This is a genomic window from Pyrobaculum organotrophum (genome assembly GCF_055384425.1).
This window is the reverse complement of the sequence record NZ_AP042430.1, coordinates 57,672-111,472: the sequence shown is the minus strand read 5'-3', so window position 1 is coordinate 111,472 and position 53,801 is coordinate 57,672. Positions and strand designations below refer to the sequence as shown.

Sequence of the window (53,801 nt, the reverse complement as noted above, 5' to 3'; positions counted from 1 at the left end):
GGTAGTTTTATAGATACAGCGGTTATCGGCTATCCAATACGTCAAAAGATACTACAGGGCTTTTCTACACCAGATGACGTCAGCAAGGGGGCGGTGTTGGGCGAGGCTGTTGTAGTAAGGACTGGAGTTGTTATCTACGAAGGCGTCGAGATTGGAGACGGAGTTGAATTTGGCCACAACGTGTTGGTGAGAGAAGATACGAAAATTGGGAAAAATGTGAGAATCGGCACACTGTCTGTAGTAGAGAGGGGGGTTAAAATTGGAGATGGGGCATGGATACAGTCCATGGTCTATATTCCAAATGGGACTGTTATTGAGGAGGGGGTCTTCATAGGTCCTAACACCGTGATTACAAACGATAAGTATCCGCCTAGTAAAAGACTAGCCCCCGTCGTAATTAGGAGGGGGGCTGTAATTGGGGCAAATGCCACGTTGTTAGCTGGGATTGAGATCGGAGAGGGGGCTGTGGTAGCTGCCGGCGCTGTTGTAACTAGAGATGTGCCTCCAGGCGTAGTAGTGGCGGGGGTCCCCGCCAGAGTTATTGGAAAGGCTGAAGAATATCTGAGGAAAAAAGCTATTTACGAAGAGTCAGCGTAGCTCTTCTGAAATTGCGTTAAGGAGCTCAACAGTGTATCTAAGGTCGTCTTTGTGCACCATCTCAACTGGCGAGTGGGAATACTTGCTTAATATGCCTATAGATACGGCGGGTATGCCTGAGACAAAAAACGCCGCGGCGTCTGTGCCTCCGCCTCCCCCGCCTATTTGAATAGGTATGCCGCGTTTCTTTGCGATTTCTAAAATCCTTTTCGCCAGCTTATTGTTGTAGGCGCCGTAGTTATCAAATATCCTCAACACGGGGCCTTGCCCCGGTTTTGCAGAGCCCGTAAAATTGGGATGGCAACAAGCCGTCGTATCTACCACAATGACGTATTTACCCTCTAGTTTTTTTGAAAGAGCGCGGGCGCCGAGGAGCCCCAGCTCCTCCTGGACGCTCCATACATACGTCGCTTGGGCGCCCCTCCTATATGACTCCACAAGTGTCCAACACCCCGCTCTATCGTCTAACGCCGTAGCTGAGATATATTTGCCCATCTCCACATATCTCTTTGAAAACGCGGCGGGTGTCATAGGGCCTATACCCATGGACTCTACTTCTGCTCTGCTGGTAGCTCCTATGTCTATATATAGGTCTTGCCAAGAGATTTGAGTCTGTTGTTGCTGTTGGAAATGTGGCGGGGCTATGCCGATGACTCCCTCTACTCTAAACCCATCTCCATATAACACAACTGAAGATCCGGGGAGGATTCTGTCGTCTATCCCGCCTACTTTTCTAAACTTCATCCTCCCGTCTTCCTCTATGGAAGTCACTAAGAGACCTACCTCATCCATATGTGCTACAAAGGCGACTTTAGACTTATCCATAGCTATGACGTTGCCGAAGTCGTCGACCTCTGCGTTAGAGACTGCAGAGAGTATCTTCTGGCGGATGTCTTCTTCAAATCCCGAAACGCCAAATGCCTTTGTTAGAGTTTCTAAATCCATGTAGTTTTCGAAAAACTTAGATATAATACATTTTCGTTATATATTCCGATGTATACAACGACGTGCCATACCACATATGGGCTAAGCCGGGAGAGGTAGCGCCTGTCGTAATAGGGGTGGGCGATCCAGCTAGAGCTAAGCTATTTGCTTCTCTAATAGAGGAGTCGCGGCTTGTTAATGAAAATAGATATTTGGTATATACTGGCAACGTCAGGGGGAGGGCTGTGTCTATAGTGGCACATGGCATTGGGGGGCCCTCTGTAGCTATTGCACTAGAGGAACTTAAGATGTTGGGTATGGAGGTCTTCGTAAGAATAGGGACTGCGGGCTCTTTTGGCGATCTAAAAATTGGCGATGTGTTAATAGCAGCAGCGGCGGCGGCGCCTGTGGGCGGGCTTTTAAACGCGTACTTCCCTGGCTATAGCCCTCCTCTTTCCGCAGATCCGTATCTCACAGTAAAATTAGCGCAGGCGCTCAACGCGCCTATTGGTTATGTAGTATCTAGCGACGCTTTTTATGCAGAAGATCCCCAATTTGTGGAATTTTGGCGGAGACGTGGCGCTTTGGCAGTTGAGATGGAGTGCGCGACAGCTATGGCACTGGGCTGGCTTCGCGGGTTTAAAGTCGGCTGTGTCTTAGTCATATCAAACATCGTAGGTCGACACGAGGTTATAGACCTCCGCGGGAGGTTCATAGAGGTTTTCCGCCGTGTTATAGAGACTATAACATAGTCATCATCTATCAGAAGCGACGGCCTTTTTCATAACTTCCTTGGTATACTCTATGTAGTCTCTTAAACATTTATCACACAATGCTAATTCAACAGTTTTTCCAAATCGTATATAGCCCAAGTTTCTAATTGTCAAATAGATATTACACATATTACATCTTACTTTATGTACAGTAAGTAAGATACTTAATTCTATTTCAGAAATCTCGCTATAAATATTTCTGCCTATTTTTAAAAACCGTTTTTTCCTGTTGATTAAAAGTTTTAGTGAACCCTCTCTCAGATGTCTCACGATTTTATATAACGTTTTAAAAGACACTGAAGAGGCTGTGACGCATGATAGAAGTTGCTAAATACATGTTGCCTATTGTTATCGGCTATATAGCGGGGAAGATTCTAAGGAGGAGACCGCCGGCGTTAATTTTTACAGCGCTTGTCGTACTGCTTGTGTTTGTCGTCGCCGCCAATACCGCAGACAAGGTGCTTGAAAGCGTAGGGGTTTTCCTCGCTGTTTCTATTCTCTACGCGCTTGCCTTGGTCTTGGTAACAGGTCTCCTCGGCTCTTTTTTTGACGCACCAAGCCGCGTTGGCCCCGTTGGTATGCCCCCTATTTCGGCATACGTTTCTATAGCGCTGGCGGCAGGTTTTATAACAGGCATATTCATAAAAATTCCCTACGTCTTGGCGATAGATCCTCTTCTTCTAGTTCTTCTATTTACCGCTGGGGTGGACATGGCTAACGTAGGTATTAGATTAGAAAAGGCTGTGCTTCTTGCGCCAGCGGCGGCGCTTCTCGGCGCAGGTATAGTAGGTTTCTTGTTCGCTACGACTCTAAATATAACACCGGCTGTGGCTTTTGGCATGGGTTGGTACAGCTTCACAGGGCCGTATCTTGCTAACGCTGGCGATAAAACCGGAGGGGCATACGGCCTCTTGACGAATTTCCTCCGTGAACAATTTACATTTCTCCTCGGGCCTATATTAGCTAGAAGATTTGGGAAGGTGAGTATATTGGCTATCGGCGGCGCGACGACTATGGATAATACCCTTCCTCTTTACATAGCGCTATACGGCCCCTCTTTTTCACTCTATGCTTTTACAAATGGTGTAATTTTAACATTTATAGTCCCAACACTTGTCCCTATAGTACATCAAATCTATAGTTGTTGTAGATAGAGGGGGGTATACCGATAGTTAATTAAAAGCAGGAATTCAAAAAAACAATGTTGAGAGTGCGGGATCTGCTAGGGGTTTCTGCAGTGTCTTTACTGCGCTACGGCATAAGACCAGATGACGACGTCTACTACGCCATTAAGGTTCTTGAAAAACAAGCTCCTCATATCGCCAGACTTCTAAAGGCTGTTGTCGGTAGCAAGGGAGCCTCCTAGTGCCCTATTTCAAACTTTTCTCGTGTCTTCTCCACCTCGGCGTGAACTCGTGTTTTATCCCAAGGACATCTAACACGCGGCCTGCAAAAGTTGTTACTAACTCATCTAGATCCTTCGGCCTTGTGTAAAAACCTGGAGACGCCGGCATAACTACTGCGCCAGCCATAGTCGCAAGCTCCATGTTTTTTATGTGGATTAGAGAGAGGGGGCTTTCTCTAATGACTAACACCACCCTCTTCCTCTCCTTAAGCCCCACCTCGGCGGCTCTTGTAATTAAATTAAGTGTCACGCCGTTTGCAATTGCGGCTAGTGTCTTTGTGGAACAGGGCACTATCGCTACGGCGTCTATGCCAAAACTACCTGAGGCAGGTGGCGCTGTTAGGTCGTTTTCATCCCATACATAATCGGCGAGAGAAGTCACATATGCCGTGTCGTACTCTGTTTCTAACTTCAGTATTTTTTCTGCAGTCTTAGATATAGATAAGTGGATTTCCACGCCGGCTTTCCTCAATAGCTCTAACACTTTCACCCCGTATATTACGCCAGAGGCGCCTGTAATTCCTACAAAAACCCGCATTAGATGTATATATACACGTCGTTGTCTATAATAACGCCGTCGTCTTCTGCCCTACCTCCGTGGAGTATATAGATATCCTTTTTCTCAACTTTAACAACTCGTCTCTCAATGGGGGGTAGAGATGTCGCCATCTTTAGAATCTGCGCCACATGTCTCAAAAGGGGGCTAAATTCCCTCGGCGAGGGCGGTATTTTAAAAACAATGCCGTGACTATATTTCAAAGCCGCGGCGCCCTCAGGCGTGTGTGGAGATGGCGTAATTTTTCTAAGCGCCAAAGTCTGGGCTGCCACGTCTGTAGTAACGGCAGCCTCAAACTCCTCACCGCCTAAAAACACTGCAACAACCTTCGGCCTCGCCTTGTGATAGAAAGCTGTAATCTCTCTGGCCTCGGGGCTCTTAAGTTCAAGAAAGTCAAAATATATATCAATGCCGTATGGAGATCCGCGGATAGCTCTTTCATTGACAATAGGCACGGCGGCGATAGGCGGAAGATCTAACATGCCTTTTTTCCACATGTATAACATAAGGGTGAGGAAATTTACCGCAGGCGAATCTTCTGGGTAGAAGCCTGACAGCGCCAATATAGGCTCGTCTCCTTTCCCAAATATGAGCGGGCCGCCCCCTAGGTATTGTGAAAGCAGATATCTGACGTATTTTACACATGTCGTATTTGACATCAAGGCTTTGTCAGGGCGGAGGAAATACATCAAGCGCCAAGATCTCTATAGTTTAAAAACTCGTAACATGACATTAGTAATGGGGCGTAGAAAGAGTAAAGTCCCCTTGGTACGCATAACAGTGAGACTTCCCACGGAGCTTTTGATGAGAGTAGATAGACTGATAGAACGTGGCGTTTTCAAAAACCGTTCACATCTTGTAAAACAAGCGTTAGAAGAGCTAATAAAGGAGCCTAAGTATCAAGAAGTTTTAAATGAGAAAGAAGATAGCTTCCCCACTCTGAGAGGCAGATAAGAATTTAAGCATAGCGCCTATGGGACTTGTTGATGAAGGCAGGTGTGTAGCGACTTATGAGCGGTGGTGACAAAGCTGATTTATTTAATACGGCCGACACTTATCTTGTCCTTCATTCAACAAACTATATAAGAGGGGCAACGTTAGATGGGGACCTCCCCCTGCTTGCTCACAGCGTGGGGCTGAGGCAGAGCTTTACTCCGCAGACCCTCCAGCGCCCCTTGCGGGAAATAGGAGCCTTGGAGGTACTAGTCATAAAGCCGAGTCTACGGTATTTCTACGTTGGCATGTAGCTTTGCCATATCGCTTTCATTCTTGCCTATCCTTTTCATAAGTTCTGCAATAACTGCGTCGAGAACCACCATTGCTGTGTCTTCAAAAAGTGTGCCAAGTGGTGAGAGAGGCTCATGTATTCCGAGAATCTGGCGGGCGAAATAGTCGTCCATGGCAGCTAATTTAGTCCTACCTGGGACGAAGAGCACGAGATCTGCAACTCTGGCAAGCGGCGAGTCGTAATAAGAAGTAATGGCGGCGACCTTTGCCTTCATTTTCTTGGCAGCTTCTGCGGCTGTGACAACGACTTGTGTCGTGCCGCTTCCAGATATGGCAACTAAGAGATCGCCCTCTTCTACCGACGGCGTGATAGTCTCTCCGACGACGTAGGACCTAGCCCCTAGATGTCTAAGTCTCATTGCAAAAGCGCGCCCTACCAACCCGCTTCTCCCAACGCCTAAGACAAGAATCTTCTTATTTTGTCTATACATCTCTTCTATAGTCTTTACAAAAGTCTCGACTTCATCAAGTTTTATTTTATCTAGTGCATTTAATATAAAATTTGCAATTTCTAGGTATGCCTGTTTAAAGTATGTTACCATGGTATTATAAAAACGTCAATTTAAAAATTTACTCTTTATACATCGATCTATCTCCGAAAAACGCCTCGACTTTCTGCGGTTTCAGCTTTGATACTATATAGTCAAATGCTGCTTTAGGATCTGTATGATCGCCGCAGGTATAAACATCTACAGTAGCAAAACCGTACTCAGGCCACGTATGAATAGAAATGTGACTCTCTGCAACTATTGCAAAGACTGTAAGACCTCCGTTAGGCCCAAATCTATATGAACCTACCGATAGAAGCATGGCGTTAGCTATCTTGGTTGCCTCCTTGACGATAGTAATGAGGGCAGACTCATCTCTCAATATCTGGGGGTCGCATCCATAGAGATTGCCGTAGATGTGTCTCCCCACTACTACCCTAGCCCCCACGCCCCCCGCCATGTTTTCTGCGCAAATTCGCAATTTAAAAAGTTAACCCCCAAAAACCCTTATACTACAGATTTGTTCTTGCAGACACCATACTTGTAAAATATCTAAAAGCTCGTTTAAAAAATTAGAGAGTCAAAACCGAGGACTTTTGAAAAATTTTACCACTCTTCTTCTTCCTCCCACTCTTCTTCAAATTCCTCCCACAGCTCCTCTTCTTCCTCCCATTCTTCCTCTTCTCTATACAAAATCGGCATAGACCCCCGAAATCTGCTATTTTTAAATATTCAGACATATGGCGAAGGTGAGAAAAGCATATGTTCAAGGCCTTTTACAAAGGCGTGTGAAATATCGCATAGATCTCACCGAGCCAGTTACAATAAAGCAGTGGCTGTCTGAACGCCTCTGCCAATTGAAAACTTTTCTCGAAGAGGAGTGGAACGCCGTTATGTGTCTATCAGAAACGCCGCCGAGTCTGGGTCTGTTATTAATAGAGTGGCATGGGGGACATATATTAGCAGACGTCTCAATTTGTGCTCCGATATCCCACCCAAATCCTCCACCTCTGGCAATCGAAGTTGCTGTAAAGAGGATAGATGTGTGTGTAGAGCCTATCGCGCCGATGTCGCCGCCTGTGGAATATGTAAAATTATATACGCCTGGTGTAAAAATGTTAGGTAGAATTACGCTGAGACAACGCTATGCGGTGATAAAACATAGAGGACTTCTATTTGCAACAGAGGTTATTTACACGCCAGATGTGAGAGGCGGTGTCGAGTTAAAATTAGCGCGGTATAAGTGTTCGTCTTACGACTTTGGAAAAGCTCTAAGAAAGCTAAAAGCCATTCTATATTCTAGGTATTGATGAGATATGTTGCTGTTGTGTGTCCTAAGTGTGGAAGAGCAAGCGCGACAAAAGCTACTGCACAACGGCATCAATGTCCCTATTGCGGCACTATTATCCGCGTAAACGACGCCACGGTGATCACAGTTGGCGATTCAAAAAAAGTGAGAGAAGCCGTTGTTAGATACAATACACAGAAAAAAGTCTAGTCCAGACTTAGACAAGTATAGAAACTAGATAAAGCTTCCTGATAAAAAATCCATTTATTAAAGTAATACCCTTCTAAGCCATGCAACCCGAAAGGCTAGTTGTGGGAAGCAAGACCTACCGCTATTTCAGCCTCAAGAGTCTTGAAAAAGAGGGGTATGACATTGGGAGACTCCCCTACTCTATCCGCGTCTTATTAGAAAACGTAATGCGGAATTTAGATGGAAAAGATATAACAAAGGAACACCTCGAGAGATTAGCTAGATGGAATCCAAAGGCGCCGGAAGGAGAGGTTGCAATCAAAGTCTCGCGCGTCATAATGCAAGACTACACGGGGGTGCCCGCAGTTGTAGATCTGGCCACTATGCGCGACATCGCAGTAAAAATGGGAAAAGACCCCACAGTAATTAATCCACAAGTCCCCGTCGATTTAATTATTGACCATTCGGTGCAAGTAGACTTCTGGGGCAGTCGCGAGGCTCTTAGAAAAAACCTAGAGCTTGAAATACAGAGAAATAAGGAGCGGTACCGCTTCCTTAAGTGGGCTCAGCAAGCGTTTAAAAACTTTAGGGTATTTCCGCCAGGTACAGGCATTATACATCAGGTAAATTTGGAGTATCTAGCAAAAGTCGTAATGACAGAAGGCGACTTGGCTTACTTCGAGACTTTAGTTGGGATGGATAGCCACACTACAATGATAAATGGGCTAGGGGTAGTGGGCTGGGGCGTCGGCGGGGTGGAGGCAGAAGCTGCAATGTTGGGAGAGCCTATTACAATTAGAGTGCCTAAGGTAATCGGCGTACATTTATATGGCGAGCCCCGGCCGGGAGTTACGGCAACAGATATAGTGCTTGCAATTACTGAATTCTTGCGTAAAATAGACGTGGTAGACGCATTTGTAGAGTTTTTCGGAGAAGGCGTCAGAAAACTCTCTGTGCCAGACCGCGCCACTATTGCCAATATGGCTCCTGAGTACGGCTCAACAGTAGGGCTCTTCCCCGTGGATGAAAACACACTATCTTACTTAAGGATTACCGGCAGACCAGAGGAACTCATCGCTTTAGTTAAGAAATACTACGAAGCACAGGGCGTCTTCGGCGGAGTAGAAGGCGCTGAGTATAGCCAAGTCGTAGACTTCGATTTATCTTCCGTAGAGCGTAACGTCGCAGGGCCGACTCTGCCCTGGCAGAGACGGACGCTCTCCGAAGTGCCCAAGAGCTTCTCTAGTTTTCTACAGGAGAGAAAGAAAAGGAGTAGAAAGGTTGTTGAAATTGAGATCGATGGTAAAAGAGTACAGTTTGGAGATGGAGATGTCGTAATTGCAGCTATTACGAGTTGTACAAACACCAGCAACCCATATCTCTTGGTCGCGGCAGGGCTAGTGGCCAAGAGGGCAGTAGAGCTTGGGATAAGACCTCCGCCGTATGTAAAAACAAGCTTCGCCCCAGGCTCTAGGGCGGCTGCGGAAATTTTAGAGAGAAGCGGATTACAGAAGTATCTTGACGAATTAGGCTTCCACGTAGTGGCTTACGGATGTACCACATGTATTGGAAATTCAGGACCTCTGCCAGAGCCGGTCGCAAAAGCTATAAAAGAACACGATATTCTTGCTGCTGCCGTGCTTTCTGGCAATAGGAATTTTGAAGCCAGAGTCCACCCAGATGTCCGCGCGGCGTATCTTGCCTCGCCTCCATTAGTAGTGGCCTACGCCTTAGCTGGCACAGTGACAAAAGACCTCGAGAGAGAGCCCCTGGCCTATTCTAGTGGAAAACCTGTCTATCTAAAAGACATCTGGCCCAGGCCTGAGGAGGTAAACCGCATAGTAGAAGAGTGGGTTAATCCCAATGTATATATTGAGAAGTACAGCAAAACCGGCGAACTGGTGCCCGAGTGGAATGCCTTAGAGGCCCCGGCGGGTATGTTATATCAATGGCGCGCTGATGACACCTATATACAGCCATCTCCGCTTTTCGAAGGCGAGGTGAAAATCGCAGATATAGTAGGAGCCAGACCGCTTTTAATTCTTGGCGATAGCATTACTACAGACCACATCTCGCCCGCCGGTAGCATAACGGCCGATAATCCGGCGGGCCAATATCTGCTTTCGCTAGGCGTAAAACCCTCCGAGTTTAACACCTTTGGCGCACGTAGAGGCAATTGGCAAGTAATGGTCCGCGGCACCTTCTCTAGCAAGGGTTATAAAAACAAAATCGGCAACTTAGACGGCGGGCTGACTATTAAGTTTCCAGAGGGCAAGGTAATGACTGTTTATGACGCCGCAGAGGCCTATAAGAGAGAGGGCGTGCCCATGATTGTAATCGCAGGTAAAAACTACGGCGCAGGCTCTAGCAGAGATTGGGCAGCTAAGGGGCCAAAGCTCTTAGGCGTTAGAGTCGTAATCGCAGAGAGTTTTGAGAGGATACATAGGTCTAACCTCACGATGGTTGGCATAATACCTATACAACTGCCGCCGGGCGTTACCGTCGACAGCTTGAAACTAGACGGCTCAGAGACCTTTGATATAATTGGCCTTTCAGAGGGCCTCGCGCCTGGCAAAGAGGTGGTCATTAGGATACATAGGAAAGATGGGCGTGTAGATGAAGTTAAAGCTAGGTTGGCGATATATACTTGGGCCGAGGTCGAATATATTAAACACGGCGGAATTCTGCCCTACGTATTGAATAAACTTCTAAAGAGTAAATAGTTTTAAAATAGATACGAACCATCTTTTATGGATAAACTCCTCCCGGTTTTACTCATTCTTCTATCTCTGGGATACATAGGTATAAATTTCGTAGGTCTGCCATCCGCTTTGGTAGTTGAAAACGTAATTTTAGCCGCTGTATACATAGCATTTGCAATACTGTTATTGTATAAGCCGACTAAGCCGGCGTATGTAGCGCTTGTGTTAGCAGCTTCTTTCAACGCTGGCAGAGTCTCGCGTACGATATGGTCTCCTGTCGAGGGGTTTGGAAGACTTGCCATAGAACATGTCCCTCTCCTCTTGTATCTACTGGCAATTGCAACACTGGCGTTGTTGAAGACTATACAATTTAATAAGCAGATCGTTAGATAAGTTGTGAAGTTTCCAATACTAATTATAAATCTAAAAGCCTATGGCGAGGCTGCAGGCAAAAAGGCACTGGAAATAGCCAAGGCGGCGGAAAAAGTTGCTAAAGAGCTCGGCGTAAATATAGCTGTGGCGCCTAACCATTTAGAGCTCGCCCTAGTTGCGCAGTCTGTTGAAATACCAGTGTATGCGCAAGGCGCAGATGTAGAAACGCCAGGCGCTTATACAGCGCATATAGCTGTAGATAATATAAAAGCTGTCGGAGCGTCGGGGCTGATTTTAAATCATAGTGAAGCGCCTCTTGCCTTAAACCAACTCTCTAAGTTGGCCGCAAGAGCTAAGTCTATAGGTCTAGACGTAGTGATATGCGCCCCCGACCCTGTGACAAGTCTTGCGGCGGCTGCGCTAGGGCCCCACGCCGTAGCTGTAGAGCCGCCTGAGCTAATAGGCACCGGCAAAGCGGTCTCAAAGTATAAACCTGAGACAATAATCGAAACTGTAAGGCTAGTGACAAAACACTTTCCAAACGTCGTAGTTATAACCGGCGCCGGTATTGAAACAGGTGAAGATGTAGAGGCAGCACTTAAGCTAGGCACCAAGGGGGTGCTTCTTGCAAGCGCTGCAGTTAAGGCTAAAGACCACTACCAGAAAATTTTCGAGTTGGCAAAGCCGCTTACAGTCGCGGCGGAGCCGCCTTAGGTGCCCGCCGCTCATATGCCCCCAGCAGGGGGTCGTACTATTTGTTATAACTTAATTTATATACTCGATCCAAAGCTCTAAATCTCTCAAATCTATTTTACCTCTATAGCCATATTGATCCTCTACGTATGCATCTATTATTTTTACCATATCGCCTTCTATAACACCTCTTATGATTATAGTTCTTCTCTCGTCTCCAAGCTCCGGGTCTGACGCCGCATCTCCAAGAGTTGGGGTGGTAAAAACCACTTCTACCTGACGTCCTCTTATTACGACATTATAGCCATTGCCGAGTTTTCTAAGCTTATCTAGCGGGAGCATATTGTGTATTTAGTTTTTGTTTTTAGCTTAAGTAACGTATATTAAGTATAGTTTTATATTACTCTTCATGCTTCCGCCAGCAGTATTACGCCAACTATATGTACAGGGGAGTCTCACAAACACGCCAGAAGGGGTCTCCTTTAAGTTACGAAACTCTCTAGCGCCAGCTACAGTTGTTGGAGTAGAGGTAGCTGTTGATGGGCAGAAGGTACCCTCAGATAAAGTATTCATAATTGCAGGGGGACAAAAGCGGGGGGTCTCAGAGCTGGCATCTGTTGGGCAAAAGTTTAATGTGAGAGATGAAGTAACAATACTGCTCCAAGGACTTTCTCTATCGCCTGGAGCGCATAAAATAGACATAAAAGCTAAGACTAAAGAGTGGGGCGAGCTTGCCTTCGACGTCACCGACACGTTGAGATAGTAAAAAACCTTGCTACAAATTCTTCCAAAGCTTTTTTAAGTTCCTTAAGCTCCGGCGTTAACTCAGATGCCGCTTGTGCAAGTAGCAATGCGCCAGCTACAGTGCGTATACCAGCAGATGCAACTTTTACGCCGCCCCATTCTACAACTACGCTTCCAATTGCCATAACTCTGCCTTTATTCTCTGCCGCAACTACGGCGTCCGGATATGGATATGCTACGTATGTTAACGTTAGGGCGTGGCCGCTATACGGCATATACACCTTTTTTAAATATCGTCTTAAAGAGAAGGGGCCAACCCTATCGACAACCTTACCCCATTTCACACTGGCCGTATCTATGAAGCTAATGTGGCTCTTGAGCCATGTGTATATATCGCCTTTTCCCGGGACGTACTCTACGTCTAATACCTTGCCTATTTCAGAGCCAAGCCAATCGTATAACTCCATATATGGTTTTACTATATCTACAACCTCTTCCACAGATATAGATCTCTCATCGTAGCCCTCTGCCGTGCGGCCTACTGCTAAAGTTTCGCCGTCTCTGATGATAAACGTAACCTCTTGGAACTCCCGCCATTTATCACACATAGGCACTATAAACTCCACGTATTACTACAGAAAATGTTTTTAAAACCGTATCTCCTACGCGGCACATGCCGACTTTCAAACTAGTGCTTTCAGACCCCATCTCAGGCAAGGCCAGGCAGTTTGAGATAAAAGACCCACTGGCACAACGCTTCATAGGGCTTAAGATAGGAGACGAACTAGACGGCTCTGTGTTAAAAGACTTCCTAGAGTTGCCGAAAGGCGCTAAGATTAGAATTACTGGCGGTAGTGGAATTGAAGGCGCGCCTATGCACCCCGGCGTGCCGGGACCTGTGAAAAGGTATATTCTAGCTGACGGGCCGCCGGGCTACTGGCCGCCGAAAAGAGGTATGCGAAAAAGGAAATTAGTGAGGGGCAACACGATATCCGACTCTATTGTACAAATAAACGCAGTAATTGTATATCCACAAGGCTATTCCGGACCCCCCGCCATACCGCTAGGAGCTAAGGAAATAGAAAAATTAACAAAAGCCAAAGAGGGAACACCGGCCTAATAGCTATTTCACGATAGATTTAGCTATTATTAAAGTAGTTGTGCTCTTTATCTTTGGCATTTTTCTAATCTTCTCACTAATGAGTTTTCTCAAATTCTCAGCAGTATCTGTTGTAATTCTTATTACTAAGTCATAAGGCCCATAAACAATCATAGCCTCTTTGACCTCTGGAATTTTTACTAAAGCCTCCATGACCTCGTCCTCTGCGCCTATTTCTGTGTTTATGAATACAAACGCTTCAACCATAACTAAAAGTCTTTATCACTATTTAAACATTTAGAATTAAGCTTTAAGCGAATGTCTAGTAAATGTACAAAGTTTAGGTTGGTGCCCCGGCCGGGATTTGAACCCGGGTCACGGGCTCGACTGGCCTAACCCTGCGGTTATGAGGCCCGCATCCTTGACCGGGCTAGACTACCGGCTGGGGTAGCCGGCTGGCTACGGCCCCCCTCCACCGCCAGGGCGCCTCCAATTACCAAATTGTTTTAAAAATTTTTCTTCTTTAACCTGATAAAGAATTCTCCGGTTAAACAAGTCGCCTAGACCTCTAGGTTTCTTAACTGGAGGTTTGTTCAGAAAATGTTATTAAGGAAAAATGAATCATATTAAATGCAGATTATAACTAAATACCTAGAGAAGGTACCTCTACTAACTACATACATCCTTAACCTTGGCGATGTCAAGGTAGTGATAGACCCCGGTCCTGCATCACTACACTCCCCGCTTGACGTCGATGCAGTTTTATGCACACATATACACTTAGACCACTGTGGCTCAGCAGGTCATATAAATTCGCCTGTTTATGTACATGAGAGGTATACTAAGTATGTAACAGAGCCGCTCAAACTTTATGAGGCGAGCAAAACTGTATTAGGTATTTTTGCAGAAAAATTCGGAGCCCCTCTCCCAAGTAGACAGGTAGTTGGCGTCAGAGATCAGACAAGACTTTTTGACGTAATTGATGTAATATATACACCGGGACATGCTCCACATCATGTCGTGTATTATGAGAGAGATAATAAAACTCTATTTATAGGCGATGGCGGGGGAGTATATATACCAGAGTTGGGGGTTATCGTTCCCACAACGCCGCCCCCCTTTAAACTTGATATTTATCTCCAATCTTTACACAAGATAAAGTCGCTAGATGTTGATACAGTGTGTTTCCCCCATTATTCATGTACACGTAATGTAGAAATCCTTAAGGTACATGAACAACAGATAAGAAGTTGGGCAGAAACTCTAAAAGATGTTGATGTGCCAATAGATGAGGCGTTAAGGCTTTTAGCTAGAGTAGATGAAAATGTAGCAAAGATCTTGACGGTTGGCGGTTTCTATGCCGAATTTTATCTAAAAATTAGTGTGTTGGGCTTCTTAGATTATTTAAAATCTCAGAGAGCCGCTTCGTAAGCTTCGGCTATTGCTAGTAAAGTATCTTCGTCTCTAGCCGCCACTTGAAGGCCCACGGGAAGGCTGGAAGTAGCTGGCGCCGGTACTGAAATAGCCGGATGGCCTGTTAGGTTAAAAATCTCCGTATACGCGAGTAGTTTACGTCTCATTGTAATACTATCAGCTTGTTCTATAGGTACAGCCTCTATGGCTGTGGTTGGCGTAACTACTATATCGTATTTTTTAAATAGTATATTGAAGTATTGTGTGGCTTCCTCTTTTATCCTCTTTGCAATTATGTAAGCAACTGAGGGAAGGGCAACGCCGACACCTAATAAAGTCGCCACGTCGCGGCCCATATGTTCGCCTACGCTTCTCAAATAGTCATAGTAGTTAACGGCGGCTTCGGATAGCAATAACGCAGCTCTAGCAGCCGAATATTTAGTAGAGTCTAGAAAAACTTCGTCTCTAAAACCTCCTATATTCTCTAAAACCTCTACAGCTTTCCAAAATGCCTTCTCTACATATCTAGAAGGTTCTGTAATACCCATTAGTACCGCAAATCTAAATCTCTTAGGCGGCGAGAGATCTCGAGGTGCCCATCCCACAGCCGATAGTATATTTACAAGTTCTTTTACACTTCTTGCAATAAAACCGACGTGGTCTAAACTTTGTGAAAGGGGGTATATGCCGTCCATCGGAATTTTTCCATAGGGCGGCTTGTATCCGACAACACCGCATAGCGCAGCTGGTATTCTAACTGAGCCGCCTGTATCTGTGCCGATGCCCAGGTCTGCTACGCCTATGGCAACAGCGCCTGCACTACCTCCACTAGATCCGCCAGTTATTCGAGAGGGGTCGTGGGGATTTCGCGTCGGCCCAAAATGGGGGTTTATATTCGTAACGCCAAGGGCGAGCTCGTGCATGTTTGTTTTCCCTAGCACAACCGCGCCTTCTGCCATAAGACGTCTTACAACTGCCGCTGTTTTATCAGATATTTTTTTCATATATGGCGCTCCGTTTGTAATAGGCATGCCCATAACTTCTATGTTGTCTTTTACCGCAAGCGTCACGCCACACAGTGCCCCACACCTCCCAGCCCGCTTAAGAAATTCCACCTCTTCAACAACTTTCTCATTTAGGTAAAGGAAATAGTTTAAATCAGCACGTCTCTTAGCCTCTTCTATCTTCTTTTCAATTTCGCTCATACAAGCCCCAAGCCCTTTAATATTCTCTCAACTTGTCTCTTAACTTCCTCTACATTGATAGTGGGTACTTTAAGTTCTTTTAGTAGGATCTCGATATAATCCATAGCCGTATTATTCGACATCGCTCGTCTGTCTACACGTAGTAGCGTAAAATAGCTTTTCTGAAATCCAATTGGCTTGAGAGCCTACATAATCTACTTTTTTCCGCAACTCATAATCACGCGGCTCAAGCGCTAGGAGGTCGAGGTAGAGGCTTTCTACAGCGTCTTTAAGTCTCTTCGCCCCCTCTATGTTTTTCTTTAACAACTCCTCCGTAGCGGATCTGCCTAACTCCCCTGCCACGTCTGCCACGCCCATAAGGTATGTATATACATCAACGCCTAGCTCCTCTTTAGTGGGAAACCTACCCTCTTTAATGAATAAGTACAATGTGATTGCCTCAACATACTCTTGTAGTCCAGTTGCGGCGTTATTATAAAACATGGGCCACTCGTTAATTAATTTCTTCAACTTGGCAACAACATTCTCCATCTCACGTATAGCTTTTTCTGCTGAGGCAAAATCTCTCCTAATTACGGAGTAGACTACGGCCTTAGAAAGCCGCGCAACTTTAATCGACGTCTGTATTACCTCGTCTTTCGCTTGTTCATATTGCCTTAATTCGTCGTATAAAGATTTGTTCTCTAACACAGTCACGTTAGAGATGCAATATATAAACTATCTAGGCGATCCAAGCAAAAACCACCAGGGGATATAGAAGTAATATTGGAAACGGTAACGCGGGGCCGTAACCCCATCTTTTTAGAAATATCTTGACAGTTAGCAAAAGCCCTAGGTATATCAACGCCGCTCCTAGACCTAACGCTATAATAAATACCGCTCTTCCATATTGTAGAAGTCTCATGGCGATAAATGAAAGTGCCATGGAGTATACTACGAAATCCCCTACGCCAAGCGAAAGGTTGTCGAGTCTAACAACAAAGCCAAATAGGGGGTTGTCGGCCTTTCTCCCAGGCGTATTGACGGCGCCGTCTCTTAACTTCTGCACTATTCTGCCAAGAAGACCTTTGTTTACCATCAAGTAGTCGTAGATGGGTAGTGCGGTCAACAGAGCGACTACGGTTGTGGTTGGTAAAAGCCAAACAAACATAACTCCTGCAAGAGATCCGAGAAATCCAAGTAGAAGATCTCCTCTTCTCTTATGAATTAGATATACTGTAAAAATTCCGAATAGTAGGGAGGCCCACATTAGTCTAACTGCATTTACCTCGTCTAGGAGGCCATTCCAATAGTATAGAATTACGTAAAATTGGAACACGCCGATTGAAAGAACAAACCATATAATCGACAAAAGGAGTTTTAGTAATCTTCTACGTGGGAGAATTACATATATGAGTATAGTCGCCATTATGAGAAGGGCAAAGAATATAAAAGCGTTGTATAGAGTAGTTTGGTTATCCTCTGCATTTACATATGGGGAGATCTCCACCGGCGGGCTCTCTATTCTGCCGTGAAGTATAGTAGGTGCTACGCCTATAAACACTGCTGTAACTACGAGAAGCAACGCGGAAAGCACCACTATATGTCGTGGATTATTAATATATTTTTAGACGGCGCTACGCAAAAATTTTTAAGTTGGACTCTAGGCGTCTTATGCAGACGCTTTTAGAAAAACTAGGGCCTCTCGCAAAAATTCTGGCAGAAATGGGTATAGACCCGCACCTACCCGTCTACTTACTAACGCCACGTATATTCACTATAGCGCCTAAGCTTGTAAATAAATTAGCAGACGCGTCATAGTTTAAAGCTTTTATTTCTTAACTAGCGGTGATGAAGAACTCGGGTCTGCGGATTTTGAAGAAGACATAGGCCGCTGAACGATTTACACAATATATAGCGTAGCTATCTAAGTTTTATCTCAAACAGTACTCATGAAGTAAAGTATGGCTACAAGACAAGCCTCGCCATTTAGAGTGTAGAGGGATTATAGGCTAGTTCATTGACGTCGGCAAGAGGCAGCCGTCGAAGTCCTGGCCGTGATAACTTTTAGAGAGGCCGTTATCTTAGCAATGCGTTGATTAGTCTAATTCCTTGTCTAGGCCTTTTGGCCAGTGCTATGAAGAGGGTTTTTGCGCCTAAGTTCTCCTCTATGTATTCTCTCAATATAGAATCCTCTATGAATTCAATAGGCGTGCGCCCCTTGGCTAATAACCTCTGGGCTAGTCTAAGTATCCTCTTTTGAAACTCCACCTGTCTAATTATTCTCCAGACTGCGCGGCGGTAGTTCCTCAGCGGATGTCTTGTCCCTAGCGCCTTGGCTAACTCTATTGCAGAAATTATGCCAGGTCTTATGCCCTCGCCTGTAAGAGGGTATATAAGCCCTGCGGCTTCGCCTATTCTGAAGCTTTCTCCATCATATAGCGTAATCTGCGGTACTATTGTAAGGGGGGCGGCTCTCATATCTATAACTCTACCCCCGCCCAACCACCTCTCTATAAACTCATAAATATATGGCACTGGGTTACTAACGCCGATAAATCCAGCGCCTATATTATAAACCCCGCCGTGTGGAAAAACCCAGTAGAAACCTATGGAGTCTTGTGGAAATATAAAGTAGGCTGTCTCGTCTTCGAGTTTTATGCCCTCTATGTAGGCTCTGGCGACATAGATTTTCTCACCAACGCTCTGATAGGGGCCGCCCGCCTTTACTAAAACCTCGGGCGTTTCTCCAGCTAAATTTTCGTCTCGCATAGACTCTACCCAAGCTTTTTTATTTACTATATACCACCTAGGCTTTAGATATGTCACCTCTCCAACTTCTTTACGCCAGAGATAAAATTTGAACCGACGCACTTTGTCAACTACAAACTCTGGATCGACAAGCGGAGTTTCCACAGGCACAGCCTCGCCACACGCCTTGAAATATTGTCTAGATAATTCTACACCTACTGCCCTACTATATGTCTTTAAAAAGGCAGAGCCAGAGGGGCCTAGCCCAACTACTTTTACAACTGGCTTCATTAAGTAGACATTCCAGGCTCAAAAGTCCAGTCGTAATATTCTGCAAGTTCCTTCAATGCATTTTCCTCTTTGATTAAATCTCTAATAGAAAACACCCCATAGAGTCTACCGTCTTTAGTAACCACTAGATGTCTAATACCATATTTTACAAACGCCTCTGCGGCTTTAGCGACGTTTTCGTCCGCCTCAAGAGAAATCACGTTTTTTGAGGCTATGGTTTCACATGGCATGTCTAGATCTATCTCATGTGCCACAGCTCTGACAATATCACGTTCGGAGACCACGCCGACTACTCTATAGGGGTCGCTGGGGTCTACAAGCACAACTAGGCCGACCTTCCTCTGCACCATTAATTTAGCCACCTCTCTTATTGATGTAGACGGGAAAGCCTTAACTACGTCTGTCTTAGCAAAACTTCCGAGCATACATTTTATGTTTCTCCAGAGTTAAAAATTAGCTAGGCGGCAATTTCATTATCACCTTCCTAATAGTTTTTCCATCTGGTAGTTTAAAGAGGGCTATGACGACACCTGGTTTGCCAGGGGGCTGGAGAACCCATGCTTTAACTGGCTTTAGCCGGTATTTTCTCCCGCCGTATTCCACTTCGTATTCACGATCTAAGACCTCTTCCATACGTCAACTGCCATCTCTAGATATAAAGTTACAACCGAAAGTCTCGCCCTTTAGGACGGGAATGAGTTTAAGCTAGTAAACATATTTTTCCATAGCAGAACAGTGAAGAAAAAGTCAAACAGCGGCGTATTCCAGATGGCGGGCAGGTCAACAGCCCTAGCAGGGGACGCCCCGGCGCGATACCCGCTTATTAACCCCAAAGAGGGACAACACCCGAGACCCCCATAGTGGAAATCCCGCCCTTTAGGGCGGGGAGGAGGTCATTCTGTTTCTATAACGACGTCGGCTTCTACATCAGCTGGCTGATATATAGATTCTAATAATTCGCCAATGGGGCCTTTTATGTTTATTATAAACATTTTTTGTACGTAACGTCTGACGTTAGAGATCGGCGCGCCTAAACACGCAACTCCTATGTCAAACGGCCCAAATTCTCTAAATACATCCTCCGCAGTCCAACCGCCCTCTAGCATAATCAACGCCACTCTATCTGAGAGAGATGCTACCTGATCTATAAGCGTTGAACTTTCAAAAGGCCCGACGATAACTAGATAGGGCGCTATGAATAACACATCGCCATGCCAACCACATGGATATGTAAATACCAACGCCCTATTTGGAGAGTATTGCATAATTTTCTCAAGGGCATAAGCCCGTTGTCTCTGAAGAAGTATAGTCATAGCCCGGTAGAGCTTTATAGTTTTTTCATCACGCCACTCTTTTGAATATAATACCAGCTTTTTCACAAATCCCATTAGTACTAAAGCTTTATAATCATAAGCCACAACATTATACGTGTCTATTAGATCGCCATTTGTAGTAGTGATGGGACATGTCGACGTTGGAAAGACGTTACTACTTGATAAAATTAGGGGCACTTCTGTGGCGTATAGAGAGCCAGGCATGATTACGCAACACATAGGAGTGAGTTTTGTCCCGTGGCAGGCTGTGGAGAGGTTCGCAGGTCCCCTAGTGGATAAGCTAAGGCTGAGAGGTAAGATCTGGATACCGGGCTTCTTATTTATAGATACGCCGGGCCACGCCGCGTTTTCAAACTTACGCAGACGTGGAGGTTCTGTCGCAGATTTAGCTATCCTTGTGGTAGATATCACCTCAGGGCTTGAGGAGCAAGGGGTGGAGTCTCTTAAGCTCATCCAGAGCAGAGGCGTGCCGTTTATAATCGCTGCCAATAAACTAGATAGGATATACGGCTGGAAGTCTGTAGAAAATAGGCCGTTTTTATTCGCAGTTGAACAACAAGAGTGGCATGCAATAGCAACGCTCGAGGAGGCCATTGGCAAATTGATAGATCAACTCTCACGTTTTGGAATAGAGGCTGATCGATACGACCGTGTTAGAGATTTTTCAAAACAAGTCCCCATAGTTCCTACAAGTGCTGTAACTGGCGAGGGAATTGCCGATCTGTTGCTAGTTTTAGCTGGAGTTAGCCAGAGGTTTATCCCTAGAGAAAAACTCAGTGTAAGCTACGGGCCTGCAAAAGGCGTCGTTATGGAGGTAAAGGAAGAAAGAGGGCTCGGCGTCGTGGCTGACGTGATTTTATATGATGGCGTGTTGAAAAAAGGCGATGTAATAATTACGGCGGGTATAGATGGGCCAAAGGAGACTAAGGTGCGTATGTTAATTATGCCTAAGCCTCTCGATGAAATGCGTGACCCAGAAGATCGTTATATGGCTGTAGAAGAGGTCAAAGCGGCTGCCGGCGTACGAATAGTAGCAGACGGACTCGACGGCGTTGTGGCAGGAGCGCCTATATTTGCTGTGTGGGATCTCCAAGATATTCAAAAAGTTGTCCAACTTGTCAGAGAGGAGATTTCGGAAATAAAAATAGAGACAGATAGAGAGGGCGTTATAGCTAGGGCAGATACCTTCGGCACTTTAGAAAGTATGGTTCTCTTCCTGAGACAACAGGGGGTCCCAATTAGGAGGGCAGATGTGGGACCCCCGACCCATAAAGATGTGGTGGAGGCTGTGTTGAGCAGAAGAAAAAATCCGACATATGGCGTGATATTGGCCTTTAATGTGAAGATACCCCCGGAGGTGGAGAGAGAGGCTATGTCGTCTGGCATAAAGATAATCAAGGGAGAGATACTATATCGGATATTTGACGAGTATATCAAATGGTCTCAGGAGGTTAAAACCAAGACTATAGAGCAGATACTGTCGCAAATGACTAAACCGGGCAAAATACAGATTTTACCTGGCTACGTCTTTAGGAGGAGTAACCCTGCAATTGTAGGCATTAAGGTATTAGCTGGCACGATTAAGCCAGGTGTGACGTTGGTTAAAGATGGGAAAGAAGTAGGTAGGATTATGCAAATTCAGAAATCTGGCAAACCCATAAACGAGGCTGTTGTAGGAGATGAAGTTGCCATATCTATCCACGGCGATATAATTGTGGGGCGGCAGATAAGAGAGGGCGATGTGCTATATGTCTATGTGCCAGATGAACAAATACGCCAATGGCTCTTTCAGTATAGGCAGTATCTACGGGATGATGAACTGAAGGCTCTTGAAGAATATCTAAAGTCGAGAAAAAGGTAAAAAATACAACAAAGACTCCACAATGCTCAAAGAGTTTAAGCTCAGGTACGAAGGTGTTTTACTCCATTTTGGCACAGGAACAATAGAGAAGAGTAAGAACTACCTACGCCAGTTTGAAAAAGTTGTAATCGTCACTGGGAGGTCGTCAGCTAAGACATCCGGCGCCTTAGATGATGTAGAGAGAGTATTGAAGGAACTTGGCGTTAATTATGTGTTGTTTAACAAAGTTTCGCCAAACCCCTGGGCAAGTCAAGCGGAGGAATTAGCTAAAGTCGTATGGGAAGAGGGGGCTGATGCAGTAATAGCCATAGGAGGCGGAAGCCCAATAGACGTCTCTAAGATTGCAACTATAATTGTTGCAAACGGCGGAAAGATATACGACTATGTCAGAGGCGTTAAAAAGCAAAAAGAATGATACCTCTGATAGCAGTAAATCTCACCCATGGCACAGGTACAGAGGTGGATAAATGGGCCGTAGTTACACTTGATGACACCAGAGAGAAAATAGGTATAGCGGCGCGGTACCCAGATTTGTCTATAGACGACCCCATATATACTTTAACACTAGACGAGAGACAAACGATCTATACATCTCTAGACGCCTTTTATCACTCTTATGAATCCGCCACAGCTAAGACTTCAAATCCTCTATCGCAGTCGCTTGCCGAAAGTGCAATAGGCACAATAGCTGAAACTTTGCCTAAGTTGGCAAAAAACTTGAGAGATTTAGCGCTTCGCTATAGAATGCTCTATGCATCTATGATTGCAGGAATTGCCATAGATATGGCGCGTACACATATAATACACGCCATAGAACATGTATTAAGCGGCCTAGAGCCCAAGCTACCACATGGCTGTGGATTAGGGTTACTGGGCCCGCGCGCAGTTTATTATATACATAAGGCGGCGCCTGAACTCTCAGCCCGTCTTCTCAGACATATAAACCCCCATATAAAGCCTACTATAGATAGCGCCGCTGAGGCAGAAAAAACAGTTGCAAAATTCCAGGAGGAGATAGGCCTTAGAGAGAGACTAAGCGACTACGGCTTCACCGAGAGAGATGTAGTAAATATAGCCGAGAGAGTCTTTACAACTTTTAGAGAGTGGATAAATACCACAGCTCCTTTAGAGGTGACAAAAGACGTAATAATCGACATATTAAAAAGCGCGCTCTAGTGCGGGGGGTGGGATTTGAACCCACGCAGGCCTACGCCACAGGGTCTTGAGCCCTGCCCCTTTGGCCTGGCTCGGGCACCCCCGCTGTATATTATATTTTTTAGAGACTTATAAGCTTTCTATCGCTGCTTTCAACGGCTCAACAAGTTTTTCATAGGGGTCTTTTAATGCAGATATGTAGAAAATGCCGCATGCGCCTAGTTTTTTCACAACCTCGTCCCCTTTGAATATAAGCCCCTTTATCTTCACCAAATCTATTTTATTCCCAATAACTACAGATCTCCTATATGGCTTTACTAATCTACTTGTCAAATGTTTCTCGATATCTAACAACGCATATAGGGTATTTACATCCGTTACGTCATACATAAAAATAGCGAAATCTAAATAAAATGGCCAAGCCTTAGCAAGCGCCTCGGCTATCTCCGTTGCCGAGTCGCCTGGGATATCTAAAATACACATAACTACGCTATTTATAACTCCTCTATAGATCCCAGGCCTAAGCGTGGTCTTTGGCTGGACTGGGACGCCTATAAGTCTGTAGATATATGTTGTTTTCCCAACGCCGCCTACGCCGAGAACTGCCGCCAAAAGACATCTCATTTACAGACATTGCGTACAGTCGCCTCCAGTTCTAAAAGTGCGTAGTATTGTTGATCTGTTATAGAAATGGCGGGGTTTACTTTCTCAACACTTCTTATCGCATCGTCAGCTTTCATACATCTCTTAACTATTAGATAAGCTGCTAGTGCCGTCGGCGTCCTCCCCATGCCGCCGACACAATGGACGACTACAGACCCCCTCTTGATCTCCGTCTCTATCACTTCTATAAGCTCGTCGAGATCTCTAGGAGGATATCCGTCGGGAGTTGGCCAGTGGATCCATTTAACGCCTTTTTCTGCCAGCGTCTTTCGGAACTCTGGCAGAGACCACCTGCCGTAGTATTCAATCTCCCAAGACTCTGCGAGTGAGATCACAGTCTTAACGCCAAGCGAAGCCCATCTCTCTATATCCTCTTGCCTCGGCATACATGATCCAGCTAGTTTAGGCTCCACCCAGTAGGGACACTCCATCTTGGTCTTTTTCCTCAAGCCCATTTTATTAATTTCCTCTCTAGCAACGACATAAGAGCATATGTGGCTACACCGGCGCCGCTTAGCGTCAAAATTGCTGCATACATTTGTAGATAGTCAAGCCTATGCCAACTGTCATAGATCAAGGCCCCGAGCCCGTCGGTTAAGGCAAGACTTTCGGCTATAAAAGAGACCGAATATGCTGTATTAAACGCAATTTTAAGACCGGTCAATATGCCTGGTAACGCAGATGGCATAACGACATATTTAACTATATCGCGTCGATTACCCCCCATTATATATATCAACGTGGCTAGGTCACGTGGAAATCTCTGCGTCCACTCCATTACTGAAAGCGCAATGGGGTAAAACGCTATTAGTGACATAAGTACAATTTTACTTGTCTCAATACCAAAGAGGTGTAGTAATATTGGGAGTAGCGCAACGTGGGGTATTGGATATGTGAGAAGTATGGCGGCTCTTAATAGATTTGCGCTTACTCTCTCAGAAAGCCATGTAGCGGCAAGACCCCCCACAAAACCTATAACAAGCGCTATTGCTACCGATATAAAGACCCTAGCCAATGTTGCAGCGAGGTTTCTTAACAATATCTGTGCATCCTCCGCCATATATATCACCACGTCTGTAAACAGAGGGAGATATGGCTTGTTTATCACATACGCCAAAATTTGCCATAGTATAAATAGGGCAACTAAAGCCGTTATATAGTATTTCATTTCTTAAACGCGGACTTCACAACCTCGGTCAGCTCCTCCGCTTTTGTATAATCGCCTGGCTTTAAAACCGCAGTAATTTTCAACGGGGGGCCGTTGACTACATATATCTCACCGCCTAGATCTATTGCATCTTGTACATTATGTGTTATTACGACCATGACTTTGCCGACCCCCCTAAGTATTTGTATAAGCTCGCGCCTGTAGTCTATATCGATCATTGAGAAAGGCTCGTCGAGAAGCCACACGTCAGCCCCAGAGGCCATCGCCCGCGCTAGTAATACCTTCTGTTGCTCGCCTCCGGAGATCTCGCGGGGATATCTCTTAAGGAGGTCCGATATCTCCAATATTTCAGAAACTTTGTGGACAGTTTCCCTTATTTCCCGCTCTGGCTTCTTGAGAAGCTTAAGTGGCAACGCTATATTTTCCTCTACAGTCATCCAGGGGTACAAGCCGCCGGATTGAGGTATGTAGGCGATTTTGCCACGTAATTCATCTGGGGGTTTTCCCAATATTTCGACAATGCCTTCTGTAGGTTTTAAAATCCCGGCGGCGATTTTTAACAACGTCGATTTTCCACATCCGTTAGGCCCCAGTATAATTGTCAAGCTGTTAGAAAACTGGGCTGTAAAATTTTGTAATACGACGGGGCCGCGCCTATATTTGAAGTAAACCCCTCTGAAGTCAATCACGTGACGCAAGCTTCATATCTAGGCGCTTGTTTTACAAGCCCCTTTTTCACAAGCCAGTTAGTTGCGTCGTCAAATATCTCACGAGGCATCTTAACTATATGCGCTTTCCATACTATTGTATGTTGTTTAAACTCCGCCGGTAGTCTCAACTTCTCTGCCAAAATATCTCTATACTTCTCAGGATTGGCGTTGTATAGATCAACTGCCTTGTTTAAAGCTGTGACAAGTTTCTCCACCGCCCTCCGTCCCTCTGGCGTATTTAGAAGCCTCTCGCTTGCCACAAGCACAACTAAGTCTCTATGTCTGGCTATTAAAGTGGCGTTTTTCATTATGGCCAAAGTGCCCCATGGGTCTGGTAAAACTGCGGCATCTACCTTACCCTCTATAAGGAGTTGATATCTATTGGCTATGCTTGGGACATCAACAAATTCAACATCGCCCTTGACGATTTTCGAAGCTACATATTCAATAATTGTATTTTTTGAAATAGCTACGGTCTTTATATTACGGACGCCGGGCGCTCTTACATAGTAAAATCCGATGTTAGAATCTGTCTCGTTTAGACAACAGACAAAGCCTACGATTTTTATAGGTACGCCATTTCCAATTAACATAAGCGCGCCGACTGGATCGTGAACAGCGACGTCTACCTGTCCCGCGACAATAGCCGAGTCTCTATCTCTGGCAGAGCCAAAGTATATAATCTCGACGTCTAACCCCTCCGCTTTGAACAAGTTTTCTTTTTCTGCAACTACAAAAGGTAGCGCATCTACTATCGGCAATAAACCCACCTTAATCTTAGGCGAAGGTGGTACAAAAGGCTGGAAGAAAAATAGAAACAAAATAGCGACAATAATTATAACAACTAGAAGAGATATCCACCTTGCCATATGTGACACTTGGTCTAGTTTTTAAAACTTAAAGAGCGTTGAAAAAACGCGTAGACCGGCGGCTTCTCCAACTAGCAACATCCCAAGAGCTATGGAGATAAAACCTACAGCGTATTCCAATCTCCTACCCCAAGAAGCCCACTTTATACTCTTTGTGGCACGGCTAGCCCCGCGCCTAAGCGTCTCTACAAGAAGATAAACTACGGTTGCAAGACCAGTAGCATATGCCAATGTAGAGACAAATAGCGCAAGATAATCTCTACTTAGCGCAGACGCAACAAAATTTGCCACTACAACCGCTCCAAAAAACGGCGCTATGCACGGCGTCCAAACGGCGCCTAGAGACGCACCAAGAGTTAAATCGCCTATCTTGCCAACGCCTCTTCTAGATGCCTTGTAAGCAGATGTCTGAAATCTAGAAGTCCACAATACAAAGGCCTTATTTAACCTTTCAACAACTAACACCAAGCCCATGGCGACTAACACAACGCCGCCTACGGCGTACAGCACCGTGTTGGTAACCTCCCCTATCCAAGAGGCTAGAGCTGTAACAACAGTTGCCAAAGTAGCAAAGGAAAGAACCATGCCTATTAACACCAGGGGAAGACTACGCCTCGCTAAATATGTCGTAGCTGCGATTGTAAGAACCGGCAAGACGCATGGCGAAAAGACACTCACAGCCCCCGCTATAAAAGACGCCGTGAGTTGTAAGACTAAAATAGGAGGTCGCATAGAAGGCGGGGAGGTTTGGAAGTTCTCGCCGTATGCCGCTTTTATAAATTTAAGGAATGTCGCCGGGTCTGTCGCGCCTATCATTATAAACGTGGTATGTATCTCCCCGCCTCTTACAAAACCCATTATGACTGTAGGGGTGCCAATCACCGGTATCTTCTGCGTGCCTGAAGTCTTTTGTACAAAGAGAGAACCGCCGTAGTATAAATATACTTGGCCGTCTGTCACTACATCTAAACTACGCAGAGGATATTTAGACAAGTCTATTGCGACTAGTTTAATATTTTCTAACGCCTTAACCACTTGGCCGTCGGTAAAAACTTGTGTTTTTAGATACATACAGCCGGGACAGTCGGGCTGATGTATAAAAATCAAGACAGGCCCCTCTCTAATCGCGTTTTTGAAATCTTGGCTTGAATAGACGTCTACAAAATGGAGCTGACCTATCTGTAGCGCTAGTATAAACGCGGATATTAACAATGGTACTATTAACGACTTCACATTTTTCAAACACGTCTACCATTTTAAAACGTGATTGTAGAAAAAATCGTCACGGGGCCCTTAGCCACAAATTCATACTTGGCGTGTAAAGACGATGTATGCATAGTGATAGATCCGGCAGACGCCGAGCCTATAATACAAGCGCTGAGACGGAGAGACATTGTCGCAGTGGTGGCGACGCATCTCCATTTTGACCATGCGGCCGGCGTTAGACGCGTCGTAGAGTTATTTAACGCCCCTTTCTACGCTCATCCAGCCGACTGGGCCGTATATAGGGAGATAAACGAGATGGCACTTGAATGGGGGTTTGAAATCCCAGATATCCCAGAGCCAAAGCCCATCCCGGATAGACTCTGGGTTTTTGAAGTGTGGCACACGCCTGGACACACGCCAGGGTCTATAACTTTGGTAGCCGACGGCGTTGTGTTTACCGGCGATACGCTCTTCAAGAGTTCTGTAGGTCGTACAGACCTACCGCTGGGAGATTGGGACGCTCTTGTACAGTCTATATGTAGGCTTTATACGCTCCCGAACTATTACGTAGTATACCCAGGCCACGGCCCTAAGACTGACATCGGCTCCGAGGCGTCTAAAAACCCCTTTATAAATATCTCCATTTGTAAAAGTGGGGTGCCCCGCAATCCATATTAACATTACTGCTATGAGAACACAATGCAGACTGCTGTAAGGGCAAAACTTTTGCAGTATCCTCCCCCTCCAATACTTACGCCACAGCTTATCACAGCCGTTTCGTTAATCTCGACAAGGCTTTACGGCCTTTTCGACCTCGGCGTCTTTATTGCAAAACTTGTTGAGTCTGGTGTACAGAAGTATGGCGAAAAACTCGACCCTTGCTGGCTATACATTGCGCTTCCAAACGGTTATAAACACTTCGCGTATTTCTCAAACGACGTCCCAGACGCTGTAGTATACGCCACACTTTATCCAGACCCCTACTTAGGGGCATTATTTATCGCGGCCTCTGGCAGAAGAGCTGCCTTTAGGCCGCTGGGAAACGACTATCTAGACGGGCTGTTTGAAACGCTAGCCCAAAGCGAGGGCTGGAATATTCACGTGTCTAACTACGTGGAGTATGAGGTATATCAAAACAAACATGTAGTAGACAAAGAGTGTATTGTAGAGAGACTAAAGGCGATGTTACCCAGAGAAGCAACGTATGAAAAAGATGCCTTATTAGGCGTCCTTGTGCCAACTATGCCACAGGCCTTGCTCACAGACCCCCAGCTGATGAAGATGATCTCGTTGGGTTTAATGGAATATAGAGAGACCACTATTGTACCGACACAACTACTGGTCTCTTTACTTGGAATGCTTTTTTAAGAAGGTAAAGAAATAGTGACGTGAGAGTAGTCATCCTTGGCGGGGGAATAGCGGGCGTATTCACTGCATATTTCTTCAAGAGAAGGGGCTTCGAAGTTATCGGAATAGGCGGCGAGGTTACATATCCCACGGCATCTCTAGTATTAACGCTATCTATGCCGCATAAAGAGGATGTGGAACTTGCCAAAAGAAGTCTCGAGATTTATAGAGAATTTGTAAACCCTAGAGAGGTTACGTCAGTAGATATCCTCCCGAGGTGGGTAGATTTATCTAAACTAGCCGTCCCCCACGAGGTTGTCGACGCGATAGACGGCATACGACTGAGCCAAGACGAGGTTGCTGTGATAACAAAAGACTATCTCATCCCTGTTAGAAAAGTCGTGACAAAATTAAGGAGGGAATTAGGTTTTGTAGACTCCTACGGGTTGTTGAAAATCAAAGATAGAAAAGCCTATGTAGTTGTAGATGGGGAGAGAGTAGAGGGTGACGTAGTGGTATTAGCAGCTGGGTATAGAAACAATATATTGGCACAAGAGGCCGGCGTATCTCTCCCACTGGCCCCTTATGAATGTTACGCCGTGGTATATCTAGTTGGTAGAAAAGTGTGGAGATATAGCATCGGCGATTATATACTGGGTTGGTATGGAAGACCTCTTTCGCCTCCTCTATATATAGCTGGAGATGGCTGTGGACGCTATGGACAAGGGCCGCCTCCTGGCTATATGCAGAAAATCACCAACTTGATAAGACAGAGGGTGGGACATGTATTTCCGCTCTACTTAAAGACTGGGTATTGTGAAATAGGCCCCCACGGAGGGCCCATCTATGGCAAGCACCCGGAGGTAGAAAATCTCTATGTGATAGGGGGGCTCGATGGCTATGGCAGCATGGTTGGACCTGCGCTAGCGGAGCGGCTTGTGGAATTAATCGCCGGCCGTGGGGTGGAAGATGTCTATAGACTTGAGAAATACTTTGGTATACAAGTGTCTAACCCGTGCAATCTAGCTGAGCGACACGATTGGAGCGCCGTTTTACTACGTAATGCTTAAAAAGATGGAGAAAAAGTCCAACGTGGCTAAAGAAAGAGAAAAAATGATCCTTATCTCCTTCCACGTACCTCAATCATATGTAGAGATTTTAGACGAGCTTGTAAAAATGGGGTTCTACCCCAGTAGAAGCGAAGCTATTAGGGCGGCATTGAGAGAGCTTTTAAATAGATATAAACTAAACGGCGTCTAAAATTTATAGCCCCAATTTGTCCCACACCCGGTGAATGGGTTAGCATCGGCGCTTATAGCCACTCTGGCTTTTTCTATAAACGCGCCGCTTGTACACGCTGCGTCAAAGAAAGGAGCAAACTCGTTTGCCCTAGTGGCCATAAGAAATATCACAGCGCTTTTATTACTTCTGCCATTTGCAGATTTTAGAGTGGCTCTATCTACCCTCCTTGTCGTTTTATCTTCTGCAATTTCCGGACCGGGCCTAGGCGACTACTTCTACTTTAAAGCGATATCGCATAGCGGAGTAGCTGTAGCTGTGACTATAGGCTACACCTATATTTTCACGACACAGTTTTTCTCTGCACTAATGGGAGTAGAGCCGGTGAGATCTGGCGCTTTACTAGGCGCTCTTTTGGCGTTTCTAGGAGTTGTGATTACATTAGGCGGCAGACCTAGAGGCCCTGGCGTATTATACGGATTTATAACATCGCTGTTGTGGGGTTTTGCATCAGCTCTCTTAGGAATGGCGGCAAAGGAAACGTCGCCGTATACAATCGCCGTGGTTAGATCTGCCGTGTTAAGTCTAGTCTTTATTCCATTTTCAAAAATCCGCACTATCTCTACATCCGGCTTGATATATGCCGTCTTATCTGGCGCAATAGGCCTGGCCTTGGGCTCTCTTGCGTTTATCTACGCAATGGCTTACGTCGGAGTTGCAACTACCGTCATAACTACATCTCTAACGCCAATACTCTCTCAAATTTTTGACAGAGCTATCAACAAGACCTCTATCTCTCCAAAATATATATTAGGCGCTTTACTAGTCGGACTTGGAATTGCCACAACTGTGATGATTAACTAGACGGCTGATGTTTGAAGAACTGACGACGGGCTGAATATTATGTCTGTTTCTTTAACTCTGCTAATTTCCTGTTTATCTCGTCTAGCAACTGATCTTTTGTCTTCCCCTCGGTTGATATACCTAAGGATTTTGCCATCTCGACAATTTTCTGGTCTATCTCCTCCCTCTTTTCAACTTTCCTAGGCTCCTCTTCTACGCCAGAAGCGGCCTTTCTAAACTCCCTAATGGCCTCTCCTAACCCTCTCGCTAGAGAGGGCAGTTTGGAGGGGCCCCAGATGAGAATTATGACGATAGCTATAAGAACAACAAGCCACTCTTGTCCGGCTAATATTAAGTACATAAGCCTTAGTGAGCAGTCCTTTATTAATTTTATGCCGTCTCTCCCTAGGCGCAACAGCTTAGAGACTTTCTCCTAGCCCACGCCTTCACCGGTATCCAAGAGCGTGGGGGGTCATCGGGCATGGGAGACGGCGATGTGGCCTTTTCGTGAGTGCCTTGAGGTAACAAATCGGGGTACTTTCCGCGAAGCTCTTTGTAGAGGGCCTTCCTAAGCGTAATGCAGTCCTCCGTTCTGTTTTGAAAGTCCCACAAATTTGGCCACGATTTCCCTATACGCCCTTTCGAATCCTTAAGGGTGTTGAACTTACACCAGCCCCAACCACGCGCTAAAGACAGCGACAGCGCGGTCAACGTGTACATACCCTCCTTCTATTTCTTCCGCCGTTTTTGCCACGGTTATGCTTTTTACCGCCTCCCTTCTCTTCTTCTCTCACGAGAAGATGCGGATTTAAAGGTAGCTGAAACGGCGGTGGGGCTTTTAGGGCTGGCGGCACACGCCGTCTCCGGCGTAGGAGCGCTTGGGCTGGGCCACTGGAAAGTAACGACACACTTACGCCGTCTATAACCCAAGTAGCTTTTTAATATCGACTTCAGTAAGTTTTGTGGAATCTAAACCGCCTCGCGACAAGGAAATGCCTCTGTGGGAACATTTAGCCGAATTAGGCACGCGGCTTAAACGTGTGCTTGTAGCTTTTGCCGTAGTTTTTATCCTCATGTGGATGCCCGCCCCAGATCTAAGCGGAGGAAATCCGTTGAGTATAGCCACTTCTTTTTTCATAACTGGAGAGTATAACCCATTTGCATATTGGGTATTTATGCAATCTATTAACCCACTTTTAGAGGGTCTCAACAGAACTGGGTATGTTAGAATTGCTTTGATCGCCGGCGAGGTATGGAATCCGCTTGCGGCTGTAATGTACTCCTCGCTTTATCTAACGGCACTTGTGGTATTTCCATATTTCATATATCAAATGTGGCTCTATATACAACCGGCTCTCTACCCACACGAAGAGAGAGTTGTGAAAAAGTATCTATGGATTGCCCTACTTCTATTTTATGCCGGAAACCTCTTCGGGATATTGATCATATATCCCTCCCTCTTTAGATTTGTCGTAGGTCTAGCACAAGTGATTAAGGTAGAGCAGATCTTCAGCGTGGCGTCTGTGGTAAGTACTTGGATCCAGATTGCTTTCTGGACTGGAGTGATCTTCGAGACGCCCATTGTGATGGCTATATTGTCTGAGATCTGTCTCTTAAATCCCTGGACGTTAGCAGAATACAGGCCGTTAGTGTATGCGGCGGCGCTAATTTTAATTGCCATAGTGACGCCAGATACTACGCTCATATCTACATTTCTCACGTTTATACCCTTCGCTATACTTTTTGAAATTGGACTAATCTGGAGCAGGAGGATTGTCCGCAAGTGCCCCGATGTTCAACGTCGGCGGTAAAGGCCGTATAGATAGAGGAGTTTTGGCGTAGAGGACCAACCGCCGGGCACTTGTTTTATAAAGCCCCACTTGGCTAAATAGCCGAGTTGCCATGTCGTGATGTGGTCAAGGATATAACTATGGCTTAAAACGCTTTGAGAAGCCAAATCTTCGAAAAAGTCTATATCTAGGTTTAATATTTCGCCTACGCGTTTTAACGCATCCCAGAACCTTGGTTCTGTAGGTGTAGAGTTTTCTTCGACTGTAGCTTTAGAAAGCGTGACCTCGCCTCTTCTAATTGATACATCGCCTGGCGTTTTTATATAACGTTCCCTTAGATAGGGCGGGGCAGATGAGTGAAATATTATGTCGCCAGGTAACTCGAGGGGTTTTACAACTATTAACTGCACCTCTGCGCCGAGCTCTTCTGCACGTTCTGCCAAAAAATGGGCGTATTCCCCATAGCCATAGCGGAGATCCACCGCCACTGGGGCAATACCTACTGACAACACCGCAAGTGTTGCGACTATGGGGTCTGGGCGTGGGGTAAAACAACTTCCGGCGGCTACGCCGTATGGTAATATGCGGGCTAGCCACATATCCTCAAGTGGTAGTTGTCCAAATAACAAGACGTTGTCAAGGACGTCAAGTCCTAAGTCTATTTGGTCTTGTAGAGCGCCAAATATCTCCACACCGTATATTCTTTTGACAGCTTTGGCAAGTATGCAGAAGGAGGAGAGACGTGGAGAGGGCGGCGGGTTTTTACAACGTGGCGAAACAATTGCGCGTACATCTCCCAAAGTATGTATTGACTCGCTATAGTCTACTATTTGTAGAATCACAGAGTTTTTATAAAGTCTTGCATTTTAAAAGCCATGAGTGTCGTAGGTATCAGGTTTGATTATATACATGCTGAGAGATTTGGAGCCCCGCCTCCAGGCGCACAGTTACAAATGAATGTACAAGTTATGATAGAGGGAGAGAGAGCTGTAAAAAGAGGTGGCACGATAGAGTTGCCATTTACGGTAAGCATAGCCTCTAGCCCAAGTGTAGTTACAGTGACTATCAGAGGCACTGCAGTGATACAGGGCGAGGTAGATGTGAAAAATCTCCCGCCGCAAGTGGCGGGGCCTATAATGCAAGCCGCCTTGTTTGAAGCGGCGCTTGTCATGAGGGAGTTGGGCTTTCCACCGCCGCTTCCCATACAGCCGCAGTCACAACAGACGCCGCATTACGCGTGATGAGCCAACCCCGGCACTGAGTTGTGAAGTAGTTTTAGAATGCTGATATATCTCGTACTACTCTCGCGCGCAGTTTATGCATTAATGTGGTTCTACATCGCGCCTGTGCTACCTATGATGTTGAGAGAGTTTAACGTAGACCCAGCTTTAGCGGGTGTTTTACCTGCGGTTTTTATAGTTGGCGCAGCAACGGCACAGCTACCGGCAAGTTTTATAGGCGCCAAATTCGGTCATAATAAAATCGCCGGAATTGGCTTGATAATCTTCGGCATATCGTCTATAGCCGTCGGCCTCTCCCCCAGCTGGGAGTGGGCGTTGTTTTTTAGGGCACTGGGCGGCTTAGGCGCTGGCCTCTTTTTTTCTACAGCAGGCGCTGTGCTTATAGTTCTTAAACCTGACGCCGTTGGTTCTATCCTAGGTTGGTATAACGCTTCTTTTAACCTAGGCGGCTTTCTGGGTTACTACTGGGGCTATGTAGCGTCGTTAGTCGGATGGCGTATTGCAATAGCAATACCAGGGGTTATTTCGGCGGCTTTCGGAGCTATGCTTTTAAAAAGCGCGAGCTTAAAAAGTGAGACATCTATCAGTTGGAAAACTAGTGTATTTGGCCTAGCATCTTTCCCCTTCTGGGGGGCCGTATATGCAGCTAATAGTCTCACAGCTACGTGGCTACATTTATTCCGCGGCATAGAAGAGAGTTATGCAGGCGCAATTTCGTCGGCGTCTATGCTGTCGGGATTTTTCGGCGGGATGTTTGGAAGGCTTTACGATAGAACAAAAAATAAAAGACGCTTGCTACTCTACACTCCGATTTTCGCATCTATTGCATATTTAGCAATGCCAGATACGCCAATAGAGGCGGCGCCTCTTCTCGCATTTATATACGGGGCTTCATTTTCTGCATACATAACCGCTGTATATGCCACAGCATCAAAGGTTTCTAGAAATCCTGCATCTGCCCTAGCCGTAATCAATGTTATAAATATGGCTCTTGGTCTTCATTTTAGCTACGCTTTCTCTTTACTTATGGCCTTTTCGCCTACATATCCCTGGCTTCTACTTTCGGCACTAGCTTTTTTATCTGCTATAGCGACATATATAGTTATAAATATGCTAAAGATTTATTAATATTTCGATTAACACAGAAAGTGAGAGTAGTTATAGCGCTGGGGGGCAATGCGTTTAATCAACCTGGCGAGCCTATAAATCAGGAGACTCATTTAAAAAACGTCAATCTAGCGGCAAGAGTAATTGCTAAAGTCGTACAAGAGGGACATCAAGTCGTTATAACACATGGCAATGGCCCACAGATTGGATATCTTGCCGAATTACAGAGGGGAGATGGGGCGTTTAAACTAGACGTCTTAAACGCGGCGACCCAAGGTATGTTAGGCTACTTTATAGTTTCTGCTCTCGACGGGTATTTAGGCTCTGGGAGGTCTGTAGCTATTGTTACCCGCGTAGAGGTAGATTGCAACGACCCCGCTTTTAAAACTCCGACAAAACCTATAGGGCCTGTGTATTCTGAAGAACAAGCTATTGAGTTAGCGAAGAGATACGGCTGGATATTTAAACAAGACCCGAGGGGAGGGTGGCGGCGGGTTGTGCCATCTCCTACACCACGTAAGATCTTAGAAGTAGATGTGATAAAACAGCTTTTAGAAAGCGGCTATGTCGTAGTTGCAACCGGCGGAGGCGGCATACCTATGTGTAATGGCGTAGGCGTAGAGGGAGTTATAGACAAGGATTTAGCTTCTTCATTACTAGCAATAGAGCTGGGTGCAGATTTCCTCGTCATACTCACAGATGTAGATGGCATTTATATAAACTTCAAAAAGCCTAGCCAGAGGAAGCTTGACGTTGTAAGAGTAGATGAGCTGGAGAAGTATATGTCTGAAGGACATTTTCCGCCGGGCTCTATGGGGCCTAAGGTACAGGCGGTTATAAATTTCGTACGTAAGACTGGCAAAAAAGCTGCTGTTGGCGCATTAGAAAGAGGCTATGAAGTGTTTAAGGGGATTAGCGGCACTCAGGTTGTGCCGTAGAATTCGCTAAGCGGCTTCTCAAACTCCTCACGTCTTTGTAAATCTCTAATTTTCACAACGCCTTTTTCAAGCTCCTTTTTCCCTATAATTATCAAATACCTAGTGCCTATCTTTAGTATATACTCGAAGACTTCTTTTAGGTTCTTCTCGCCGAGTTCTACCACAACACTGTAGCCGGCGGAACGGAGTCTCTTTGCTATAGCAACTGCGTGTGGATACGCGTCGTCGTCAAAGATATATATGTAGTAGTCCAACGGCTTCTCTACGCCTTCAAGTCCCACTGCCTCCATTAGTCTCTCCACGCCTATTGCAAAACCGAGAGCCGGCATTTTAACGCCACTGTAGAGCTCTAAAAGGTCGTCATAACGTCCTCCGCCTCCTACAGCTAGTTTGTACTCTCCAGCAAATGCCTCAAACACCATGCCTGTGTAATAGTCTAACCCTCTGACTATAGACATATCAAATCTAAATTTGTCTAGCGATACGGCAGCTTCTAAATATTTCAATAATTTGTTATAGAAAGACCCCAGGCCGCTGTCTAGTTTAGTTATGACATTAACCGCCTCATCTATCGACATCTCCTCGGCTATGTCATATATACGCTCTGCCGTATCAAGCGAAACGCCGCCTTCAGCCATTAACTTTATCACCTCTTCTCTTGAGAGTTTAAGCTTCTTATCTAATGCACGGTAGATGACATCTCTATATGCAGAAACTCCTAATCTCTCAAGCAACTTGTCTACAACTCTTCTATCGTTGATTTTAACAATATAACTCCTTGCACCAACTGCGTCAAGAGCTTGTGTAAATACTTGAAGCACTTCAGCGTCCGCTCTAGGGCTCGCCGAACCTATTAGCTCTATCCCAAATTGATAAAACTCTCTATATCTGCCGTGTTGCGGTTCGTCGTAACGAAATACCTTAGTGAAATAGTACCACCTTATTGGTCTGGGAAGGCTGAGGTTATAAGAAATGACACGGGCAATAGGGACCGTCATGTCGAATCTAAGCCCTAGGTCGCGGCCTGCTTTATCTTTGAAGTAGTATATCTCATTCACCACTTCTTGGCCGGCTTTTTTCGCAAGTACTTCAAAATGTTCTACCACAGGTGTTTCAACTCTCCTGTATCCAAAGGCCTCAGCTACTTTAGACAACGTCTCCTCCATATGTCTAAGCGCATAAAACTGCGGCGGAAGCCAGTCTCGCATACCGCGTGGGGGTCTTCTTAAATAGTCTGGAAGGCCGCTCATAAAACCACCCTCTCTACAACTTCTCGTGATATATAGACTCCATGTTGTTTCACAGTAGATATAATCCTTGGAAATAGCTTGTTAGACATGCCTATATACTCCGGCGGCGTAACACCAGGTTCTAGCTCTTTTATTACGTATTGCATAGCTATTGCAACGCTCCCAGTGGCTATCTGCATAGCTGTCCACCTGTCGCGAGACTTTACCAAGACCTCGTACTGTATCTTCTTGTCGCCTCTAGTTCCAAATACACGCATATATACTACGTCTGGGACGTCGAATTTAAGCTTGGAAAGAACTGTCGCAGTTACTAACCGCGGAGGTGGCTCTCCGCTTTCATCCATGAGGCCTAGGTCGCGGAGTAGGCGTATTTTTTCAACGTGGCCTGGCCACCTAAGCGTTTTTTCGTACATTGTTGATACTCTGTCTGCTAGGGTTTTTAGGAGTGTACGAAGTCCGTCGGTATAAAAAGCTTCTAATTCGCCTATCGGCGAATGTATATACTCAACTTCGTTAAGTGGGTCGACGGATGTCACCTCGCCGTTTTTTAAAACTCTGGCTGGTCGTGTGTACTCCTCTACCAGATCGAGCGGGTTCCATGTAACCGAGTAGCCGAGTGGACCTACGGGCTTTTCAGGTATGCCACCTACGTAAATACCTAGTTCGTCTACTCTATCTAACTCGGCCGCGAGTCTCCCAGCCAATATGTTGCTAAGGCCGGGGGCAATTCCGGCGTCTGGTATATATCTCGCGCCACTTTTAACTGCGATTTGATGTAAAGAGAGGGGGTCCTCTGCGTAGTAGGAAATATCTATTGTATCAAGCCCAGCTTCTAGCGCTCTCTTTGACGCCTTATATGCGATACTGCCTGGCAACGCGTTTATTACTAAATCGTAGCCGCCCAGAGGCGTCTCTAACGCATCTTGTTGTAACGCATTTGGACACGCCTTTGCTTTATCAACTACTACAACATCGTGTTTTGTCGAAAGATAGTCATATACGTATCTACCTATATTTCCACAACCTAGAACTAACACTCTCACATTGCTGGAACTGGTTGTTAGTATTTATATTATCACAACTGAGAACTGCCCTTCAGGGCGGGAAGAAGTCATAACCAAAGCCGGCCCCTCTTTACCCCACGTCGAACAGCTTGATGATCCGGCGAGAGACTCCGCTATGCAGATCCCGCTCTTCAAAGCGAGGAAGGGGACGTCATAAAGACTGTTAACTCAGAGAGAATGTAGTTAACAGCGTAGCCTGCTATAACGCCTATTAGATAGGCTATGTATACCCAGACGCCAAGTATATTTAACGCTAGCGTCGTTATGTAGTTTGTCGCATTTCCAGCCGCCGTGGCCACGTGGTACCTCAGCCAGCCTATTAACGCCGGCGTCTTCCTCCCCGCGAAAGTCCAGAGGCGGTTCAATAGATAGTTTGAGGTGAGGGACGTCTCTATGGCCGCGGCGACTGAGAGGTGGGGCGGCAGTGGTAAGGCGTAGAGGACTGCCCAAGCCACAAAGACGCCGCTGGCGCCTACCGCGGCGAACTTTAGGGGGCGCCACTTGCTTAACCTAAGTAGTTGTCTTAGATAGTCTAACATGTGTCTAGTGCCTAGCTTCGACCGGCCGCGCGTCCTTAGGCCAAAGACGTAGGGCACCTCCACGACGCACCTCGGCTTGCACTGGACGAGGACATCTAGCAAGATCTTGTAGAGGCCGGTGGGCTTTATCTGAGCTAGACACTCTCTACTGTAGGCGAAGAAGCCAGAAACCGGGTCGCGGACCGCCCTAGCCTCGGGCAGTAGAAGTCTCGCGAGAAAGACGGCGCCTTTAGACACAATACGCCTGTAGAGAGACCAACCCCTGACCCCGCCGCCTTTCACATACCGCGACGCCACCGCCAGACAACCTCTCTCAGCGATCTCCGCCAACTTAGGCACTAGCTCAGGCGGGTGTTGGAGGTCTGCATCCATGACGACTACGACGTCGCCGCTCGCCCACTTGGCCCCCTCCGCCACGGCGCTAGAGAGACCTAGGCGGTTTTTTCTAGTGATGACTTTCACAGGGTACTTCTTTGCCAGACTTTTTGCCACTTCGACAGTTCCATCTAAGCTGTTATCATCGACAATGACAACCTCGTAGTTGCTACCTAACGCTTTATGAAGCCTTTCTATGAGTTCTCTTATATTTTCAGCCTCGTTATATGTCGGTACTATAACAGATATCATATTTTGGCCTATTTTTAAATAGCTATATTTAGTTGATTCCTAAAGGCATTTTTAAATGTAGTAACCGTAAAGTATTAATATGTTCTGTCCAACTACGCTGTGGATTTTAGACCTATTTTTGCAGAAAGAGTTTCCTTTGTATACGGAGCGAGCGGCACTGGTAAAACTGTGCTTATTTCTAAAGTGGCTTTTGACTTTGCAAAAGCAGGGAGGAGAGTTGTGTGGGTCACCTTTAACGAGCGGAGGAACACTTTACATGAGATGTGGAAAAGTTTCGGATGGAGAGTTGAAGACGTAGTAGTATATGACTACCCCTACGTGCCACAGTACAAAGAAACTCTCTTTAACCAAGTGATGGACTTAGCGTATAGGGAGAAGGCAGATGTCTTCATTATAGATGGTGTCGATGCCGTGGTATTTGATAGAGCTACGGCAGATGCCTTAGCAAAGACGGGACTCTACAGCGTTATAGGTATAGAGAATAAGTACAACCCGCTTGCCGATGTTGCAGACGTGATAGTAAAACTCGAAGCCAAATATGTAGATTATGCAACTATTAGGCGTGTAAAGATTCTAAAGGCTAGGGGGCTTGAAGTAGTCAAACCTGTCTACTACATGGCAATCCTTTCAACTGGCCCAGTTATATTAACCAATGAGGTTACGCCGTCTTCTGAACATAAATACGTCACGCCACCTGGTCTCATCTCGCATTTTGTAAAAGAGGTGCCTCTTGGGGCTCAAATTGCAGTATACGGCCCTCTCCAGAGTCTATCTGCCGCTGTTGTCGACTCTCCAAACGCCATAGCATATGTACATAAGCCGTATCAACTGGCTTTCTTCAAGAAAGCCAAACCGCGCCTTGTTTCATTAATGGAACATATGCGCCTAGAACATTACGCTCAGAAAGTGCTGTCTACCTACGTTATAACACTTGACGCAGAAAATATACAAAGGTGGTTCAGATCGTTTAGAGGGCCGGGAGCTGTCTGGGTAGATATCTATACATCAGTGCCTAGGCCCTCTGAGTACGACTATATATTTTATGTAGACAGAGAAAAAATACGCGTCGAACATTCGCCAGAGCCATTGCCACAGACGGAGCTCCGTTTCCAGTTCTCTTCGGGGTGAACCATATATAAGCTTTACCAATCGAGTTCGTTCCCTTAGCAAACCAGTGATTCACTACATTTTCACGTGGTGAACTTAATTTGACCCTTAAAAGACGGCGCTTTGTCGGAGAACTATGGATATCATAGCTATAGCCCGCGGCCCCACTCGTGGTCTTTACTTCGTCGTATCTGGCCCCCCAAAGTGTGGCCAATTGCCGGTTAAACTAATGGAGTTACCAACAGACATGGAACCCCCCTTCAGGGCTAGACTAGTAAAGAGTAGATATGGGGCGGTTTTGACCAATATAACAAAGATAGACTTCAACGGTTTTCTCTTAGAGAACTATGACCAACTTATCGAGGGCGAAGTCCATGGGAATGTCCTAGAGGGTGTGGTGTGCAATAAGAGAGTTAGAATAAAAATCTTGGATCCTACAGTGTCAGGTCCCGTATTAGCAGTCATACCGACTATAGGGAGGAGAAAGACCTTGCCAAATGTTGCAGTTACACTATTCGCCTATAGATTGCAACTAGTCTAATATCTCGTCTTCTCTAAACCAGAAACGTATCTCTCTTTCAGCCTCGGCTACACTATCTGACGCGTGGACCAAGTTGTAGACGACTCTGTCCTCCTCAGCGGCTAGATCTGGAGAGTCGCACGAATAATCCCCTCTGATTGTGCCAGGCGGCGCTATGTGTGGAGATGTAGGGCCTACTAATTTTCTCACTACCTCTACCGCTCTGTTCCCCTTTAGTACTAGTATAACTATGGGCCCAGAGGTCATATATTTAACCAAGCTCTCCTTAATCTTCTTGCCGACAAGCACCGGGTCGTCTGTACCGATCTTGCTACGCGGGTCTATTCCAAGCTCTTGATAGGCCTTTAGGAGTTTACTCCCTGCAGATCTATACCACTCCTCTGAAGAGGGGTAGAATTTCTCTATTTGTTCCGGCGTTGCTTTAATCATCTTCATCGCTACGATCTTTAACCCAACTTTTTCAAATCGTGAAATAATTTCTCCAACGAGGCCGCGTTGTACAGCATCCGGCTTTAAGATTACTAACGTCCTCTCAATGGGCATAGATCAACCTATTACACAAGCGTATAGACGATAAGCGGCATTATGACGCCAAGCGCTGTAGATATAAAAGCTGTGTAAGTCGACGTGATATTATCTGCCAGGGGGCCTGGCGCCTCTGCCACCATTCTTAAAACTCTCAAATAATACGGAGTTGCCATTGCGCTGTTTAAAACTACCCAAGCTACTAAAAATGCAACAAGCAAAGGCTGTGGATAGGCTATAATTAATAGCACCAGAAACAGTTTAGCCCAAAAGCCAAGTAGCGGGGGCAACCCCAGCAGAGAAAGAATGTTTAATATATTGAGGACGCTCTTCCTCGGGGGGAGTAGATCAGATATGTTTGTCGCTAGATAGCTAAAGACTCCGGCTTTTGCAAAACCAGAACTTAAAGCTTCAATCACTACCACAAGTGCGGCGAGGTCGACGGCTTTTATAGGCACGCCGAATATCTGTATGCCTGTGCTAGGTTCTCCAAGCCACCACACTAGGGCGACTGCGGCTAAGGCGTAAGACATATGGGCTATGGAAGAGTAGGCCATGATACGACCTAGTGTCTTAGCAGTTAGACCGGCTACATTTGCTACAAACATAGATGATAACGCTACTATTAACGCTACAAGACCTATTTCTCTAGTAGCAGAAACCGATTTAAATATCGCAAGTAGAACAAAAAGCGCCGTGACTTTACTAAAAGCAGCTAAAGCCGCAACTCCCCTAGGAGAGCCGAGGGCATAGGCGTCTACAACCCATGCATGGAAGGGCACGATGCCTAGTTCAAACATAAAGCCGAGGACTGTTAGATAGAGTCCCTGAGGCCAACCAGAGGCGGCAAGCATATAGCCTGAGACTATAAGCACCTTGCCCACGCCTGAAAATACCAAATATTTCACAGCGCCTTCTATATTTTCTTTGCTCTTATCCATAGCCAATAGGCCATATACCGCGGCGGTGACTAACGCCAACGCAACTAGCCCATAGACTACAGACGCCGAGCTGTAGTAGACATAAGCCGCAAGCAACGCGCTTGTAACAGAGACAGCCAAGGCGACTCCAAACGATTTTAAACGCCAGTCTAGAGATAGCGCAAGAGCCACAACTGAAATTATTACTCCCACGGGAAACCATAGATATATAGATAGGACTAGTAAGATAGCCGATACGCCAGCCGTGATATAACGACCATCTATTCTCAACGCCAGTGGAGATGTGAGAGACACTGCGAGTATTAGGTATGTGAGGAAGTCTATCATAGTGCCACCAAGAGGAGTAGTGTTATTAATATTCCCACTACGGTGTAGAAGATGTAAATACTTATGTTGCCTGTCACTAATCTCCTTACACTGTTAGACAGCATTTCGAAAACTCCGGGAATTACAGTGTGATATAACCCGTCGAAAAGCCCCTTGTCAAATACTACATATATAAATTTGGCAAACCAAGTGAATAAAAGCGGAAATACTCCATCGTATAAAATAGGCAGATAAAATCTACGATACGCCACCTCCCACAGCGGCTGTAGTGTCTCAGATTTAAAGCCTGGAAGCAGTACATATAGTATTAGGCCAATCAAGAAGCCTAGCAAGACTGCTATCAAGGCTTCTGTCAATGGGAATTTTACAGCTACGGCGAAGTAGCCTCCTAATGCCAAAGTAGCTATAGCTAGCGCCGTGTAGGGCAGCCACATTAAGACAGGCGCTTCGTGAACTTCTTCAGGCTCTCTCCCGTGGAGAAACGTCAGCCCTACCAGACGTAGACCATATATCGGTGTGAGAAACAGCAAGAGGTATAGTGCAGGCGCGAGAATATCTACGTGAGATATGTGCACAACTTCAAACACGTTTTCAAGCGCTAGGTCTTTTGTTATATATCCCACAAACGGCGGTATGCCTACCAAGCTTAACATAGAGAGGGCCATGGCTATCGCAGTTATCTTCATGTGGCGCCATAGTTTGCCCACTTCGCCGATGAAGCGTGTGCCCGCTTCGTGTATCACAGCGCCAAATCCCATAAATAGGGAGGCCTTAGACACCGCGTGGCCGGCTATGTGTAAAAAGGCGTAGAAGAGGAGCGTATGTAGAAGCTTCTCTTCGTGTAGGCCTAGCAAGCCTGCGGCGCCTGCCGCCGCGGCGATTATGCCGAGGTTCGCCGCCGTAGAGCCAGCCAGTACAAGTTTAAACTCCATAGAGGTTAGGGCGATTATTGTAGCTGTAAGAGCCGTGATTACGCCAATCGCCGTCACTATCCAGAAGTACAACTCGGAGCCGTGTACTAAGAGGAATATCGGCGTTGTTATTATCAACACGTAGACCCCGGCCTTTACCATAGTCGCTGCGTGGATTAGCGCAGATACGCTAGTAGGCCCCGTCATTGCTGTAAGAAGCCATTCGTGAAATGGAAACTGGGCGCTTTTTGTAAATGGCCCCAGGGCGAAAAATATAAGGGGAACTACGCCCAGAGCCTTTAGACTCTCTGAATGGAGTAAACCTGTAAGCGAAGCGGTGCCCGTAACTACGTAGAAGAGAGCTATCGCCACGAGGAAAAAGGAATCTCCAAAGCGCACAGTTAATATGGCGCGTAGCCCGGCTTTACTCGGCGTCCACCAGTAAGGCACGCCAAATACTCTCTCCTCTCTGCCCACCCATTTATCGTATTCATCGCGATACCAATGCCCTATGAGAGCCCAGGAGGCAAGCCCAACGCCCTCCCAGCCGGCTAGTAGGAACCAGAGGTTCTCTGCATATACCACCACTAACATAGAGGTGGCAAAGAAGCCAAAGAAGAACCAATACCACCCCGGCCTGTAGTCTCCCTCCATGTATTTGACAGAGTAGAGCGAAATGGCGGCTATTAGCCAAGCTACTAAAAGGCCCATGGGTATGCTAAATTCGTCAAGCCTAACCTCTATCTTAGCCCCTATTGATTCAATCCAATCTACACCATATACGCCATGTGGCGCTGTGAAAAAGAGATATGTTGCTAATAACGCAGATACAAAAGTGCCAAATGTCACTACCCAAGATTTGAATTTCTCGGAGTAGCTAAACAGCGATATTATAGAGGCGAGCAACGGCGTAAAAATAGTAAAGAGGATTACTTCCATAACTTCAGCACTTCTATGGTATTATATACGTTGTCTGCTAAAGCGCTTGAAAATGGCGGCAGTAGAAGTAATATAGAGAGAAGTGCCACAGCTACTATAGATGCCAACGCGATGTCTACAGGGCCTCTGCCCTCGTATTTATGAGGCCCGAAGAACACCACGCGGGTTGTGTTAAATGCGTAGATACCTGTAACAAGCAACATAAGTGCGTACGGGATGTAGTATGCGTAACTAGAACTGAAATACTTGGCGTAAGACACAGTCAGTATAATTTCAGACACCATACCTATTGTCAATATGCCGGCAAGGTTGAGAAAACCTACAATAGCGGCCCCTGCGAGCTCAGGCCGCCACCCGTATAGGCCCCCCATTTTCTCTATGTCACGTGTATGTAAATACATAATGAAATATCCGGCTGTCATAAAGAGCACCGCCTTGCCTAAGCCGTGGCTAAGGTAAAAAAGTGCCGCGGCTGTATAGCCATGTGGATTAAAGAGGGCTACCCCTAGGAGGAGGTACCCCATCTGTGACACTGTGGAGTATGCAAAGAGTCTTTTGATGTCTTTTTGGAGAAACGCCATCAAGCCGCCGTATATAGCTGTTGCAAGTGCGTAGTAGATAAGCCATTGCGTCAGCTCTGGGCTTGGCAGTATATACATGCCAACTGCAGCTACTATATAGCCGCCCACGCCGACTAGCACAGGCGATAGGAGTGCTGACAATGGAGTTGGGGCTTCCGCGTGTACATATGGAAGCCACATATGGACGCCGAGGGCAGCCATTTTGACAAGAGACCCTATTAGTATCAACAGAAATGCTACATAATCGGCGCCAAGATGTTTGACATCTATGAGAAGTGGCACGTAGTAGATCCCCCTTAAGTAGAGAAATAGAAAGCCGGCGAGTACTAATAACGCCCCCACATGCGACCATATTAAATACATGATAGTTATTCTAACTCTATCTCCATATCCATAATAAAGAATTTGGAAAAGAGATGCAATAAGTGCGATTTCAATAAAGATATATATCATAATTAAATTAGCTGCGACAAAGGCTCCGGCAAGGCCGCCGAGGAAAAAGCCGTATGTCAAATAGAAAATTGATGTATCTCTCCCCAACTCGTGGCTTCTGTGCTCCATATAGGGTGCCGAATAAAGGGCGACAAATATCCCAACTAGTGCAACTGTAAAAGCGAAAACTCCATTGAATGGAGTAATCTTAAACGCCAATATATCAAAGCCTTGGAATGTGCCCTCTGTGTAAATAACGCCGCTAAACGTGGTGTATCCAGAGATTACTAAAAGCGGTACTAACGCGATGGCAGATATATAGCTTGCCAAATATGTAGATTTCTTTGCTACAATATATGCTACAAGAGATAATGCCATAGGTATGAGTAAAGAGACCAGAATCATCATATTTCTCTCCCGCTTTTCATCACAGATATATCTGTTTCTCTTGTTAATATGTAATTGCGGTAAATCAAAGCAGCAAATATCGACGCTTCAGATACGGAGATCAGAACTAAAATTAAAACTCCGTAAAATGCTAATATCGGGTCTTTCGTAATAACAGGTGCTAAGATAACAAAGGCCCCTACTGTCGTAAGTTCTAAGGAGATTAAAATTCTCACGAGATTTCTGGTTATAGAAATGCTGTACAAACCGAGAAGAATTAAGATAAAGCCGGTAATAAATGTCTCTGTCATATCTTTTTCGCAACCTCTATACTTACTACAAGTGATATTGCGGCAACGCCTAGTAATAATATTACGACCATACGCAAATCAGTTGGCGCTGTGTAAGCGGTCGAAGGCTGATACGGCGTAACCCAGAGCCAAGATCCTAAAATCAGAGCAGCAAAAAACACCAGAGATGTCACTAGTATGTACTTAGCATCCCATCTCTGGACACCGCCGTACATAGCGGCTGTCATCATGACAAGTAACATCACGGCGCCAATATATATTACGAAAATTAGGAAAGCGGATGCAAATTGCGCTAAATAAGCATAGTATGCGCCAACTGCGCCTGCCGCGGCCGAAAGACTTATAGCCGAAAAAACGTTATCCTTAGCGTACACCGAAAGTATGCCGAAAAAGAGGGCTGCCAACAAGAGTAGTAGATCTATCATGATATTTCCACAAGTGACACCTTTAAAATATTATTGCTGCAATTTTACCTTCCTAGGTATTCCACTTACGTACTTAATAATTACTTTAGTAGGACTATGCATGTCTTGTATTTTCGGCGGCTCTCTCTCCATATCTGGCGTATATATCATGTCTTTGTAGTCATACCAAGCAAGTTCTTTTACATCAGTTGGGTACAACGCATCTGTAGGACAAACATCTATGCAGAAATGACACATAATACAGCGGCCATAGTCTATACCTGGATAGCGCTTCCCGTTCGGCGCTAGGTACATTTTTATCGCATTAGCAGGACATATGCGGGCACATATCATACAGGATGTACATTTCTCAGTCCACAGACCTATCCACCCCCTCATTCTTCCATATTCAAATTTCTCGTAGGGATAGTATATAGTTATACGTTCTGGCTTTATCAAATTTTTAGACGCTATATATAGTGCGTCAATAGTCGCTTTTACAACGGCGCTAAGTGAAAGTTTTTCTCTACTCATATAGATACCCCCAGAAGTCTTAAGACTATTGACCATATTATGGCCACAAATCCTAGCACAAGAAGACCCCTCCAACCGAATACAAGAGTGTGGTCAAGTCTGAGCACAGGCATTGCGGCTCTTAGAAATGCGAATAAAAACATCAATATTGTAACCTTTAGAAAGACCCACGCGGCCAGTATTAGGTGCCCAAATAAATCTTGCGGCCAAAGGCCTACGGCATAGCCGGGAAGAGCCCATCCGCCAAGAAATAGGAGGGTGGCGAGAAAAGAATAGGAGAAGGTAGCATAGTAAGTTCCGCCGGCAAAAGAAAGAACTAAGAATATGCCACCATAGTCACTGTAAGGACCTGTCGCCACGTCTCCTTCGTAATCCGCTATTTCAAAGGGAAAGCGTGCTGTTGCCATAGCGGTAGCTATGATAAACACAAGAAATGCCACTGGGTTAAGCAAAGCGCCAACGAGAAACGTCTGTTTTTTCACAATTTCTATCGGGTTTAATGTTCCATATAGAATTGCCATAGCGAGAAATGAAAGTATCAATGGAATTTCATACGCTGTTACCAAGAGCGCCTCGCGTACTGCCCCGATGTATGCAAACTTATTGTTTACAGACCAACCTATAACTATAACAGATACTGAGACTAGGAGGAGAATCACCAATGAAAACACTAAGCCGTATGGGAGTAGGTTGACATCTTTTATCAGTCTTAACTCTGGAGTTAACGGAAGTAGAAGAGATGCGCCAAATGCGAGAGTCACAAAGATTGCAGGTCCCCACGTAAAAAGGATCTTATGTGCTCCTTTTGGCACGATAGGCTCACTTATTATGAACTTAAACGCGTCTGCGAGTAGTTGGAGATAGCCGCCGAGCCAAGGCGAGACGTGGTAAGGACCTACGCGCATTTGTACTCTCGCCGCCGCTTTGCGTTCAAACCAAACTACAGTAAGTAGTACGATGCCAGATGCTGCAAACATGATTACAAAAAACCAGAGACGTTGTGAGAAAAGGAGGTTCCAGAGGTCCATAGTTATATTTGAACTTGACATATATTAAAATTATTACCTGTCTTGTTCCGGCGGGAAATATCCAAAGGAGCCGTATATTGCTGGAAGATCCATAAGCCGCGCGCCTATGAATGCCTTTATCATCGGGCGAAGGTTTTGCCAAGATGGTGTAGATATCCTAACTCTATATGGCTTTTCTGTCCCATCGCCAAAAACGTGGAAAAAGTAACGGCCGCGGCCACCCTCTGTTATCCCAACTCCCTCGCCTTGTGGAAGCATTGTAGTAAACAGTGCCCCTAACCTGATGTGTTCATTTGCTTTTTCTCTTTGTTTCGGCGGTATCCTATGTAAAAGAGACTCTCCTACCAGTGGCCCATCTCTTGGAGTCCTGTCTATGGCTTGTCTTATTATTCTTGCACTTTGTTTTATCTCACAGATTCTTACCAAAGTCCTAGCAAGCGAATCCCCCCCGTCCTCTACGCAAACCTCCCATTCGAATTCGTCATAAAGCCCGTATCTATACGCCTTACGGGCATCCCATTCAATGCCAGAGCCTCTGGCGCCCGGCCCAGTGGCCATGAGCTTTGCCGCATCTTCTTTGCTTAAGTAGCCGACGTCTTTAAGCCTATAGTAGCCGACCGGGTTCTTAATAACAAGTCTAATAAACTCATCTAATTTCTTCTCTAAATAGTTAAGAAAGCCCTTTGTCTGTTCATAAAAGGCGTCTGGAGGAGCTGTTCTCACGCCGCCAGGCAGTACCCAAGTTGGCGTTGTCCTAGAGCCCGTCACCATAGCCCACAACTGTACCAACAGCTCGCGGAGACCGAAACACCACATAAACCCAGTGGAAGACCCTATCATAATAGAGTGAATGCCTAGGTCGTATAGATGTGTTGAGATACGGCTTAACTCCCCCATTATAACCCGGAGATATTGCGCCCTGGGCGATACGTCATATTTAGTCAACTTCTCTATTGCAATTGCATACGCCCACGTTACATTTATTGCATCTGGTAATGAAAGTCTTTCGAATAGGGGGATGTTCTGTATCCAATGTCTTGTCTCGCCCAGCTTCTCCATAGTGCGATGAACATAGCCTGGATCGGGCGTGACGTTTACAACTATATCTCCGTCAACCTCTACTATAAACCTGGTATGTCCCGAAGAGGGGTGTTGCGGACCCCAGAAAATATCTAAAATGCGACGGCCGCCTTCTAACTTCTCTTCTTTTAAAATAAGTCCGTACTCCTCTGACTTAATCATTAGGGTTTTGTATTTCTGAAGTATTTATCTATGAATGTCTGTATCAAGACGATGTTTCTCCTTATAATAGCTGTAGCTCTTTACGATCCTATACATTTGATCTCTGAAATCTTGATAAAACCTAGCCCAGCGGCTAGTTGTCGTTCAGTAATAATATTTCCAACAAGAAAGGCAAAGAACCTAGAGAAATTCCGTGGCGTAGTTGACTACGTAGTTGTAGACAATAAACATGACAAAGCTACCAGGGTTGAACTTAGGCTTTAAATATAGTGGCAAAGCGGGGACATTGACAACAGCTTTAAAGGGTATTGAGACGGATCTATATGTGTTTATACTTGGCGGCTTTGATTGGACAGTGTGGAAGCAAACCTAGATTTATGTATGGTGGGGCCATGTCTATGAAAAGGAAAGAGACCACAGAGGTCTCAAGAGTTGTCCAGTTGATTATATGGCTATTACCGCAGTGGCAGACGATGTCAAAGTTTTACCCCATCTGGCGTCTGTGGAACCGGCGGGAGATGCTTGGGAATTCTTTATCAGATAGGCGACAGCGGCTAAGATAGGCAACATAAAACTATGGGCTGTGGAGTTGTTCTACTAAGGGCTTTGGACTGCCGCAACCTTGCTTTTTCCGCCACTCTTTCTGTTACACGCTGTGAGAACTGCAGTAAGATCGCAAAGGGCCCTGGGCAAGGTGGAGTGGGGTCAAGTTCTGTTATCGCCTATAGAGAGACCTCTATTTAATATTTTTAGCATCTTTATTTAAAAATGCTTTAAATAGCAAGAACAAGTGATATGTGGATGCCGGAAATAGCCTAGTCTACACAATCGAGTTATCATCTTTATATTGGCAATTCGGGGCGTCTATGTGACTTTGGAAAAAAAGATGTTAAAGCCGGAGGAGAGCGTTAAGATACTTCTAGAACATCTAGGGGAGGATGTCACAAGGCCGGGCGTTGTCGAGACGCCTAAGAGGTTTGTAAAAGCGTTATGGGAACTGACTAGAGGCTTAAGGGAGCCGCCTCCTGAGGTCGTGTTTTTTCCAATGGAATACGACGCAGAGCCGGGGCCTGTTGTGATTGAAAACATAAGCGCCGTCTCTCTCTGCGAACACCATCTGCTTCCCATATTCCTCAGCGTCTCAGTCGCCTATGTTCCCGGAGATGGCGTGCCAGGGCTTAGCAAGGTGATTAGGTTAGTCAAGTGGGCTGCCGCAAGACCTATAATGCAAGAGAGGTTCACCCAGTGGCTTGCCGATCTGTTAATGGAAAAACTCAGAGCAAGAGCGGTCGCGGTGAGGGTATGTGGCGTGCATATGTGTTCGTTTATCAGAGGAGTTCGCGACGAACATCACAACATGGTTACTGTAGCAAAGAGGGGGGATATCGATGTGAAACTAAGATGTAGAAAGCCGCCGCTGTGTAAATGAAAATAGTTGTCACAGGAGCGAGCGGAGGCATAGGAGACGCCCTTGTCAAGCTAGCCAAACGCCGTGGTGATTACGTAGTTGGCATTTCTAGAGGCAACTCTGAGGCTGATGTGCACTATAGTTGCGACGTGCTCAACATCGCTTGTCTAGAGAAGGCAGCTGCCGATGTGAGAGAGGTAGACGGCGTGGCTGTTGTACACGGCCATGGAGAGGCTTCTTTATGGACAAAAGGAGTGAAGGAGCTGACTGGCGAGGATTTTCTCGAGGTTTTTAGAGTTGATGTTGTTGGTAGCTTCAACGTCGTTAAGGCTTTTCTCCCAGCACTTAAGCCCACAGCGTCTATAGTATTGGTGTCGTCGACTCCGGGGCTCCTCGGCGATAGATATGGTATTCCATATGCAGTAGCCAAAGGAGCTGTCATAGCGCTTGCTAGAAGCCTTGCAAAGACTCTAGCGCCAATTAGGGTAAACGCCGTGGCCTTCGGCCCCATTGAGACTAAGTGGACAAGTTGGGTTACATCAGAGGAATTTGAAGAGTTCAAGTCAAGGACTTTACTAAAGAGACTGGGACGCCCAGAGGAGGCGGCTGAGGCGATCTATTGGCTACTATCGCCGGCCTCTAGCTATGTGACTGGCCACGTCCTTGTGGTAGACGGCGGCGAGTCTCTTTAAGTACGACTAGGAGGGCAATTACTACCATAAGGAAGACTACGCCAACGAACATGTACAGTGTCGGAGTCTTCTCCTGTTGCGTCTGCGGCTTTGTTAGGCCTATGGTAAGATGGGCTATCTCTCCGGGCCTCAGTGTTATGGCATATGTGACGTTTCTGCCGCCTACCTCTGTATATATTTTATAAGTGCCTGGGGGTAGTTCCGCCCGTCGCGGCATTTGTGCCACCAGCGTATAGTTTCCCACTATATATACTCTATCAACAGGCTGTTGATAATTAAAGAGTATGTAGGCGTTTTCAACGACTATTATATAAGTCTCGGAGGGGTGAGACGCCACTAAGGTGACGTTTTTCTTTGTAAAGCCAGCGTCTACAGCCACGCTGTATACTACATGCGGCAAAACCCAAAGCTCTGCCCGGCCTTTAAAAGCCCGGCCGGCGATATATATCGTCCAGTCTGTTCTCAATACGCCAAACGAATCTATAGCGCGTACTACTAGTCTAGTGGCGTTTATTGTAATTATACGGCCGCAGTAGTCTCCCGGGTGGAACTTAGCCTTATACGCCGTCCCGTTCGGCAGTATAACCTGAGTCTCCACTACGCCTAGGTATGTCGCCCCCTTTGTTAGAAAAACTGTAACATTAACTATGCCCGAGGTCAAGGTGCGGTTTCCCTGATATATTAAAATACGAGTTGCCGGAGGTTTTGCAGAAATTCTACAACGTGCGACTAAACCAATAGATTCTAGATCTATGCTTAAATCCCATACGGTTCTCTTGACTATAGATGCGTTTGGCAATTCTACACCACCTATATCCGTTATATATACTTCTACTGGATAGTTTATATTTCCCACGGGCAAAGGATGTGTTAATTTATTTTCGGCATATGGAATTTTTATATCTGCATATGTCCCATTTCTAAGCTTAGCCATTTTTATGACTATAAAGCCGCTTGTGTTTATCGGCAATATGTCTAAGTAGTATATATATCTAATAGTTACAAGGTCGTAACCAGTGGCGTAGGTCTTCCAGACAAGTAAGTCTCCTATGTAGATCTCAATAGGTAGTCCCTGCGGCACCTTTGCTACACCTGAGGAATTTGTCAAAGTGCAATAATCTAGGTAACACACTGTGGCATTTACTACGGGGAACCCTAGACTATCTCGTATTTCTACTATAGCTCCTAGAGCTAGTATAGAAGCTAATAAAACAAATAGACTTTCTGTGAATACAAAGATAAGGACTCGAAAGTTAATAGCATGAAGTATAGAGCTTGCGTACACTGAACAAAAGCTCCTTGGAGGTTAAAAACTTGATCTAGAGATGATGTACATCTCTGTGAATTGTCTGCCAAAAGATCTATGTTCAAACTGCCTACTCCGATATATGTATTTATTCACTTTAGCTTTTATCGCCATAATGGTTAAAGAAAGGTTTTTATATATACAGAGATCTAGGTCATGCCGTTTTACACTTCACAATTTGCATCACTAGTCTTAACTAAAAAAATACAGGATGTCTATGCTTTCAATTTAGCGATACATTTAAATATCTCTAATTTGCTCAGTTACTATGACTGAGGAGGTAAAATTAACAGATAGACAATATCAGTTACTAAATCACTTGCTTCAGAGGGCGCAACCAATGAGGGTTTACACAGTATATGGCGATCAAGACGAGATAGCTAGAGAACTTGGCATGACGCGGCAAGCCTTGGCAATACATCTAAAACGGCTTAAAGAACTTGGGCTTGTGCGGACTGGTAGAGAGTTTGTAGATATC

Annotated in this window: 69 protein-coding genes, 2 tRNA genes and 1 pseudogene (2 of these 72 cut by a window edge); 33 read left to right on the top strand and 39 right to left on the bottom strand. The window is 45.7% G+C overall.

Annotated elements, in window-relative coordinates; all coding sequences use genetic code 11:
- Positions 1 to 597, top strand: the 3' portion of a protein-coding gene (locus ACZ49R_RS00720; protein ID WP_464733303.1) for an acyltransferase. The gene continues 87 nt to the left of window position 1, outside the view; 597 of the gene's 684 nt are visible here — the last part of the coding sequence; the start codon falls outside the window, past its left edge; the stop codon is at positions 595 to 597.
- Here ACZ49R_RS00720 and ACZ49R_RS00715 read toward each other — a convergent pair.
- The gene (locus tag ACZ49R_RS00715) at positions 589 to 1,542 is read right to left on the bottom strand and encodes a M42 family metallopeptidase (protein ID WP_464733302.1); all 954 of its coding nucleotides are present in this window, start codon (positions 1,540 to 1,542) and stop codon (positions 589 to 591) included. The genes ACZ49R_RS00720 and ACZ49R_RS00715 overlap by 9 nt on opposite strands.
- 62 nt (positions 1,543 to 1,604) lie before the next feature.
- On the opposite strand from ACZ49R_RS00715, the gene ACZ49R_RS00710 reads away from it, so the two are divergent.
- The gene (locus ACZ49R_RS00710; RefSeq protein WP_464733301.1) at positions 1,605 to 2,273 is read left to right on the top strand and encodes a phosphorylase family protein; all 669 of its coding nucleotides are present in this window, start codon (positions 1,605 to 1,607) and stop codon (positions 2,271 to 2,273) included.
- Positions 2,274 to 2,276: 3 nt separating this feature from the next.
- Here ACZ49R_RS00710 and ACZ49R_RS00705 read toward each other — a convergent pair whose 3' ends face one another.
- Entirely contained in the window at positions 2,277 to 2,423 is a 147-nt protein-coding gene (locus tag ACZ49R_RS00705) for a hypothetical protein (RefSeq protein ID WP_464733300.1), read from the bottom strand.
- A 185-nt stretch (positions 2,424 to 2,608) separates the two neighbouring features.
- Here ACZ49R_RS00705 and ACZ49R_RS00700 point away from each other — a divergent pair, with 185 nt between their 5' ends.
- Complete coding sequence (locus ACZ49R_RS00700) at positions 2,609 to 3,448, top strand: LysO family transporter (RefSeq protein WP_464733299.1); 840 nt, start codon at positions 2,609 to 2,611, stop codon at positions 3,446 to 3,448.
- A 47-nt stretch (positions 3,449 to 3,495) separates the two neighbouring features.
- The gene (locus ACZ49R_RS00695; RefSeq protein ID WP_464733298.1) at positions 3,496 to 3,660 is read left to right on the top strand and encodes a hypothetical protein; all 165 of its coding nucleotides are present in this window, start codon (positions 3,496 to 3,498) and stop codon (positions 3,658 to 3,660) included.
- Between the two features lie 4 nt (positions 3,661 to 3,664).
- Here ACZ49R_RS00695 and ACZ49R_RS00690 read toward each other — a convergent pair whose 3' ends face one another.
- Together ACZ49R_RS00690 and ACZ49R_RS00685 are read right to left on the bottom strand one after the other, a co-directional pair.
- A complete protein-coding gene (locus tag ACZ49R_RS00690) occupies positions 3,665 to 4,237 on the bottom strand; it encodes a UbiX family flavin prenyltransferase (RefSeq protein WP_011763305.1) in 573 nt (190 codons plus the stop codon).
- Complete coding sequence (locus ACZ49R_RS00685; RefSeq protein WP_464733297.1) at positions 4,237 to 4,944, bottom strand: M14 family metallopeptidase; 708 nt, start codon at positions 4,942 to 4,944, stop codon at positions 4,237 to 4,239. Before ACZ49R_RS00685 ends, ACZ49R_RS00690 begins: the two co-directional genes overlap by 1 nt.
- 49 nt (positions 4,945 to 4,993) lie before the next feature.
- Between ACZ49R_RS00685 and ACZ49R_RS00680 the strand changes: the two genes are divergently transcribed.
- Positions 4,994 to 5,209, top strand: a complete 216-nt coding sequence (locus ACZ49R_RS00680; RefSeq protein ID WP_464733296.1) for a ribbon-helix-helix domain-containing protein — start codon at positions 4,994 to 4,996, stop codon at positions 5,207 to 5,209.
- Positions 5,210 to 5,475: 266 nt separating this feature from the next.
- Here the strand turns inward: ACZ49R_RS00680 and hxlB are convergent, their stop codons facing one another.
- Both hxlB and speD read right to left on the bottom strand, forming a co-directional pair.
- Positions 5,476 to 6,084 carry a 6-phospho-3-hexuloisomerase gene (hxlB, locus tag ACZ49R_RS00675; RefSeq protein ID WP_464733295.1) on the bottom strand — a complete coding sequence of 203 codons (609 nt, stop codon included), beginning with the start codon at positions 6,082 to 6,084 and terminating at the stop codon, positions 5,476 to 5,478.
- Between the two features lie 28 nt (positions 6,085 to 6,112).
- Positions 6,113 to 6,490 carry an adenosylmethionine decarboxylase gene (gene speD, locus ACZ49R_RS00670; RefSeq protein WP_464733294.1) on the bottom strand — a complete coding sequence of 126 codons (378 nt, stop codon included), beginning with the start codon at positions 6,488 to 6,490 and terminating at the stop codon, positions 6,113 to 6,115.
- A gap of 328 nt (positions 6,491 to 6,818) precedes the next feature.
- Between speD and ACZ49R_RS00665 the strand changes: the two genes are divergently transcribed.
- The 5 genes from ACZ49R_RS00665 (at position 6,819) to tpiA (ending at position 11,295) form a co-directional block, all read left to right on the top strand.
- Positions 6,819 to 7,340 (top strand): hypothetical protein, encoded by a 522-nt coding sequence (locus ACZ49R_RS00665; protein ID WP_464733293.1) that lies wholly within the window; start codon positions 6,819 to 6,821, stop codon positions 7,338 to 7,340.
- Positions 7,340 to 7,528: a hypothetical protein gene (locus ACZ49R_RS00660; RefSeq protein ID WP_464733292.1), complete on the top strand. Its 189-nt coding sequence runs from the start codon at positions 7,340 to 7,342 to the stop codon at positions 7,526 to 7,528. The genes ACZ49R_RS00665 and ACZ49R_RS00660 overlap by 1 nt, the downstream gene beginning before the upstream one ends.
- Before the next feature lie 80 nt (positions 7,529 to 7,608).
- Complete coding sequence (gene acnA, locus ACZ49R_RS00655) at positions 7,609 to 10,230, top strand: aconitate hydratase AcnA (RefSeq protein ID WP_464733291.1); 2,622 nt, start codon at positions 7,609 to 7,611, stop codon at positions 10,228 to 10,230.
- 27 nt (positions 10,231 to 10,257) lie between these two features.
- A complete protein-coding gene (locus ACZ49R_RS00650) occupies positions 10,258 to 10,602 on the top strand; it encodes a hypothetical protein (protein WP_464733290.1) in 345 nt (114 codons plus the stop codon).
- A 3-nt stretch (positions 10,603 to 10,605) separates the two neighbouring features.
- On the top strand, positions 10,606 to 11,295 hold the full coding sequence (tpiA, locus tag ACZ49R_RS00645; RefSeq protein ID WP_011763314.1) for a triose-phosphate isomerase: 690 nt from the start codon (positions 10,606 to 10,608) through the stop codon (positions 11,293 to 11,295).
- A 51-nt stretch (positions 11,296 to 11,346) separates the two neighbouring features.
- Here the strand turns inward: tpiA and ACZ49R_RS00640 are convergent, their stop codons facing one another.
- Entirely contained in the window at positions 11,347 to 11,616 is a 270-nt protein-coding gene (locus tag ACZ49R_RS00640; RefSeq protein ID WP_464733289.1) for a hypothetical protein, read from the bottom strand.
- Between the two features lie 67 nt (positions 11,617 to 11,683).
- Between ACZ49R_RS00640 and ACZ49R_RS00635 the strand changes: the two genes are divergently transcribed.
- A complete protein-coding gene (locus tag ACZ49R_RS00635) occupies positions 11,684 to 12,037 on the top strand; it encodes a hydroxymethylglutaryl-CoA reductase (protein ID WP_464733288.1) in 354 nt (117 codons plus the stop codon).
- On the opposite strand, the gene ACZ49R_RS00630 is transcribed toward ACZ49R_RS00635, so the two are convergent.
- Entirely contained in the window at positions 12,018 to 12,644 is a 627-nt protein-coding gene (locus ACZ49R_RS00630) for a hypothetical protein (protein WP_167827676.1), read from the bottom strand. The two genes, ACZ49R_RS00635 and ACZ49R_RS00630, sit on opposite strands and share 20 nt — an antisense overlap.
- Before the next feature lie 47 nt (positions 12,645 to 12,691).
- Between ACZ49R_RS00630 and ACZ49R_RS00625 the strand changes: the two genes are divergently transcribed.
- The gene (locus ACZ49R_RS00625; protein WP_011763318.1) at positions 12,692 to 13,138 is read left to right on the top strand and encodes a 30S ribosomal protein S6e; all 447 of its coding nucleotides are present in this window, start codon (positions 12,692 to 12,694) and stop codon (positions 13,136 to 13,138) included.
- Positions 13,139 to 13,141: 3 nt separating this feature from the next.
- On the opposite strand, the gene ACZ49R_RS00620 is transcribed toward ACZ49R_RS00625, so the two are convergent.
- Entirely contained in the window at positions 13,142 to 13,384 is a 243-nt protein-coding gene (locus tag ACZ49R_RS00620) for an Lrp/AsnC family transcriptional regulator (protein ID WP_011763319.1), read from the bottom strand.
- A 79-nt stretch (positions 13,385 to 13,463) separates the two neighbouring features.
- Positions 13,464 to 13,583: transfer RNA gene (locus ACZ49R_RS00615), tRNA-Glu, on the bottom strand.
- A 164-nt stretch (positions 13,584 to 13,747) separates the two neighbouring features.
- Between ACZ49R_RS00615 and ACZ49R_RS00610 the strand changes: the two genes are divergently transcribed.
- Positions 13,748 to 14,548 carry an MBL fold metallo-hydrolase gene (locus tag ACZ49R_RS00610; RefSeq protein ID WP_464733287.1) on the top strand — a complete coding sequence of 267 codons (801 nt, stop codon included), beginning with the start codon at positions 13,748 to 13,750 and terminating at the stop codon, positions 14,546 to 14,548.
- Here ACZ49R_RS00610 and ACZ49R_RS00605 read toward each other — a convergent pair.
- From ACZ49R_RS00605 to ACZ49R_RS00595, 3 genes are all read right to left on the bottom strand, one after another.
- Positions 14,530 to 15,735 carry an amidase gene (locus tag ACZ49R_RS00605; RefSeq protein ID WP_464733286.1) on the bottom strand — a complete coding sequence of 402 codons (1,206 nt, stop codon included), beginning with the start codon at positions 15,733 to 15,735 and terminating at the stop codon, positions 14,530 to 14,532. The genes ACZ49R_RS00610 and ACZ49R_RS00605 overlap by 19 nt on opposite strands.
- 111 nt (positions 15,736 to 15,846) lie before the next feature.
- A complete protein-coding gene (locus ACZ49R_RS00600) occupies positions 15,847 to 16,425 on the bottom strand; it encodes a translin family protein (RefSeq protein ID WP_464733285.1) in 579 nt (192 codons plus the stop codon).
- Between the two features lie 31 nt (positions 16,426 to 16,456).
- Positions 16,457 to 17,311, bottom strand: coding sequence for a hypothetical protein (locus tag ACZ49R_RS00595; protein ID WP_464733284.1), 855 nt, complete (start codon positions 17,309 to 17,311; stop codon positions 16,457 to 16,459).
- A 77-nt stretch (positions 17,312 to 17,388) separates the two neighbouring features.
- Here ACZ49R_RS00595 and ACZ49R_RS00590 point away from each other — a divergent pair, with 77 nt between their 5' ends.
- Positions 17,389 to 17,535: a hypothetical protein gene (locus ACZ49R_RS00590; RefSeq protein WP_464733283.1), complete on the top strand. Its 147-nt coding sequence runs from the start codon at positions 17,389 to 17,391 to the stop codon at positions 17,533 to 17,535.
- Between the two features lie 258 nt (positions 17,536 to 17,793).
- Here ACZ49R_RS00590 and ACZ49R_RS00585 read toward each other — a convergent pair whose 3' ends face one another.
- From ACZ49R_RS00585 to ACZ49R_RS00570, 4 genes are all read right to left on the bottom strand, one after another.
- Positions 17,794 to 18,756, bottom strand: a complete 963-nt coding sequence (locus ACZ49R_RS00585; protein WP_464733282.1) for an NAD(P)/FAD-dependent oxidoreductase — start codon at positions 18,754 to 18,756, stop codon at positions 17,794 to 17,796.
- Positions 18,756 to 19,181 carry a CBS domain-containing protein gene (locus ACZ49R_RS00580; RefSeq protein WP_464733281.1) on the bottom strand — a complete coding sequence of 142 codons (426 nt, stop codon included), beginning with the start codon at positions 19,179 to 19,181 and terminating at the stop codon, positions 18,756 to 18,758. The genes ACZ49R_RS00585 and ACZ49R_RS00580 overlap by 1 nt, the downstream gene beginning before the upstream one ends.
- Before the next feature lie 28 nt (positions 19,182 to 19,209).
- Positions 19,210 to 19,389, bottom strand: a complete 180-nt coding sequence (locus tag ACZ49R_RS00575; protein ID WP_011763327.1) for a chromatin protein Cren7 — start codon at positions 19,387 to 19,389, stop codon at positions 19,210 to 19,212.
- A gap of 260 nt (positions 19,390 to 19,649) precedes the next feature.
- On the bottom strand, positions 19,650 to 20,135 hold the full coding sequence (locus ACZ49R_RS00570; protein WP_464733280.1) for a hypothetical protein: 486 nt from the start codon (positions 20,133 to 20,135) through the stop codon (positions 19,650 to 19,652).
- Between the two features lie 79 nt (positions 20,136 to 20,214).
- On the opposite strand from ACZ49R_RS00570, the gene infB reads away from it, so the two are divergent.
- The 3 genes and pseudogenes from infB to ACZ49R_RS00555 all read left to right on the top strand — a co-directional run bounded on the left by infB (position 20,215) and on the right by ACZ49R_RS00555 (position 23,127).
- Entirely contained in the window at positions 20,215 to 21,951 is a 1,737-nt protein-coding gene (gene infB, locus ACZ49R_RS00565) for a translation initiation factor IF-2 (protein ID WP_464734142.1), read from the top strand.
- Between the two features lie 22 nt (positions 21,952 to 21,973).
- Positions 21,974 to 22,440: pseudogene (locus ACZ49R_RS00560) on the top strand (iron-containing alcohol dehydrogenase); the annotation flags it as partial.
- A 42-nt stretch (positions 22,441 to 22,482) separates the two neighbouring features.
- A complete protein-coding gene (locus ACZ49R_RS00555) occupies positions 22,483 to 23,127 on the top strand; it encodes a dehydroquinate synthase/iron-containing alcohol dehydrogenase family protein (RefSeq protein ID WP_464734141.1) in 645 nt (214 codons plus the stop codon).
- Here the strand turns inward: ACZ49R_RS00555 and ACZ49R_RS00550 are convergent.
- From ACZ49R_RS00550 to ACZ49R_RS00520, 7 genes are all read right to left on the bottom strand, one after another.
- Positions 23,128 to 23,212: transfer RNA gene (locus tag ACZ49R_RS00550), tRNA-Leu, on the bottom strand.
- Positions 23,213 to 23,235: 23 nt separating this feature from the next.
- Positions 23,236 to 23,730, bottom strand: a complete 495-nt coding sequence (locus ACZ49R_RS00545; protein WP_464733279.1) for a Rab family GTPase — start codon at positions 23,728 to 23,730, stop codon at positions 23,236 to 23,238.
- Complete coding sequence (locus ACZ49R_RS00540) at positions 23,727 to 24,224, bottom strand: protein-tyrosine phosphatase family protein (protein WP_464733278.1); 498 nt, start codon at positions 24,222 to 24,224, stop codon at positions 23,727 to 23,729. Before ACZ49R_RS00540 ends, ACZ49R_RS00545 begins: the two co-directional genes overlap by 4 nt.
- Complete coding sequence (locus ACZ49R_RS00535) at positions 24,215 to 24,937, bottom strand: ABC transporter permease (protein ID WP_464733277.1); 723 nt, start codon at positions 24,935 to 24,937, stop codon at positions 24,215 to 24,217. The genes ACZ49R_RS00540 and ACZ49R_RS00535 overlap by 10 nt, the downstream gene beginning before the upstream one ends.
- Positions 24,934 to 25,626: an ABC transporter ATP-binding protein gene (locus tag ACZ49R_RS00530; RefSeq protein ID WP_011763334.1), complete on the bottom strand. Its 693-nt coding sequence runs from the start codon at positions 25,624 to 25,626 to the stop codon at positions 24,934 to 24,936. Before ACZ49R_RS00530 ends, ACZ49R_RS00535 begins: the two co-directional genes overlap by 4 nt.
- Positions 25,623 to 26,516: an ABC transporter substrate-binding protein gene (locus tag ACZ49R_RS00525; protein ID WP_464733276.1), complete on the bottom strand. Its 894-nt coding sequence runs from the start codon at positions 26,514 to 26,516 to the stop codon at positions 25,623 to 25,625. The genes ACZ49R_RS00530 and ACZ49R_RS00525 overlap by 4 nt, the downstream gene beginning before the upstream one ends.
- Positions 26,517 to 26,537: 21 nt before the next feature.
- Entirely contained in the window at positions 26,538 to 27,749 is a 1,212-nt protein-coding gene (locus ACZ49R_RS00520; RefSeq protein ID WP_464733275.1) for a cytochrome c biogenesis protein, read from the bottom strand.
- A gap of 30 nt (positions 27,750 to 27,779) precedes the next feature.
- Here ACZ49R_RS00520 and ACZ49R_RS00515 point away from each other — a divergent pair, with 30 nt between their 5' ends.
- Genes ACZ49R_RS00515 through ACZ49R_RS00495 form a run of 5 tightly spaced genes read left to right on the top strand, consistent with a single transcriptional unit; the run spans position 27,780 to position 31,172 of the window.
- The gene (locus ACZ49R_RS00515) at positions 27,780 to 28,400 is read left to right on the top strand and encodes an MBL fold metallo-hydrolase (protein WP_464733274.1); all 621 of its coding nucleotides are present in this window, start codon (positions 27,780 to 27,782) and stop codon (positions 28,398 to 28,400) included.
- Positions 28,401 to 28,421: 21 nt separating this feature from the next.
- Complete coding sequence (locus tag ACZ49R_RS00510) at positions 28,422 to 29,090, top strand: hypothetical protein (RefSeq protein ID WP_464733273.1); 669 nt, start codon at positions 28,422 to 28,424, stop codon at positions 29,088 to 29,090.
- A 20-nt stretch (positions 29,091 to 29,110) separates the two neighbouring features.
- Positions 29,111 to 30,139 (top strand): NAD(P)/FAD-dependent oxidoreductase, encoded by a 1,029-nt coding sequence (locus tag ACZ49R_RS00505; protein ID WP_464733272.1) that lies wholly within the window; start codon positions 29,111 to 29,113, stop codon positions 30,137 to 30,139.
- 22 nt (positions 30,140 to 30,161) lie between these two features.
- Positions 30,162 to 30,329 carry a ribbon-helix-helix domain-containing protein gene (locus ACZ49R_RS00500; RefSeq protein WP_167827678.1) on the top strand — a complete coding sequence of 56 codons (168 nt, stop codon included), beginning with the start codon at positions 30,162 to 30,164 and terminating at the stop codon, positions 30,327 to 30,329.
- 30 nt (positions 30,330 to 30,359) lie between these two features.
- Positions 30,360 to 31,172 (top strand): DMT family transporter, encoded by an 813-nt coding sequence (locus ACZ49R_RS00495; RefSeq protein ID WP_464733271.1) that lies wholly within the window; start codon positions 30,360 to 30,362, stop codon positions 31,170 to 31,172.
- 37 nt (positions 31,173 to 31,209) lie between these two features.
- On the opposite strand, the gene ACZ49R_RS00490 is transcribed toward ACZ49R_RS00495, so the two are convergent.
- Positions 31,210 to 31,512: a Sec-independent protein translocase subunit TatA/TatB gene (locus ACZ49R_RS00490; RefSeq protein WP_053240464.1), complete on the bottom strand. Its 303-nt coding sequence runs from the start codon at positions 31,510 to 31,512 to the stop codon at positions 31,210 to 31,212.
- Between the two features lie 601 nt (positions 31,513 to 32,113).
- Between ACZ49R_RS00490 and tatC the strand changes: the two genes are divergently transcribed.
- Positions 32,114 to 32,962: a Sec-independent protein translocase TatC gene (gene tatC / locus ACZ49R_RS00485; RefSeq protein ID WP_464733270.1), complete on the top strand. Its 849-nt coding sequence runs from the start codon at positions 32,114 to 32,116 to the stop codon at positions 32,960 to 32,962.
- Here the strand turns inward: tatC and ACZ49R_RS00480 are convergent.
- Positions 32,947 to 33,783 (bottom strand): hypothetical protein, encoded by an 837-nt coding sequence (locus ACZ49R_RS00480; protein ID WP_464733269.1) that lies wholly within the window; start codon positions 33,781 to 33,783, stop codon positions 32,947 to 32,949. The two genes, tatC and ACZ49R_RS00480, sit on opposite strands and share 16 nt — an antisense overlap.
- Positions 33,784 to 33,816: 33 nt before the next feature.
- On the opposite strand from ACZ49R_RS00480, the gene ACZ49R_RS00475 reads away from it, so the two are divergent.
- From ACZ49R_RS00475 to ACZ49R_RS00465, 3 genes are read left to right on the top strand one after another with little or no spacing between them, the layout of a single operon-like run.
- Entirely contained in the window at positions 33,817 to 34,182 is a 366-nt protein-coding gene (locus ACZ49R_RS00475) for a hypothetical protein (RefSeq protein ID WP_011763347.1), read from the top strand.
- Between the two features lie 39 nt (positions 34,183 to 34,221).
- Positions 34,222 to 35,310, top strand: coding sequence for an MFS transporter (locus ACZ49R_RS00470; protein ID WP_464733268.1), 1,089 nt, complete (start codon positions 34,222 to 34,224; stop codon positions 35,308 to 35,310).
- A 20-nt stretch (positions 35,311 to 35,330) separates the two neighbouring features.
- Positions 35,331 to 36,227, top strand: a complete 897-nt coding sequence (locus ACZ49R_RS00465) for a carbamate kinase (protein ID WP_464733267.1) — start codon at positions 35,331 to 35,333, stop codon at positions 36,225 to 36,227.
- Here ACZ49R_RS00465 and hisS read toward each other — a convergent pair.
- The 3 genes from hisS to ACZ49R_RS00450 form a co-directional block, all read right to left on the bottom strand.
- On the bottom strand, positions 36,212 to 37,477 hold the full coding sequence (gene hisS / locus ACZ49R_RS00460) for a histidine--tRNA ligase (RefSeq protein ID WP_464733266.1): 1,266 nt from the start codon (positions 37,475 to 37,477) through the stop codon (positions 36,212 to 36,214). The two genes, ACZ49R_RS00465 and hisS, sit on opposite strands and share 16 nt — an antisense overlap.
- Complete coding sequence (locus tag ACZ49R_RS00455; RefSeq protein WP_011763350.1) at positions 37,474 to 38,520, bottom strand: saccharopine dehydrogenase C-terminal domain-containing protein; 1,047 nt, start codon at positions 38,518 to 38,520, stop codon at positions 37,474 to 37,476. The genes hisS and ACZ49R_RS00455 overlap by 4 nt, the downstream gene beginning before the upstream one ends.
- A 152-nt stretch (positions 38,521 to 38,672) precedes the next feature.
- Positions 38,673 to 39,707, bottom strand: a complete 1,035-nt coding sequence (locus tag ACZ49R_RS00450; RefSeq protein ID WP_464733265.1) for a glycosyltransferase — start codon at positions 39,705 to 39,707, stop codon at positions 38,673 to 38,675.
- Between the two features lie 99 nt (positions 39,708 to 39,806).
- Between ACZ49R_RS00450 and ACZ49R_RS00445 the strand changes: the two genes are divergently transcribed.
- Positions 39,807 to 40,835 (top strand): RAD55 family ATPase, encoded by a 1,029-nt coding sequence (locus ACZ49R_RS00445; protein WP_464733264.1) that lies wholly within the window; start codon positions 39,807 to 39,809, stop codon positions 40,833 to 40,835.
- Positions 40,836 to 40,950: 115 nt separating this feature from the next.
- On the top strand, positions 40,951 to 41,355 hold the full coding sequence (locus ACZ49R_RS00440) for a hypothetical protein (protein ID WP_011763352.1): 405 nt from the start codon (positions 40,951 to 40,953) through the stop codon (positions 41,353 to 41,355).
- Here ACZ49R_RS00440 and ACZ49R_RS00435 read toward each other — a convergent pair.
- Genes ACZ49R_RS00435 through ACZ49R_RS00395 form a run of 9 tightly spaced genes read right to left on the bottom strand, consistent with a single transcriptional unit; the run spans position 41,347 to position 49,917 of the window.
- The gene (locus ACZ49R_RS00435) at positions 41,347 to 41,898 is read right to left on the bottom strand and encodes a nucleoside-diphosphate kinase (protein WP_464733263.1); all 552 of its coding nucleotides are present in this window, start codon (positions 41,896 to 41,898) and stop codon (positions 41,347 to 41,349) included. The genes ACZ49R_RS00440 and ACZ49R_RS00435 overlap by 9 nt on opposite strands.
- An 11-nt stretch (positions 41,899 to 41,909) precedes the next feature.
- Entirely contained in the window at positions 41,910 to 43,148 is a 1,239-nt protein-coding gene (locus ACZ49R_RS00430) for a proton-conducting transporter transmembrane domain-containing protein (protein WP_464733262.1), read from the bottom strand.
- The gene (locus ACZ49R_RS00425; RefSeq protein ID WP_464733261.1) at positions 43,145 to 44,998 is read right to left on the bottom strand and encodes an NADH-quinone oxidoreductase subunit 5 family protein; all 1,854 of its coding nucleotides are present in this window, start codon (positions 44,996 to 44,998) and stop codon (positions 43,145 to 43,147) included. Before ACZ49R_RS00425 ends, ACZ49R_RS00430 begins: the two co-directional genes overlap by 4 nt.
- Complete coding sequence (locus ACZ49R_RS00420; RefSeq protein ID WP_464733260.1) at positions 44,989 to 46,419, bottom strand: complex I subunit 5 family protein; 1,431 nt, start codon at positions 46,417 to 46,419, stop codon at positions 44,989 to 44,991. Before ACZ49R_RS00420 ends, ACZ49R_RS00425 begins: the two co-directional genes overlap by 10 nt.
- On the bottom strand, positions 46,416 to 46,709 hold the full coding sequence (locus ACZ49R_RS00415) for an NADH-quinone oxidoreductase subunit K (RefSeq protein ID WP_464733259.1): 294 nt from the start codon (positions 46,707 to 46,709) through the stop codon (positions 46,416 to 46,418). Before ACZ49R_RS00415 ends, ACZ49R_RS00420 begins: the two co-directional genes overlap by 4 nt.
- Complete coding sequence (locus ACZ49R_RS00410) at positions 46,706 to 47,134, bottom strand: hypothetical protein (protein ID WP_464733258.1); 429 nt, start codon at positions 47,132 to 47,134, stop codon at positions 46,706 to 46,708. The genes ACZ49R_RS00415 and ACZ49R_RS00410 overlap by 4 nt, the downstream gene beginning before the upstream one ends.
- A gap of 30 nt (positions 47,135 to 47,164) precedes the next feature.
- A complete protein-coding gene (nuoI, locus tag ACZ49R_RS00405; protein ID WP_464733257.1) occupies positions 47,165 to 47,647 on the bottom strand; it encodes an NADH-quinone oxidoreductase subunit NuoI in 483 nt (160 codons plus the stop codon).
- Complete coding sequence (gene nuoH / locus ACZ49R_RS00400; RefSeq protein WP_464733256.1) at positions 47,644 to 48,675, bottom strand: NADH-quinone oxidoreductase subunit NuoH; 1,032 nt, start codon at positions 48,673 to 48,675, stop codon at positions 47,644 to 47,646. Before nuoH ends, nuoI begins: the two co-directional genes overlap by 4 nt.
- Positions 48,676 to 48,708: 33 nt before the next feature.
- The gene (locus ACZ49R_RS00395) at positions 48,709 to 49,917 is read right to left on the bottom strand and encodes an NADH-quinone oxidoreductase subunit D (protein ID WP_464733255.1); all 1,209 of its coding nucleotides are present in this window, start codon (positions 49,915 to 49,917) and stop codon (positions 48,709 to 48,711) included.
- A 51-nt stretch (positions 49,918 to 49,968) separates the two neighbouring features.
- Between ACZ49R_RS00395 and ACZ49R_RS00390 the strand changes: the two genes are divergently transcribed.
- The 4 genes from ACZ49R_RS00390 (at position 49,969) to ACZ49R_RS00375 (ending at position 52,017) form a co-directional block, all read left to right on the top strand.
- Positions 49,969 to 50,181, top strand: coding sequence for a hypothetical protein (locus ACZ49R_RS00390; protein WP_464733254.1), 213 nt, complete (start codon positions 49,969 to 49,971; stop codon positions 50,179 to 50,181).
- 59 nt (positions 50,182 to 50,240) lie between these two features.
- On the top strand, positions 50,241 to 50,480 hold the full coding sequence (locus ACZ49R_RS00385; RefSeq protein WP_464733253.1) for a hypothetical protein: 240 nt from the start codon (positions 50,241 to 50,243) through the stop codon (positions 50,478 to 50,480).
- Positions 50,481 to 50,803: 323 nt separating this feature from the next.
- On the top strand, positions 50,804 to 51,346 hold the full coding sequence (gene folE, locus ACZ49R_RS00380; protein WP_464734140.1) for a GTP cyclohydrolase I: 543 nt from the start codon (positions 50,804 to 50,806) through the stop codon (positions 51,344 to 51,346).
- Positions 51,343 to 52,017: an SDR family NAD(P)-dependent oxidoreductase gene (locus ACZ49R_RS00375; protein ID WP_464733252.1), complete on the top strand. Its 675-nt coding sequence runs from the start codon at positions 51,343 to 51,345 to the stop codon at positions 52,015 to 52,017. The genes folE and ACZ49R_RS00375 overlap by 4 nt, the downstream gene beginning before the upstream one ends.
- On the opposite strand, the gene ACZ49R_RS00370 is transcribed toward ACZ49R_RS00375, so the two are convergent.
- Entirely contained in the window at positions 51,965 to 53,302 is a 1,338-nt protein-coding gene (locus ACZ49R_RS00370; protein ID WP_464733251.1) for a hypothetical protein, read from the bottom strand. The genes ACZ49R_RS00375 and ACZ49R_RS00370 overlap by 53 nt on opposite strands.
- A 289-nt stretch (positions 53,303 to 53,591) precedes the next feature.
- On the opposite strand from ACZ49R_RS00370, the gene ACZ49R_RS00365 reads away from it, so the two are divergent.
- A protein-coding gene (locus tag ACZ49R_RS00365; protein ID WP_011763366.1) for an Lrp/AsnC family transcriptional regulator crosses the window boundary here: on the top strand, positions 53,592 to 53,801 show its beginning. 261 nt of this gene lie beyond the right edge of the window; only the first 210 of its 471 coding nucleotides appear in the window; it begins with the start codon at positions 53,592 to 53,594; its stop codon lies beyond the right edge, outside the window.

Coding starts and splice junctions, on each gene's coding strand:
- ACZ49R_RS00715 (WP_464733302.1), bottom strand. CDS start 1,542: ATGGATTTAGAAACTCTAACAAAGGCATTTGGCGTTTCGGGATTTGAA.
- ACZ49R_RS00705 (WP_464733300.1), bottom strand. CDS start 2,423: ATGTGTAATATCTATTTGACAATTAGAAACTTGGGCTATATACGATTT.
- ACZ49R_RS00700 (WP_464733299.1), top strand. CDS start 2,609: ATGATAGAAGTTGCTAAATACATGTTGCCTATTGTTATCGGCTATATA.
- ACZ49R_RS00695 (WP_464733298.1), top strand. CDS start 3,496: ATGTTGAGAGTGCGGGATCTGCTAGGGGTTTCTGCAGTGTCTTTACTG.
- ACZ49R_RS00690 (WP_011763305.1), bottom strand. CDS start 4,237: ATGCGGGTTTTTGTAGGAATTACAGGCGCCTCTGGCGTAATATACGGG.
- ACZ49R_RS00685 (WP_464733297.1), bottom strand. CDS start 4,944: ATGTATTTCCTCCGCCCTGACAAAGCCTTGATGTCAAATACGACATGT.
- ACZ49R_RS00680 (WP_464733296.1), top strand. CDS start 4,994: ATGGGGCGTAGAAAGAGTAAAGTCCCCTTGGTACGCATAACAGTGAGA.
- hxlB (WP_464733295.1), bottom strand. CDS start 6,084: ATGGTAACATACTTTAAACAGGCATACCTAGAAATTGCAAATTTTATA.
- speD (WP_464733294.1), bottom strand. CDS start 6,490: ATGGCGGGGGGCGTGGGGGCTAGGGTAGTAGTGGGGAGACACATCTAC.
- ACZ49R_RS00660 (WP_464733292.1), top strand. CDS start 7,340: ATGAGATATGTTGCTGTTGTGTGTCCTAAGTGTGGAAGAGCAAGCGCG.
- acnA (WP_464733291.1), top strand. CDS start 7,609: ATGCAACCCGAAAGGCTAGTTGTGGGAAGCAAGACCTACCGCTATTTC.
- ACZ49R_RS00650 (WP_464733290.1), top strand. CDS start 10,258: ATGGATAAACTCCTCCCGGTTTTACTCATTCTTCTATCTCTGGGATAC.
- ACZ49R_RS00640 (WP_464733289.1), bottom strand. CDS start 11,616: ATGCTCCCGCTAGATAAGCTTAGAAAACTCGGCAATGGCTATAATGTC.
- ACZ49R_RS00635 (WP_464733288.1), top strand. CDS start 11,684: ATGCTTCCGCCAGCAGTATTACGCCAACTATATGTACAGGGGAGTCTC.
- ACZ49R_RS00625 (WP_011763318.1), top strand. CDS start 12,692: ATGCCGACTTTCAAACTAGTGCTTTCAGACCCCATCTCAGGCAAGGCC.
- ACZ49R_RS00620 (WP_011763319.1), bottom strand. CDS start 13,384: ATGGTTGAAGCGTTTGTATTCATAAACACAGAAATAGGCGCAGAGGAC.
- ACZ49R_RS00610 (WP_464733287.1), top strand. CDS start 13,748: ATGCAGATTATAACTAAATACCTAGAGAAGGTACCTCTACTAACTACA.
- ACZ49R_RS00605 (WP_464733286.1), bottom strand. CDS start 15,735: ATGAGCGAAATTGAAAAGAAGATAGAAGAGGCTAAGAGACGTGCTGAT.
- ACZ49R_RS00590 (WP_464733283.1), top strand. CDS start 17,389: ATGCAGACGCTTTTAGAAAAACTAGGGCCTCTCGCAAAAATTCTGGCA.
- ACZ49R_RS00585 (WP_464733282.1), bottom strand. CDS start 18,756: ATGAAGCCAGTTGTAAAAGTAGTTGGGCTAGGCCCCTCTGGCTCTGCC.
- ACZ49R_RS00580 (WP_464733281.1), bottom strand. CDS start 19,181: ATGCTCGGAAGTTTTGCTAAGACAGACGTAGTTAAGGCTTTCCCGTCT.
- ACZ49R_RS00575 (WP_011763327.1), bottom strand. CDS start 19,389: ATGGAAGAGGTCTTAGATCGTGAATACGAAGTGGAATACGGCGGGAGA.
- infB (WP_464734142.1), top strand. CDS start 20,215: ATGGGACATGTCGACGTTGGAAAGACGTTACTACTTGATAAAATTAGG.
- ACZ49R_RS00545 (WP_464733279.1), bottom strand. CDS start 23,730: ATGAGATGTCTTTTGGCGGCAGTTCTCGGCGTAGGCGGCGTTGGGAAA.
- ACZ49R_RS00540 (WP_464733278.1), bottom strand. CDS start 24,224: ATGGGCTTGAGGAAAAAGACCAAGATGGAGTGTCCCTACTGGGTGGAG.
- ACZ49R_RS00535 (WP_464733277.1), bottom strand. CDS start 24,937: ATGAAATACTATATAACGGCTTTAGTTGCCCTATTTATACTATGGCAA.
- ACZ49R_RS00525 (WP_464733276.1), bottom strand. CDS start 26,516: ATGGCAAGGTGGATATCTCTTCTAGTTGTTATAATTATTGTCGCTATT.
- ACZ49R_RS00510 (WP_464733273.1), top strand. CDS start 28,422: ATGCAGACTGCTGTAAGGGCAAAACTTTTGCAGTATCCTCCCCCTCCA.
- ACZ49R_RS00490 (WP_053240464.1), bottom strand. CDS start 31,512: ATGTACTTAATATTAGCCGGACAAGAGTGGCTTGTTGTTCTTATAGCT.
- ACZ49R_RS00475 (WP_011763347.1), top strand. CDS start 33,817: ATGAGTGTCGTAGGTATCAGGTTTGATTATATACATGCTGAGAGATTT.
- ACZ49R_RS00470 (WP_464733268.1), top strand. CDS start 34,222: ATGCTGATATATCTCGTACTACTCTCGCGCGCAGTTTATGCATTAATG.
- hisS (WP_464733266.1), bottom strand. CDS start 37,477: ATGAGCGGCCTTCCAGACTATTTAAGAAGACCCCCACGCGGTATGCGA.
- ACZ49R_RS00450 (WP_464733265.1), bottom strand. CDS start 39,707: ATGATATCTGTTATAGTACCGACATATAACGAGGCTGAAAATATAAGA.
- ACZ49R_RS00440 (WP_011763352.1), top strand. CDS start 40,951: ATGGATATCATAGCTATAGCCCGCGGCCCCACTCGTGGTCTTTACTTC.
- ACZ49R_RS00435 (WP_464733263.1), bottom strand. CDS start 41,898: ATGCCCATTGAGAGGACGTTAGTAATCTTAAAGCCGGATGCTGTACAA.
- ACZ49R_RS00430 (WP_464733262.1), bottom strand. CDS start 43,148: ATGATAGACTTCCTCACATACCTAATACTCGCAGTGTCTCTCACATCT.
- ACZ49R_RS00425 (WP_464733261.1), bottom strand. CDS start 44,998: ATGGAAGTAATCCTCTTTACTATTTTTACGCCGTTGCTCGCCTCTATA.
- ACZ49R_RS00420 (WP_464733260.1), bottom strand. CDS start 46,419: ATGATGATTCTGGTCTCTTTACTCATACCTATGGCATTATCTCTTGTA.
- ACZ49R_RS00415 (WP_464733259.1), bottom strand. CDS start 46,709: ATGACAGAGACATTTATTACCGGCTTTATCTTAATTCTTCTCGGTTTG.
- ACZ49R_RS00410 (WP_464733258.1), bottom strand. CDS start 47,134: ATGATAGATCTACTACTCTTGTTGGCAGCCCTCTTTTTCGGCATACTT.
- nuoI (WP_464733257.1), bottom strand. CDS start 47,647: ATGAGTAGAGAAAAACTTTCACTTAGCGCCGTTGTAAAAGCGACTATT.
- nuoH (WP_464733256.1), bottom strand. CDS start 48,675: ATGGACCTCTGGAACCTCCTTTTCTCACAACGTCTCTGGTTTTTTGTA.
- ACZ49R_RS00395 (WP_464733255.1), bottom strand. CDS start 49,917: ATGATTAAGTCAGAGGAGTACGGACTTATTTTAAAAGAAGAGAAGTTA.
- ACZ49R_RS00390 (WP_464733254.1), top strand. CDS start 49,969: ATGTTTCTCCTTATAATAGCTGTAGCTCTTTACGATCCTATACATTTG.
- ACZ49R_RS00385 (WP_464733253.1), top strand. CDS start 50,241: ATGTGTTTATACTTGGCGGCTTTGATTGGACAGTGTGGAAGCAAACCT.
- folE (WP_464734140.1), top strand. CDS start 50,804: ATGTTAAAGCCGGAGGAGAGCGTTAAGATACTTCTAGAACATCTAGGG.
- ACZ49R_RS00375 (WP_464733252.1), top strand. CDS start 51,343: ATGAAAATAGTTGTCACAGGAGCGAGCGGAGGCATAGGAGACGCCCTT.